Source organism: Phytoactinopolyspora alkaliphila (genome assembly GCF_010550695.1).
Taxonomy (GTDB): Bacteria; Actinomycetota; Actinomycetes; order Jiangellales; family Jiangellaceae; genus Phytoactinopolyspora; species Phytoactinopolyspora alkaliphila.
Map to the genome: position 1 here is coordinate 59,547 of NZ_JAAGOB010000005.1, position 57,671 is coordinate 117,217.

Consider the following 57,671-nt stretch of genomic DNA (forward strand, 5'->3'; position numbering starts at 1 on the left):
GGGTTCTGCGGGACACGAACTGGAGCTGGTGATGGATGGGTTGCGGTGTGGGTTCGAGCGGGTTGGAGGTGTGAGTGATGCGTGACACGAACTGGGTTCTGCGGGACACGAACTGGAGCTGGTGATGGATGGGTTGCGGTGTGGGTTCGAGCGGGTTGGAGGTGTGAGTGATGCGTGACACGAACTGGGTTCTGCGGGACACGAACTGGAGCTGGTGATGCATGGGGTAAGGCGAGATGATGGTGGCCGGTCCTGTGGGCCGGCGCAGGTCATGAGGCGACGTCTTCGCCGGTCTCGTCTCGAGGCGGGTGAATTGCTCGCGACGAGGCCGAACGCCGCCATCTCGCCGTGGCAACCGCAGCCGCGAGCGTGCCAAGTACAGCGGCGAATGCAATGATCGTCGCAGGGGGCAGGAATTGCGCCAGCATGCCTGCGACGATGATTGCGAGTCCCTGTGCTGCGCGCAACGCGGCTATCGCTACGCCGATCGCCTGGCCTCGCCTATGGGCTGGCACAATCTGGACATACGTCGCCTGAGTCACCATGTCGTGAGCGGAAAAGATGCCGCTTGCGGTCCACAGCGTCACAGTAATGACGACGCTGGGAGCCCATCCCGTGGGAAGTAGTACAAGGCTGCTGCAGACGGCGAGGGGACCCATGAGCACCAGGCGGCGGGGAGGACTGATCCTACGCAAGATCACCATACCGATAACGGTCCCGATCGGGTTGGCGGCAAGCAGCCAGCCCACGGTCGCCGTCCCGGCGCCGATTTGTGCGGCATATGGCACCGCCAGGCCTTCCGGGACGACATAGAAGCCAGAGCAGCAAGCGATAGCCATCAGGGAGCGCAAGCGGGCGTCACTTGCGACGACCGCCCAGCCAGCTTTGATCGTCTTCCATTGGCTGAGGACGTGGTCGGTCGGATGGGGCGCCGGGCGGTAGAGGCTGAGGCCGAAATGGATGACTACTGCCGAACCTATGAAGGTTCCCGCATTGATGAGCAACGCCGTTGAGATCCCGAGCTCAGCTACGAGGGCAGCGCCGGCGCCGAAGCCGACCACCAAGCCACCCTGGTAGGTGATGGAAATGACCCCCAGCCCGAGAGTGAGCCGGTCTCCTGCCAACATATCGGGAAGTGCGGCCTGGCGAGCAGAAGAAAACGGGGCCGCAAAGAGCCGCACCAGGACAAGAAGTGCCGCTTGAGCGGCGAGCGGGGCGCTGGGCAAAGCCATGAGCGCCAGCAAGACGGCTCGGCCGAGGTCGGTGACCACCATGACCCTCCGCCTGGGAAAGCGGTCCGCGAGGCCAGCAAGGGTTGCGCCTCCTACGACGTCCGGCACGTACGTGAGCGCGTAGGTCAAGGCCGTCAAGCCGGCGGACTCAGTTCGCTGGTAGACGAGGATGGTGATGGCCACACGGGCCAGCTGGTCGCCGACGACGGAGAGCACGTGTGCTAGCCACAGCCAACGGAACTCACGCACCGCGAACACGTCGCGGTAAGAGGCGGGAGAGCTAGACATTGTGAAGGAGAGTGTCGTGCGTTTGGCAACGGAGGGCAAGTTTGTCCGGCTTCATGCCGTCAGTCGGCTGGTGCTCCGTCGATGTGACCGTTGCCCGAGCTCACGCCTGAGTCAGGTTGTGGCCGCCGGCGGAGTCAATGGAGGGCCTGGTTGATCCGGGCTTTGAGGCTGCGCCAGCGGACGAGCGACGCTGAGCCGAACGGTGTTCCGCCCGCCGTTCTTCGCTTCGTATAGCGCTGTGTCTGCCGCGAGGATCAGCTCATCGAGCGTCGTAATGCCTTCGGCGGGGTAGATGGCCGCCCCCACGGACGCGGTCGGACTCACGGTCGTCGAGCCGGCAGGTCCCGGGGGCGTTGTCAAGCGAATGGATTCGATGCGTTGGCGAACTCGCTCGGCGATGCGGTGAAGGTTGTGCGTTGTGCCAACGGCAGGAACCGCTACGGCGAACTCCTCGCCGCCCCAGCGTCCGCAGGAGTCTCGGTCTCGGGTTTCGGCTTGCAATTGCTTGGCAACGGCGAGAAGCACGTCGTCGCCGAACTGGTGGCCGTACGTATCGTTCAGAGCCTTGAAGCGATCCAGGTCCACGATCAGTAAACCCATCGTGGATCTTCTTTCTTGGGCTTTCACAAGTGCTTGCTCCGTGAACTTGTGCCACCACCCCGCCGTAGCCAAGCCTGTCTTGGCGTCGATATGAGATACCTGCTTATACAAATGGACCAAGACGCCACGATGAAGTGCCACTTGCGTGACGAGGATTCCCGGCAAGACCACGGGGTTCGACATGACTACTGCCGCCGCCACCAAGCCGAGCCCCATGGTGCCCGCCTCGAGCAGCTGTTCACCGAAATTGGCGAACAGGTCTCTCCGCTGACGGTCCGGTGTGGATAGCGCGATGGCCACCTTGATGAGCAGAAAGTTGATCCCCCAGCGAAGTCCGGCAGCCAGCGCGAGGATGCCGAGGCTGAGCACACCATCCAGCCTGAGAGTCTCTGAGAGACCGGGATAGTCGGGCATCCACGCAAACAAAACGGTGACAGCAGCCTGAGTTCCGCACAGGACCGTGGCGCACGAGAAGATCCACCGATATTGCGGACTCGGCCGTGAGCCTGGCACTACCCGAAACCACGCAGCGGCATAGGTGACGACGACAAGAAGGGAGGCGAGTGCAGGTGGGAGGACAATAACGGCGGCGAAGCTCCAGACCGCCTTTGTATCGAGCTTGGTGTCCCGAGTGGACGACTTGCTGGCGCGCTGCCGCTTACGCTCGATCTGCCTGGTCAACTCGTTCGCGACTAGGGCGCATGTGGTCAAGGCCGCGAACCGAACGAGGTCTTGACGGCCCACAGCGATTAACGGTGCCGTGCCGACAGTGGCGACGACTGCAACTGCGTTCACCAGCATGACGTAGCAAAGGACGGTCTTCGGTACGCGCCATAAGTCCCATCCTGACACCCAGGAATATGGTCCGGAAGGCACGCCCCTGTACCGCCTTACCTGCGTGGATCACTCAACGTAAGATCATGGTTGCTTGATGCTAGCTCACTCTGGCGTCCATTGCCTCTGGCTGTCTTGTGCGTAGACGCCGAGAACCGTGGTCTGCCAGCTACCTTCGCGAATCAGGACAGACAGGACGCCAAGCCTTGATCGTTGTCGAGGTCTGGAAGCCATGCCGGCGCCGGTCGTGGGTCGGGCACGGGGATGCATTTGCCGTCGATCTCCCCGTAGGACCATCGGACCCCGTGCTGCACGAGTTCCTGTAGCGCGGCCAGCAGACGGTCGACGTCGGCGGAGCTGGTTCCGAGGCCGACGCTGGCGCGCAGGGCTCCGGCTGGTTGACCGAAGCGACCGGCAAGGGGATGCGCACAGAACTTCCCGTCGCGCACGCCGATGCCGTGTTCGGCAGAGAGATACGCGGCGACAAAGCCGGGATGGAAACCGACGACGGAGAAGCAGACGATGCCGACGGCCGATGAGCTGTCCGGCCAGATCCTGTGCAGCTCCACGCCGGGAAGCGCGCCCAGCCCCTGCTTCAGCCGATCCCGGAGCGCGGACTCGTGGGTCTCCAGGGCTCCGTCCGGCAACGACGCGATGACATCGCATGCCTTGGCCAGGGCCGCGATGCCGATCACGTTGGGTGAGCCGGCCTCGTGCCGTGCTGGTGCCGGTGCCCATGCGGTGTGGTCAAGGGTGACCTGCCGGACGGCCCCACCGCCGGCGAGATACGGCGTGCCGGCGTCGAGCCAGTCACGGCGGCCGACCAACACACCTGCGCCCCAGGGCGCATACAGCTTGTGCCCGGAGAACGCGAGGTAGTCGATCTCGGCGGCAATCAGGTCGATCCGCCGGTGCGGCGCTAGCTGGGCGGCATCGACGCTGATCCGGGCTCCGTGACGGTGCGCGATCCGGGCCAACTGGCCGACGGGCAGCTGTTCACCGGTCACGTTCGACGCTCCGGTGACAGCGAGCAACGCCGCCGGGCGGCGGGCGAGTTCGTGCTCGACCCTGCGCAAGGTCGCGTCGAGGGTCGGCGCGGCCGAAACCGTTCGGCGACGGTCCTCCGGCCACGGGAGGAGGTCAGCATGGTGCTCGATGTCGAGGACGACGACGTCCCCGTCCGGCGGCAGGCAGCCCGCCAGAAGATTCAGCGAATCCGTAGTGTTGCGGGTGAAAATCACGACGTCGTCGTCTCGCGCGCCGAGGAATCGCTTGACCGTCGTCCGCGCCCCTTCGACGAGCCGGGTCGACACCTGTGAGGCGAAGCCGGCTCCACGGTGGACGCTCGCGTAGTAGGGCAAGATCTCGGCGACGTGGTCAGCGACACCTTGTAGACACGGCGCGCTGGCGGCGTAGTCCAGGTTGACGTACCGGCGCGTATCTCCTGTGACCAGAGGCACGGCAAGCTCGGCGCCAGTCACAGGCAGAAGCGGCTGGATCGAGTGAGAGAAGGTCACGCTTGGCGGGAGGACTGCGGAGCGTGTAGGGATGTCGGCAACGGTCATGATCGCACCACCTCGGGGTTGGTGAGGACCCGGCGCCGCGGGTCCGCGCTTGCCGTCTCAGGTCCGAGACGACCAGGTCCTCACCCGGGGCACCCCACCGCGGTTGGAGGGTTGCCGGCCAGCAAGCCGGGGCTTCGCGCTGGCGCTCATGACCTTCCCTTGCACCGTAGGGGCACAACAGTCCCATTGTCCACTACCTGGTACGTGATGTCTCATCATGTAAGAAATAGCGACGGCGTGGCGGGGACTACTCGTAGCCGAAATTCTGCGTCCAGTACATGCCCCGTGGGCGTGGGCGTCGGATTGGTCGTGGGCTGGGCCGTCGTCGTCCTGTCCGGAGACGGCTTCCGCGTGCGGGTGCCCGTCGTCGTCGGGTCGAGCGACGAGTGCCAGACCGGTTGGGTACTCACATCCGTGATGGCAGGCCGGGCCAGCTCACCGAGCTCGGCCTGAGCGGTGCATCCGGTCACGACGACGCCCAGCGCGGCGACGACGGCCATCGGACGCTGCTTGTGGCGCTTGGCCATGCGGCAGCCTCCGCTGAGCGTGTGGCTGGACGTGTCGATGTCATCGACCCAGCCCGCGTACCCGCTCGCTGAAGTGATCAAACCAGAAGGTCGTCGATGATTACGCGATACGCTGCGTGGATCCCTCAGAGGTCGGTGAGCCAGGCCCACATGAGGTGTCCCACTCGATCGAGTTGATCGGTGTCGATCACCGAGGGAAGGTCTTCCGGGGAGTGATAGCCCTCGAACGGGACGCTGCCCAGGCGGGCCGCCGGAAGGTCGGCCTTCTCGAAAGACCAATGGTCGCTGGCACGGTTCTCACACGTCTCGGCCGGGACGTCCGCATCCTCTGCGGCTTCGACGAGGTCGTCCCGGATGGACGTGGTGCCTGTTCCGCCGGTGCACACGGGCACATGCTCAGCACCGACCCCTACGCGGTCCAGCGACACCATCGCAAGGAGTGCTTCCTGTTCGTCGTCGGGCATGTCGGCGACGTATTGCTGTGATCCGAAGTGGTGCAGGTCGTCTCCTTCGCCGCGTGGCTCCTCGGCGCCGAACGCGATGAAGCGCACAGGTACAGGCACGTCTTCCTCGGAGGCCATCCGTGCCAACTCCATGAGAACGGCGACGCCGGACGCGTTGTCCTCGGCCCCCGGCGCCTGGGGCACGGTGTCGAGATGAGCGCCGATGATCACGTGCGGCTCGGCCGGGTCGAAGCCGGGCGGATCCGCGATGACGTTCGCGGACTCTCCATCGGGAACGTCGACGCCCCACGAGTTCCCGGCAGGTACCGGGACAGGCACCTGTGTGACGTCGTACCCGAACCCAGCGAACCGTTCCTCCAACTCGGCCGCCGCTTCGTGAAACTCTTCAGAGGTTCCTTCGCGAGGTCCGATCTCCTCCGCCAGCCATCGGATAGTTTCGACGGCTGCATCGGCATCGAACTCCACCGGCTCCGGCTCGGGGGTGGGCGTGGGACTGGGCGTGGGTGACGGCGTCGGTGTTAAGGGCACCGTTGCGGTCGGCGCCGGCGATTCGCCGGCGGGTGACTCCGGCGGGACGGAGGGCGTTTCAGGGCCAGCCTGGTCGCAAGCCCCTGCGAGCAACGCCACCGCCGCCACGCATCCGACGAGATACCGGTCCATTTCCCCATCCGACCTCACCCGCCCACGCCGGTGCAAACGGGCCACGGTTCGCGGCCGCGAAATTCCTAGGCGGACGGCGGCAGGAGGAACCCGTCGAGCACCCAGTCGCGGATCTTCGGCACGAGGGTCGAGCGCAGCTCTAGGGCATCGAGCTCGAGGACGCTTGCCACAGCGTCGATCACGGCGGCGGCCGGCAGCGTACCGTCACAGGCGCCCACGAACCCTGCCCAGGCGGTGTCGGCTTGAGCGGCGCGCATCAGGCCGGCACGTTGACGCAGGACAAGATGTTCCGGATCGGCCTCCCCAGGGCGGCCGATCTGTTCGAGCGCGACGTCATCCGCGACCGTGAGCTTCGTGGCGAGAAGGGCGTCGTCGTCGACACGAAGCGCCGCTGCGCCGTCGAACCAGCCGGCCATCGCCTCACCCAGCGGTTGCGCTACGGCGTGCGGCCATTCCTCCACTCGGACCGTCGGGTCCGTGCTTCCAGCCGCCCGCAACGCGATCCAGCCGAATCCGATGCCCTCCACATCGTTCGCGTCGAACCACTCCAGCCAGTCCCGGTATCGGCGTTCGTAGCCGGCGCCGCCCGTTTCACCGGAGTCACGCAGCCACAGTTCGATGTACTCGGCCGGGTCCTCGACCTCGCGCTGGATCACCCATGCGTCGCATCCGGTCTGTTCCACCCATGCGCCCACCCGGTCCTGCCAGTCTTGTCCGCGGACGTGCATCCAATTGCCCAGCGACTGAAGGACGCCTCCGTCCGCGAGCCTCGCCGCTCCCTCAACCACCACTCGCCGGCTCACCTCATCGCCGGCCAGTCCACTGTCGCGGTAGATGTAACTGCCGCCCGGCGAGACGACAAACGGTGGGTTCGTCGCGATCAGGTCGAACCATTCACCGGAGACCGGCTCGTAGAGGCTGCCGGCGCGTAGATCGACGTCGATGCCGTTCAGGCGCGCGGTCAGCGATGCCATCGCCAGAGCTCTCGCGTTCACGTCCGTTCCGATGACGACGTCGCTGTGCCTGGCCAGATGTAGCGCCTGTACCCCGCAACCCGTGCCGAGGTCGAGCGCACGAGCTACCGGACGGCGGATGGTCAGCTGCGCCAGCGTGCTCGAGGCCGCGTTGAGTCCCAGCACGTGATCGGCGGGCACAGATGCGGCGCGGCCGTCCATGCCCGGCGTCAGGTCCGCGGCCACCCACCAGTCACCGGCGTCGTCGGCGTACGGCCGGATGTCGACGAGCGCACGAGCTCGATCACCGTTGACCCGGAGGAGACCACCGTCGACCAATGCCGTCATCGGCAAGAGATCCTTCACGGCGTCGACTGGGACGTCGAGCTGCAGCCGCCAGAGGCGGGTGAGCGTTCCCAGCGGTGAGGCGCCCGTCAGCCGGGACTGTGCCGGGATGGTCATGTTGCGGTTCAGCGCGTTGGCCGCACGTTCGCCGAGCATGTTCTGGACGGCGTCTACCGTGTAGCGGGCGGATGCCAAGGCATCGCGTAGGCGGGCGACGTCGTCGTCGGGCAGAGATGGGGGTTCGGACGGCACGTAGCTATTGTGACGGCATGAGTGAGAACCCGTTCACGCCGGATGTCATCGACGCCGTCGCCAAGCATATGAACGACGATCACGACGACGACGCACTGATGATCGTTCAGTCGCTCGGCGGAGTCCCGGACGCGACCGAGGCCACGGTCATCCACCTGGACGGCCACGGCGTGGACTTCGCCGCTGTTGTCAACGGTGCGCCGCGAGACGTGCGGGTGCCGTGGAGCCGCCCGCTCACCGAACGGCCCGAGATTCGCCAGGAGTTCGTCCGCATGTACCACGAGGCCGCCGAGGCGCTGGACGTGCCGCCTCGCCAGACCGGGCAGCACTGATCATCTAGCTCATTCGTGGCGCCGAGTCCTGTCGGTCGAAGGCGCGAGTATGCCATGCTGCCCTCGCGCCTTCACGATTGGGTCGAACGCATGCTCGGTGCGCCTGTGGCGTCGGCGAGGTCGCAAGCCGGCGGGATGTCCCCGGGCTGTGGTGCGGTGTCAAGCCCGCGAATTGACGCCGGCACCCAGCGGTGTGAATCTGGCCACGCTCGCCGAGACCACCGACCGCTGGCTGCTCCGCTGGGAGAACATCCTCGACCGGCCGGATCGATACCTGCCTCCGTGGGCCGTGGCGCATGCGAACTACCTGCATGATCGAGTGGTTTCGCTGACCGCCCGGTTGTCTGCCGAATCCCCTTGCCATTCGACCTGCAAGACGACAATCTCCTGGTCCGCACAGACGGGACCGCCGGCGTGCGCCGGCGGCTGCCGCTCGCCAGGTGAGCCGGTGCGTGATCCTCGCTGGCATACTTCGCCGCGTGGAGCTAACCGAAGAATTCGCCTGGAATGGACGTACCGTACGCTGGGGCCGGCGTGGCACAGGCCCGTCCGTGGTTTTTTGTCACGGCACCCCATGGTCGTCTGGGCTGTGGGAACCATACGCGGAGGCCTTGGCGGCCGAGTTCACCGTGTACCTGTGGGACATGCCCGGCTACGGAGTGTCCTCGAAGGTGGCCGATCATTCCGTGGCCCTCGATGTGCAGGGCCGTCTGTTCGCCGATCTGCTGGGACACTGGGAGCTGGATCGGCCGCACGTAGTAGCTCACGATTACGGGGGTGCGGTGGCCCTGCGTGCCCATCTGCTGCACGGCGCGTCGTACCGCTCACTGGCCCTGGTGGACGTCGTCGCCCTGGCGCCGTGGGGATCGGACTACTTCCGGTTGGTCCGAGAGCACGCGGATGCCTTTGCGGCAGTGCCTCCCGCGGTACACGACGGAGCGCTGCGCGCCTACATAGAGGGCGCCAGCCACGTGGGCCTGGCCGGCTCGGACATGGAGAAGCTCGTCGCTCCCTGGCGCGGGGCGGAAGGGCAGCCTGCCTTCTACCGCCAGATCGCCCAAGCCGACCAGGCGTACACCGACGAAATCGAGCCGCTGTACCCGTCGATCGACCTGCCCGTCCTTGTGGCTTGGGGAACCGAAGACACCTGGATCCCCGTGGACCGCGCGCACCGGCTAGCTGGGCTCATTCCCGGGGCCCGGCTTGAGCTGATCGACGGCGCCGGTCACCTCATCCAACTCGATGCGCCGGTGGCTCTGGCCGCCACGTTGCACCGCTGGCTGTCCGAAGGCGGTGTTGGCGTGCCTCCTGGCCTCGAGTAGTGCGTCTGAGGTGCCTAGGGGAGCGAAGCGCTACCTGAGACCAGGAGGAGGCTGGTTACGTCCGTGCTAGAGCAGCCCGAGGGCGGTGAACGAGCTTCGTGCGAAGTCCCCGAGCTCGATATCGGCGAACTCGTCCGGATGGAACCACCCCACCTCGACGGTTTCGTCGTGGTCCGGTCTCGGTGAGCCACCGATGACGCGGGCCTCGTACACAAGGCTCACGTACGAGGTCTGGTCACCGTTCGGGTAGGTGAGGCGGAACTGCGGTCCACCGAGCGCGGTGATGAGGCGGACGAGCTCGACGCGGACGCCGGCTTCTTCCTCTGCCTCGCGTACCGCGCTTTCGGCCGGATGCTCGTCCACCTCGACGGAGCCGCCGATGGTTCCCCATCGCCCGGTGTCGGCTTGCCGGACAAGCAGGATACGGCCGGACTCGTCGTACGGCAGAACGGCCACCGAGGGCAACAGGATCAGGTCCTGCCCGATGGATTCGCGTAGCCGGCGGATATATGACGACATCGGCACGTGCACGATTGTCGCAGTTCCGGTCCCAGCCGCAGCTCCGGTCCAGCCGCAGCTCCGGCGTAGGTCGGCTTCGTTCGCGGCCGCAGTAATCGTGGAGGCGTGTCACCTGGTGCGTCGGTGGGCATCCGCGGGGGATGAGGGTGCAGGCTGCGCTGCATCAGTTACCTCGGGGGCGGACCGTGTGGTGTGTCGTGTGGGTTTTGGCGGGTCGCGCCGTCTGGTGACCGTCTCGTGTGCAGCGTCGTGTGAACCGCACCCGATATTGCCGCGCCCGTGAGGATCGTGTTCCGAGTCGTGCAAGAAAACGACGTCTCTTTCGGGCGATTTCAAACACGGCTCATCCCACACCCACCGTGAAGATCATCGTGGGACTTCTGGCCGATACAAAACCCCCGGTGGGCCGGCCGTGGCGATCGCCGTGCGACTTCCGGCCGGTGAAGGGGCGCGTCGTGAAGATCGTCGTGGCGATTCCAGCCGGTCAGAGGCAGGTCGTGAAGATGGATTGATGCTCCTATTGATGTCAAGTGGGTGTGGTGGGGGTTGTGCAAAGAATGGCGGGTTAGCTTTGGGGCGTGCGGGCGTTGAGATCGGCGAGGAGGACGCGCAGCAGGTCGCTTAGCTGTGTGCGTTGATTTGGGGTCAAGCTGGACAGCAGTGTCTCCTCGTGGCTCAGCAGCTCGTCGACGGTGTGCTCGATCAGGTCGTGACCGGACGGCGTGAGCTCGACAACCACGGACCGGCCGTCGCCCTCCGCCTTGTGGCGTCGGACCAGGCCCTGTTCCTCGGCTCGCGAGAGCTGCTGCGAGATGGCGCCGGGGCTCACGGCGCATCGGCGAGCGATCTCGCCCGGAGGCAGCGCGTAGGGCGGGCCGGCGCGTCGGAGCGTTGCGAGCAGATGGCGTGCGGCGGCGTCCACGCCGAGGCGCGTCATGGTCCTTCTGCGATCGTCCTCAAGCAGCTTGCTGATCCGCCAGATTCGGGTGATGACCCCGATGGAGTCGACCGGAGTCCCGGGCCGTTCGCGGATCCATGCCTTCTGGATGTCGTCGACGTCGTCCTGCGGAGCGGCCATGGTGATAGTTTAGCTCTAAAGTAGAAAGTTAAGCACTAAAGGAGTTTTTATGGGCAACGTTGTCGTGACCGGGGGCGGCACCGGCATCGGGCGTGCGGTAGCTGAGCGGTTCGCTCAAGAGGGGGACGCCGTCACCGTGGTCGGCCGGAGGGCAGAGGTGCTGGAACGCAGCGCAAGCGAGATCGGCGCGAGCGCGGTGGTCTGTGACGTCTCGTCGCCTGACTCGATCGAGGCTGCTCTGCCCGCCTTGCCGGATCAAGTCGACGTGCTGGTCAACAATGCCGGCGGCGTGGCCCAGGTTGAGGGCGCCAACGGCGACCGCGACGAGGAGGTGTCGTTCCTGGACCGCACCGCCCGGACGTGGGCGGCGGATTTCAAGGCGAATGTGCTCACCGCCGTGCTCACGACCACCGCGTTGACGGACCGGCTCGCAGATGGTGCCCGGGTGATCACCATCGGCTCGATCGCGGCCCGCACCGGCGGCGGATCCTACGGGGCGGCGAAGGCGGCGCTGGAGACGTGGAACGTCGGTCTCGCGGCCCGCCTGGGCGCGCGAGCAATCACCGCCAACGTCGTGGCGCCGGGGCTCGTCCTGGAGACGGAGTTCTTCGGAGAAGGGCTGTCACAGGAGCGCCACGACCGGCTCGTCGCCGCTACCAAGACCGGCCGTGCGGGAACTCCACGAGACGTCGCCGCCGTCGTCGCGTTCCTCGCATCGGCCGAAGCCCGGCACGTGACCTCGCAAGTGGTCCACGTCGACGGCGGTGCGTACTCCGGCCTGTGACTCGCGCCGGAGGCGCACCATCCGGTGTCGTCGAGCCATCAGCTTTCATAGACGCCGACGACGCGGTTCTGCTCGATGACGGCATCCCCGTACCGATCCAAGAAGTCCTCGCGCGTCGGCGTACCCTCGACTTCCCGGTCGAGTGCGTAGACCCAGAAGTAGTACCGGTGGGGACCATGCCCGGCCGGTGGCTGCGGTCCGCCGTAGCCAGGCTCCCCGAAACCGTTGCGCCCTGTGCGGTAGAGGCTGTCCGCATCGGGTCCGATCTCGGTGACGTCTGCCGGGATCCCGAACAACGCCCAGTGGGTGAAGCCGTGCGGCAGTGGGGCGTCCGGGTCATGGCAGATGATCGCGAGCTCTATGGTGCCCTCTGGCACGCCGCTGATCCTCAGCCGAGGCGGGGAGTTGTCGTGCTTCTTGGCGTGCCGGTCGTTCAACCCCTCGTCAGGCCCGATGTCGGGGCTGCTGATGGTCAGGTCCTTGATGTTCAGCGGCACTGCGTCATCACTCCATTCGAAGGTCCTCGTACCCGAGGGTTACCCACACGAGCGGCCATCCACGATTCATGGCGAGTTCTTGACAGACTGAGACCCATGGCGAATTCAGCATCGGGAAACGCCGCCGCCGGGCGGATGTCCGCGGCGGCTCGGTCCCTTCTCGACTCCCTCAGTCCCGCCCAGAGGGCCCAGGCGTGGGCGCCGTTCGACGTGGAGGACCGCCGTGAGTTCATGTACGTGCCTGGTCCCCGGCCGGGACTCGGGCTCTGGGAGATGAACGCTGACCAGCAGGGTCACGCGATGCGGCTGCTTGCCACCGGCCTGTCCGAGCGAGGGCTGGCCACGGCACAGGCCATCATGGGCTTGGAGGAGATCCTGGCCGGCATCGAGCGGGCCGCGGGCAAGGGGGCATGGCAGCGGCGCGACCCTGGGTATTACTGGTTCCGCGTGCTGGGCGAACCCGGCGGCATGGACCCGTGGACGTGGAAGGTCGGCGGACACCACCTGGCGGTGCACATGACGGTGGTCGGTGACCGGATCGCCGGTGCGCCGCAGTTCTTCGGAGCGAATCCGGCGCGGGTCCCGGATGGGCATCCCAAGGCCGGCACGCGGACGCTGCCTGAGGAGGAAGACCTGGCCCGGGCGTTGGTCGCCGATCTCACGCCGGGGCAGTGGGAGGTGGCCGTCCGGCCCGCACCGGTGCCGCAAGACATCATCACGCGTGACGACCCGGTGGCCGACGTGGGTGGGATTCCGTCCGGTCTGATGTACAACGACATGGGTGCGGGACCGAGGGACACGCTCGCCCGCCTGATCCGGTGCTATCTCGGCCGGGTGGTGCCCGACGCTGCCGACGCAGCGTGGGCTGAGATCGAGGCAGCAGGACTCGACCGGGTGGCCTTCACCTGGGCCGGGCACACCGATCCGGGGAACGGACACTACTACGCCGTACTGGGCCCAACGTTCCTGCTCGAGTACGACAACACCCAGAACGACGCCAACCACGTCCACACGGTCTGGCGTGATCTGCGCAACGACTGGGGAGAGGATCTCCTTGCCATGCACTACGCCGCGCACCGGCATCGGGAATGATCATGGGCGTCCTCCACGCGGACCGGGAGGACGCCCATGATCATCTGTACGCAGTCAGCGGCGACGAACCGCCGCTGACGCTCGACGCTCAGGCCGTCATCCTCCGCCTGGCAAGCAGGGTGACGCCCGCTCCACCGGCGGCGAGCGCCAGAACCACCGCAAGGAGGAGGCCAGACCCGGCGCCGGTGTCGGGCAGGGCGCCGTCCTTGCCATCGTCGGCAGCGCTGTCGTCACTGGAGCCGTCGGCTCCCGAATCCGAACCGTCGTCGCCCCCGAGGTCGGCACCACTGTCAGCGCCGCCGTCAGCACCGGCATCGGTGCCGTCGTCGCCGGAATCCGTACCCTCGTCGGTCCCGTTCTCGTCCGAGCCGGTGTCGTCGCCGCCGTTGCCCGGATCGTCTGCCAGCTCGACGGTGAATTCACCGGTCAGTTCGACGTCGCCAGCCGTGAGCACGGCCGTGGCGGCGCCGAGGGGAAAGTCCCCCGGAACGGTCCAGGTCAGCTCTACGCCGCCGTCCTCACCGACGGTCTCCGGGCCCAGCTCCACCCTGACGTCTCCGCCGAGGGCGGCTTCGAAGCTCACCGGATCCAGTGCTTGACCGGCGTCATAGAAGTCGGCGAACGCCGGGACGCCGTCCTCGGTCAGCGTGGCGGGCACGGCGGTGGCGGACACGACGCCGTCCTCCACCGTGAGCGGCGCCGCGCTGAAGTCGAGCTCGGCGAACTCCACGTCCGGGTATTCGACGACGTCCCCGCCGTCCAGACTCTTGCTCGTGACGTCGGCGACCAGGACTCCGGTGTCTCCGTCGACGATGACGGCCGGAGCGGAGAGGGTCATCTGCAACAGTGCCCCGTCCCCGTAGTCATGGCCTTCGAAGTGGACCTCGCCCGCGAAGCTGAGCCTGGCCTCGGCCCTGGTCACCGTGCCGTGACCATCGGCGAACCGGAAGGTGCCGTCGTCGTTCCTGCTGGCTGGAGGTGAAACGTCGATCGAGCCGTGCGCGATGTTTCCTTCGATGTAGGTCCGGAACGACTCGCGCACGCCCCAGTTGAGGCTGCCGTCCGACGCTGAGTCCGGATCGGCAGTCACGACGACGCTTGCCTCCTCGCCCGGGACGAGACCCGTGCCGACGAAGTCCACGTGTTCGCCCCGCTTGACCGATTCTGGCGTGATCGCCAGCCCCGGGTTCCCGGGCTGCGGATCGGGGTCCGGGTCGTCGCCGTCCGTGGCGAAGCCGACCTCGACGAAGGCGTCCTGACTGCGGTCGGCCCGATAGTCCACCGGTGAGGCATCCGACGCCTGGGCCGAACTGAAACTCGCCACGTAGCACTGCACCTCGGTACAGTCCTCGCCCGAACCGGTCGTGGTGCCCGAGACCGTCAGCGTCCGGTTCAGGTTGCCGTCGCCATCAGCCTGGACGACCGCGTGCGCCAGCCAGCCCGTGGGCCAGCCGTAGGTCTCGTGGGTCGCCGTGTTCGCGGTGATCGCGATGGAGATCCGCCGGTTCGGCGCGAATCCGGTGCCGGTGATCTCCACCTCCTGGCCGGGCTCGAGATCCCCGGACGGGCTGACGTCCAGATGCGGTGTGCGGGCCTCCGCGTAGGAGATCTCCGTGTGCGTCACGTAGATCTCACCTGCCGACGCGTCGACGGGAGCCGTGTAGACGGCCAGCACGGCGCCGGGCTCGACGCCCTCGGTGAGCAGGTTCACCTCGAACGACCCGTCGTCCGGCGTGATCGTCTCCACCGGGTCCAGGTCCGGCACGGAACCGTTGTCGGTCAGCGGACCGATCCCGACGAGCAGTCCATCGCTCAGCGCCGAGGAATCGAAGTCCTCCCCGCGGACGGCGACGACGTCGGCGTAAGGGTCGAGGTCTGTGGTCTTGGAGAGTGTGACAGCGGGCTCAGCGGGCGCAGCCTCGTCGACGGCGACGCTGAACGTCACCGGATCGAGCACCGCGCCGGCCTCGTAGAAGTCGGCGAAGGCCGGAACGCCGTCCTCGGTGAGTGTCGCGGGAACATCCTGCGCCGCCGCGATCCCGTCCGTGATGGTCACGGGCGCGTCGCGGAAGTCCAGCTCGGCGAACTCCACGCCGGGGTACTCGGCTACCTCGCCGCTGGCGAGGCTCTTGCTGGCCACGTCGGCGACGAGGCGGCCGGCCGCACCGTCCACGGTGATCCGTGGATTGGCCAGACTCATCTGCAGCAGCGGCCCGGCGCCCATGTCGTGGCCCTCGAACAGCACCTCGCCGGAGAACGCGAGTTCGGCTGTGGCGTCCGAGAACGTGCCGGAACCGTCGGCGAAGCGGAACGTGCCATCCTCGTTGCGGGTGGCCGGCTCGGTCACCGTGATGCTGCCGTGTGCGATGCTGCCTTCGATGTAGGTCCGGAAGGACTGGCGTACCCCCCAGTCGAGGTAGTTCTCGTCCGGACCCGGCTCCTCCTCGCCGGCCGCGACAGTGACCGGCACGGCGAACTCGTGCGCGGCGTTGGGCGCGGACCCGCCGGCGGCATAGGTGTAGACGCCGTAGCTGCCGTCCGTGTCTTCGTCGGTGCCGATGGTCAGGGCGGCTTCGAAGTCGCCTTCCGGCGTGAGCTCCACCCACTGGCCGCGAATCGAGCCCTGGAAGTTCCCAGGTACTTGATCGAGTGTCGCCTCGGTCATGGCCCAGCGCTGGTCGATGACCGTACGCGCGCTCGAGCCCGCGCCCTCGGATGGGCGCCATGTGTCGGCGAACCTGCCGAAGACGACGTAGACGCCTGCGGGAAGGCCGGCCGGGACAGGCGGGCGGGTGGACACGTTGGCTTCCGGATCGAAACCGGAACCACGGACGACGATCTCGGTGCCGTCGGTCACCTCGGCGTCACCGAGGGGAGTCACGCCGTCGTCGGCGAAGACCTCGACGGCAGGTTCCCGGACGGGCTCGGGCTCTTCCGGTTCTTGCGGTTCCTCGGGCTCTGGGTCCGGTTCCACCGTGGCGGTGAAGCTCAGCGGGTCGAGTTGAATGGCGGGCATCTCGGAGCTGTAGAACTGGTCCCAGCCGATCGCCTCCATCGCCTCCCGCACGCCAGTGACGGGTGCGGCGCTGACGGCGACCACGCCGTCGTCGTCGGGAACCAGATCGGACCCACTCAGATCCACGGTGCCGAACTTCAGATCTTCCGCATTCTCGACGGCGGGCGGTTCGATGTTCGGGTTCGCGCCCACGAAGGGGCGGTACTCGGCATCGACGACGATCGTCCCTTGGTCGCCATCGACCTGCAGGCGCACGTTCGTGAGACTGAGCTCCAGGATGTAGCCGTTGCCGTAGTCGTGGCCGCCGGTGTAGACCGTTCCGTCGAAGGCCAGCTCGCCCGTCGCCGACTCGGGGTCGAGGGTGCCGCTGGCGTCCGGGAAGGTGAAGGATCCCTTGGCATTGCCAGGACCATCCAGCCAGACGGCTCCATCACCGGCCGTGATCTCGCCATGCGCGATCGGCCCGGCGATGTAGTTGCGATAGGACGTGCGCAGCCCCCATTCCAGGCTGCCCGCGGAGACCTCGTGCGCTGCGTTGGCGGCGTCGCTGGCCTGCGCGCTGCCCGGGCCGACGGCGGTGAGGCCGCCCAGGCCGAGGGCGGCGGAGAGCCCTGCGACAGTGAGCTGCCGTAGCAGCCGTCGCTCTCTGAGATGTGTTCTCACGTGTCCGTACTCCTCATCTGTCCATGATCATCAACGTGTGACCGTGCTATGACCCCGGAGATCGTTGATGATCACGGGGAGAAGGGGCGGCGGCGAGCTGCGAGCAGAATGCCTCCGGCCGCGGCCAGGGCTACGGCGCCGGCCGTGAGGGCCGTCGTCGAGCTTCCGGTCGCAGCAAGATCGTCGGCGCCGGTGCCCGCCGCCTCGGCCGGCCCGTCGTCGGCGGACCCGTCGGCGCCTGCCGTACCGGACGCGCTACCCGGAGCGTCGCCGGACGTTTCGTCCGACGTTTCGCCGGACTCGTCGTCCGTCGACTCGCCACCGGCCTCGTCCGTGCCGAAGGTCACGGGGATGCGCACGTCGGCGCTGCGATCAGCGGTGCGTGTGTGGTCGGCGCGAGTCCCGACGACGCAGCCGCGCGGAGCCGCGGACGCGTCGAGGCAGTCGGTGAACTCGTCGCTGGCGGCGACGGTGAGCTGAACGTTGAACGACCCCTTGCCGCCGACTTCCTCGAACGGCTGGGCAAGACCCTCGCCGTAGGACGGGGGATTCGACGAGATCCATGCGGACGAGCCGCCGGACCCCTCCATGTCGACGCCGCCAAGGCATGGAGAAGGGGCCTGTCCGGGGCCGTTGTCTACGCACAGGACGACATAGATGCCCTTGCCCAGATCGAAACCGGACCCTTGAACGGTGATCGTCTCCCCGTCCGCGAGCCCCTGGCGCTTGGACACGGTGACGGACTGACCTTCCGGACCTGAGCCGGACACGGCCGCCGCCGGCGCGGCTAGGGCCACCGGGCCGCCGATGGCCAGTGACAACGCCACAACGGCTGATCCGGCTCGTCGCGGTCTCCTGGGTATTCGATCGTGCATCGTCCACCTCGCCTTACGTGAGAGCGTCACCGGCCGTGCCGGCATAAAGTTAGGCTTGCCTAAGGGAGCGTATCGCAAAGGTGAGGCTTGCCTATCTTGGGGTAGGCTAACCTCAAATGTCGACTTGGGGAGGGTCCGTGACCGCACAGACCACAGTGGATCGACCGTTCTTCTCGCAACTGTTGCGGGAACGCAGCTGGGGGTTTCACCAGCGTGCAGAAAGTGCGGGATTCATGCAGGCGCTCATGGACGGCGAGATCGACCGCGCCGGATATGCCCTCATGGTCGCCCAGCATCTGGCCATCTACGAGGCGCTGGAAACCGTGGAACGCGAGCTGTACACCTCGGACGTCGCCAAACCGTTCCTCACCGACAAACTCCACCGCGTGCCGAGCCTGCGCGCCGATCTTGCGGCCCTTGTGGGCCCGGAACGGGTGCGGACGTTGCCGCTGCTGCCGGCCACGCTCCGGTACACGGTTCGCATCCGGGAGATGTCCGGGTGGGCGGGTGGTTTCGTCGCGCACCACTACACCCGCTACCTCGGTGACCTCTCCGGCGGCCTGGCGATCGGCAAGGTGGTCGCCCGGGTCTACGGCCTCACCGACGCCGGCGTGAGTTTCTACCGCTTCGATCAGATCGAGAAGCCGAAACCGTTCAAGGACGAGTACCGAGCCCACCTCGACGCGGCACCGTGGGAACCGGACGAGCAGGAGCGAGTGATCGCCGAGGTCCTCAACGCCTATCAGCTCAACACCGATGTGTTTACCGACCTGGCCGAAGCCGTCGGGTTGGGCGGCGGGCGTTGAGCGCAGCGGCCGCGGCATGGCGGACGGTCCTGGCAGTGCCCCTCCTTGCCGGCCTGATCCTCGCCGGCTGTGCTGGAGCGGACGACGCAGCCCGTCCCGCCGCCCACACGCCGCCATCGGCCGACGGTGCTCCTCCGCTCGCTGACCACGGTGAGGCGGCTGGTGACTCGCTCAGTGATGCCGCGGGAGCCACCGTCGTCGATGCCTGTTCCGGCCCGGTGGAGGGTTTCGCGGTGACGGTCGACGCGGACGGCCGTCCGCTGGAGCGCTCCGACGAGCCGGTGTCCGCCGACGGCGCACAGGGGTCCGGTTCCGCCGATGCGGGCCTCGTCGCCGGGCCTGCCACCGCCGAGATGGCCGACAAGAACATCCACCCGGTGGTCGATGACCCCACACCGTTGCTCCCCGTGACCGTGGCCTCGTGCGACGGCGACGTGGTTGAGGTCACCGACACCAGCCGGATCCTTGCCGTCGACTTGTACGGCACTCTCGCCGAGATCGTGTTCAGCATCGGGCTCGGGGAGCACGTCGTCGGCCGGGATACGTCCACAGGGTTTCCGCAAGCGGCTCACCTGCCACTCGTGACGCCTGGCGCGCACGATCTCAACGCGGAGGCGATTCTCGCGCTCGACCCCAGCGTCGTGCTGACGGACACGAGCATCGGCCCGCCCGAGGTCCAGCAGCAGCTTCGCGACGCCGGCATCCCGGTCGTGTTCTTCGACGACGCCCGGACCATCGACGGCGTCCCGAGCCAGATCCGTGCGGTGGCGGGGGCGCTTGGCGTCCCGGAGGCCGGTGAAGCACTGATCCAGCGCACTCAGGAGGAGATCTCCGCCGCCATGGCACTGGCGCCCACGGGCGAAGACCCGCTGCGCGTCGCGTTCCTCTACACCCGCGGCGGCATGGTCCAGCTCCTGGCCGGCCCGGGTTCCGGCGCGGACGCGATGATCCAGGCCATCGGGGCGGTCGACGTGGGCACCGACATCGGCTTGGACAGGTCGTTCACGCAGATCACGTCCGAGGCACTGATCGAGGCGGCCCCGGACGTGATCATCATGATGACCGAGGGCCTCAACTCCATCGGAGGCATCGAAGGTGTCGCCAAATTCCCGGGCGTCGCACACACGCCGGCGGGGGAGAACCAGCGAGTGGTGGACATGGCCGACACCCAGTTGCTGAGCTTCGGGCCGCGCACGGGTCAGACCATCGCCGCGCTCGCCGAAGCCATCTACACGCCGTGAGTGCGCAGTCCCCGGCTCGGACTCACGTGGAGCACGAGCAGCATCCGCAGGCTCCGCGGGTGCTCACGCGACGAGGTGCCTGGCGCGGCCGTTCGGCGGTATTGATCAGCGGTCTCACGGTGGCGCTGGTGGTGGTGACCGTGATCTCGGCCGGCCGTGGGCAGCTGGGCGTGCCTCCGGCTGAGGTGGCGGGGTCGATCATGAATCGGCTGGACGGCGGACTGGAATGGCTGCTGCGCCGCATCGGGCTCGAGGTCGATCTGCCGCTCGGCATCGGCCCGCTACCGAGCCACCCCCAGGGAGAGAACACCCTGTGGCTGGTCCGATTCCCCCGGGTGAGTCTCGCCGTTCTCGTGGGTGCAGCCCTGGCGACGGCCGGAGCGCTGATGCAGGGAGTCTTCGGTAACCCCCTCGCCGAGCCGTCGATCGTGGGCGTGTCACCGGGCGCCGCCGTGGGTGCCAGCTTCGTCTTCGTCACGGGCGTGTCCTGGCTCGGTGAATGGACCGTGCCGATCGCGGCGTTCGTCACCGGCCTGCTGGCGACGCTGCTCGTTTACGCACTCTCCCGCGCGGGCGGACGTACCGAGGTGGTCACATTGATCCTGACCGGCGTCGCCGTGACGGCGGTGGCGTTCGCGATCGTGGCCTTCGCGACGTTCGTCGCCAATCCGGAAGCCCGCGAGCAGATCGTCTTCTGGCAGCTCGGCAGCCTGAACGGCGCGCGCTGGCCTGCCGTGGCGGCCGTGGCGCCTTTCGTCGGTGTGGGGCTCGTCGTCGCGCTTCTCAGCGCCCGGTCGCTGGATCTTCTGTCCCTGGGAGACCGCACGGCTCGTCATCTGGGTGTCCACGTCGAACGGCTACGGATCGTGCTGATCGTCGCGGTGGCCATGCTGGTGGGTTCTGGCGTGGCATTCGCCGGGGTGATCGGCTTCGTGGGCCTCGTGGTGCCGCACCTGGTGCGCATGGTGGCCGGCCCGGGTCACCGTCTTCTCCTCCCGGCCAGCGCGCTCGGTGGTGCGGTGCTGCTGGTGGGGGCCGACCTGGTGGCCAGAACCGCCATCCAGTACGCGGACCTTCCGCTGGGGATGCTCACGGCTTTGGTGGGTGGTCCGTTCTTCTTCTGGCTGCTCCGCCGGACGCGTAGGCGGGCTGGGGGATGGGCATGAGTCTGCTCGGGTTGCGCCGCCGGGGCCGGCTGCCCGCATGGGTCGAGCCCGGCGAGATCATCACAGCAGCCCGCGGCGTGAGCGTGCGCCTCGGTGGATCGCTCGTGCTCGACGACGTCTCACTCGAGGTTCGCGCAGGCGAGGTCCTGGCTCTCGTCGGCCCGAACGGTGCCGGCAAGTCGACGCTGCTTTCAGCCTTTGCGGGAGACGTCACCACCGTACGTGGTGCCGTCGATCTCCATGGCCGACGGCTCGGCGAATGGACGAGCAGCGAGGCCGCGATGCGACGTTCGGTGCTGTTGCAGCAGGTGACACTCTCCTTCCCGTTCACGGTCGCCGATGTGGTCCGGATGGGCCGCGCACCGTGGTCCGGCACCGTCCTGGAGGACTCCGACGACGACGCCGTCGCGGAGGCGATGGCCGCCACCGATGTCGCGTCGTTCGCGGACCGGAGATTCACCTCGTTGTCGGGAGGAGAACGTGCCCGGGTCGCGCTGGCCCGGGTGCTGGCCCAGCGCAGCCAGCTGGTCTTCCTGGACGAGCCGACGGCTGCCCTGGATCTACGGCATCAGGAGCTTGTGCTGTCGGTGGCGCGGAGGCACGCCGCTGGGGGTGGAGCAGTAGTGGTCGTCCTGCACGACCTTAACGTGGCGGGCGCGCACGCCGACCGAGTAGCGGTGCTCTCCCGTGGCCGGATCACCGCCGCCGGCCCACCCCGGCTGGTATTCACTCCCGGCCTGCTGAGCGACGTCTACGCGCATGACATTCAGGTGCTCGATCACCCGAACTCCAGCGCTCCGATCATTCTTCCCCGGCGCTGAGGCCCGGGGCCGCCGGCCAACTGGTAACTGAGCCGTCGGCCGCGTTCCGTGTTCCCTAACGGCTCTCGATGAAGGCTTCGAATCCGTCCAGCAGGCGTTGAAGGCCGAACTCGAAGACCTGCTCGTGGGTGAACCAGAAGGTGTCCTCGGACAGTTGTGCCATGGTGGGGAACTCACCGCTGTTCATCGCCTCGACCAGCACCGGTTCCTGAGCCGCCCAGAACTCGTCGTTGCTCACGCCGGTTCGCTTCTCTGCCTGGAGCTCGCTGATGTACGTGCGCGCGGTCGCCTCGACGAAGTTGCTGACCACGCTGATCAGCATGATCAGTTCCTGGTCGCTGAGACCGGTAGCGCTTAGCTGGCCGACCGCGTACTCGACCCCCCGGAGGCCATTGGGGCCCAGCAGCGGCCGGGTCTGATCGACGAACGGGTACCACTGATGGTCCAGGCAGAGCTGCCAATGGCCCCGGGCATCGGCCTCGAGGAACGCACGCCAGTGCTGGCTTCCTTCGGCGGAGAGCTCGCCGGGGATCTTCACCACATGGTCGAGCATGAGGTCGAGCAGCTCACTCTTGCCGGGCACGTAGCGATACAGGGACATGGTCCCGACACCGAGCTTGGCGGCGACCTTGCGCATGGACAGCGCCTCGAGGCCCTCGGCGTCGGCCACCTCGATGGCCGCGATGATGATCTTGTCCAGGGTCAAGCCGGGCTTGGGACCTCGTGTGGGGCGTTCACCGCGGCGCCAGAGGAGTTCGAGGCTGCGGTGCAGATCCCCGCTGCCGCTGTATTCGGTCGTCATCGTGTGCACAGATTACCCCGGCTCTGCCTTGCGCGTGCGCTGTACGCATTGAAGGGTATAGTGTACGCAGAAGTGGGTACGATGTACGCGACGGAGGGTGGACCTGTGGCCGCGGTGGCGTTCCCCTTTGCGATGATCTCCAGCGTGTTCGTGGCACCGTCGCAGATACCGGACTGGCTCGGAACCATCGCATTGTGAATCCGGTGTCCTCTACCGTCACCGCCGCGCGTGACCTGTTCGGGGATCCGGCGGCTGTCGGTGACACGTGGATCGAGCCGAAGGCACTGCTCATGTCGGTGACGTGGCTGATTGCGATCGCCGCCGTCTTCCTGCCGCTCGCGATCCGCCGCTTCCATCGCCTGAGCCGCTGACAACGGGCCACCCCTACGCCCCACGTTGGTCACCTGATCGTCGATGTGTCACTTGATCGTTTCTACGGAGATGATCAGGTGAACCGATGCCGCCCCGGAGGCGCACTTGTGTCATCTGATCGCATCCCACGATGTGAGCCAAAGATGATCAGGTGGCCAAATGCGCAATATGGGCCATTTTCGTCATCTGATCATCTCCGCCGCCGCCTCTTCCGCCGCCTCCGCCCCACGCCGGGCACGACCGCGGGTTGTGCCCGGCGAGAGGCCTACGGCGATGCCGGCACCGCACAGCAGGACGCCGGCCAAGGCTGTGACGGCCCACTGCGAGTTGCCGAGCGCAAGACCTGCGAGGTATCCGGCGATCGGCATGACGCCGCAGAACAGGCCGGCTCGGTCCGCGCCGAGCCGTACGACGCCGCTGTACCAGAGGATGAACGCGACCGCCGTGGTGAAAACGGCCATGTAGAGCAGGGCCAGGGTTTCCGCACCGGAAGGGAGCTGGAGACTCTGCTCGGACGTGGCCACACTGAGCACCGCCAGCATCGGAGCGGCTATCAGGCACGCTGCGGCAGACAACTGGATCGGTGACAGCTCCTTGAGCACGGGAACCGCGAGCAGGGTGAACGCCACTTCGCAAGCCAGGAAGGACAGAGCGTAGGGGAGCGCGATCAAAGGCGCCGACGTGGCGCCGTGAACCAGCACGATTCCCGTGACCACCACGCCGCCCCCGAATACCGTCTGGGCCCGGATCGGCGTACCGCCGGCCACCGGCCCGGCCAGAGCCAGCACGAGCGGAGTCGCGCCGACGACGGCCGCCATGAAGGCCGGGTCCGCGTGCCTGGTTCCTTCGATCAGCAGCCAGTTGAACGCGGCCAGGCCCGTGCCTGCGATCAGCACCAGGCGTGCGACGTTGCCGGCGCTCACCCGGAGCAGTGGCGCGATCCGGAAGCCGAGGACGGCCAGGAGGATCACGCCGGCGAGCAAGTAGCGCCACGCCTGGCCCGCCAGGACGGGATAGTCCGCCAGGGCCGGCGCGATCGCGATCGACGTTCCCACGATCGCCATCCCCAGGGCGCAGGTGAACGCGCCGATCGACGTGCTGGAAGGTTTGGAGAGGCGCGGCGGTGGCGCCATGGGAAGGGTCACGATCCGACTCTGCCGCCATTCCTGGCCTATCGACAGGGCCAGAACGAAGGTGATTCACTGGGCCAGTGCTCACCGACGACGCGGTCCGGCTGGCGGCCCATTGTGGCCCGGTACCGCCGAGCGGGAAGGTGGCTTGGCTGCGCTCGCGGCTGATCACCGCGATTTACGCCGGGTGGCTCGGTCCCGGAGACACACTTCCAGGGGCGCGAGACCTGGCGCAGGCGCTCGACGTTTCGCGTGGGACGGTGGACGCCGCGTACACGCAGTTGGCAGTAGAGGGTTTCGTGGACCAGCGGCCCCGGCGGCGGCCGAGCGTCGTCGGCGTACCCGGCTCCAGACCGCGAATCGCACAGCCACCCGAGTCGGCGGCGCCCCCGCCGTCGCCTGGCGTCCCGGATCCGTCGCTGTTCCCGCACCGTGCCTGGTCGGCTGCGTCGCGCCGTGCCCTGTCCGCCCTGACCAGTGAGGATCTCGGCTATCCCGATCCAGCTGGTCACCCTCGGCTGAGGGCCGGCCTCGCCGACTGGCTACGCCGGACCCGTGGTGTCTCCGCAACCGCGGAAACCATCCATGTCACCGCCGGGATCGCACACGCGATGGCTCTCCTCGCCGAGGTACTGGGCATGCCGGCCTGGGCGGTGGAGCGTCCCGGCTCGCCCGGGTCGACACACATGATGCGCCAGCTGGTGCAGGTACGGGAGGTGCCCATCGACGACGCCGGACTCATCCCGGACGAGATACCGGACGAGTCGGGGGTCGTCCTGGTCACCCCCACGCGCCAGTATCCGACCGGGCTGCTGATGCCCGCGGAGCGTCGTCGTTCCCTCGTCGAGGTCTGCAGTGCGGCCGGGCGGTGGATCGTCGAGGACGACTGGGACTCACACCTGTCTCCGCCCGGAGTGCCGGCTGCCATCCAGGCGCTCGCGCCGGAGACGGTGATCCTCCTCGGCTCACTGTCCAAGTCGCTGGCTCCAGGATTACGGCTCGGCTGGATCGTGGCTCCGCCCGAGGTGGCGGATCGGCTGCGGGAACTCAGGCGGCGGACCGATCTTGGCGTGTCCGTCATCGTCCAGCTCACCGCAGCCGAACTCATCGAGTCAGGTGGCTTGGACCGGCATCTTCGGCGGGCGCGAGCCGAGTATGAGCGGCGCCGGGCCCGCCTGGCGGCGGCCGTGCGGTCATATGGGGACATCATCGGGATTCCGGGTGGTGTCCATGCCTTCGTGGCGACGACGTCACCCGGACCCCTGGTCGACGAGATGACCAGAATCGGTGTGCCGGCCGCCATGGTCGACGACGAGCGCTACCCGGGGGCGGTCATCTCCGTGGCCGCGTTCACCGGCCGGGGATAAGAGGTCGCGCGACCTCTAACGCGAAAGGGGCCGGAACCATGCGATGGTTCCGGCCCCTTCATCGAGCGATTCGGCTTCGACGTCAGACAGTGACGTCCTGCCGCGCCGGCGCGTCGTCTCCGATCACGGTGGAACGCCGCTTGGAGACCCACACCGATGTGACGATCACCGCGACAGCGATCGCCGTGATCGTGTACCGCAGACCATCATTGGCGTCCGGGCCGACCGTCATGGTCACGATCGCGGGAGCGATCAGGACCGCCACCAGGTTCATCACCTTGAGCAGCGGGTTGATCGACGGACCGGCGGTGTCCTTGAACGGATCGCCCACCGTGTCGCCGATGACCGTCGCATCGTGTGCGAGGGATCCCTTGCCGCCGTGGTGGCCGTCCTCCACGATCTTCTTGGAGTTGTCCCACGCGCCGCCCGAGTTCGCGAGCATGACCGCCATCAGCACACCGGACGCAATGGCTCCGCCCAGGTACCCGGCGAGAGCGCCGATCCCGAGGCCGAATCCGACCGCGATGGGTGCCATCACGGCCAGCAGACCCGGAGTGGCCAGCTCTCGCAGCGAGTCCTTGGTGACGATGTCGACGACACGCCCGTACTCCGGGCGGGACGTGCCGGCCATGATGCCGGGATCGTCGCGGAACTGCCGGCGAACTTCGAAGACGACCGCACCAGCGGCCCGGCCGACCGCGTTGATCGCCAGGCCGGAGAAGAGGAAGACCACGCACGCGCCGATGATCACGCCGACGAGGACGTTCGGGGCGAAGACCTGGAAGTCGAACGTGTCGTGGTCGGCCAGGGTGGCCCCAACGTCACGCAGCGCCCGCTGGATGACGTCCATGTAGGAACCGAACAGTGCGGTGGCCGCCAAGACCGCGGTGGCGATGGCGATGCCCTTGGTCACGGCCTTGGTGGTGTTGCCCACGGCGTCGAGCTCGGTCAGGAGCTGCGCGCCGTCCTCATCGATGTCGCCGGACATCTCCGCGATGCCCTGCGCGTTGTCGGCCACCGGGCCGAAGGTGTCCATGGCGACGATGACGCCCACCGTGGTCAGCAGTCCCGTGCCCGCCAGGGCGATGAGGAACAGGGAGACCAGCAGCGAACCGGCGCCCAGCAGGAAGGCACCGTACACCGCGGCGGCGACCACCAGCGCCGTGTAGACCGCCGATTCCAGGCCGAGCGCGAAGCCGGAGAGGATCACGGTGGCCGGACCGGTGAGCGACGTGCGCGCGACGTCCTTGGTCGGCTTCTCGTCCGTTCCGGTGAAGTAGCCGGTCAGCCAGAGAATGACCGCGGCGAGTGCGATGCCGATGATGACCGCGAGGGTGGCGAGCAAACGCGGGTCGCCGTCGTGATCACCGATGCCGCCGTCGAGCTCCTGGAACGTCCCGGGAAGGTACGCGTAGGCCGCGATGGAGCACAGCACCACCGAAATCCCGGCGGACAGGTAGAACGCCCGGTTGATGCTGGTCAAGCCGCTCTCCCCGGCGCGAGCGCGCGTGAGGAAGATGCCGAGCACGGCGGTCAGCGCACCGATGGCGGGCACGATCAGCGGGAAGACGAGGCCTTCCGCGCCGAACGCGGCCGAGCCCAGGATCAGCGCCGCCACGAGGGTCACGGCGTAGGACTCGAAGAGGTCGGCGGCCATTCCGGCGCAGTCGCCGACGTTGTCGCCGACGTTGTCCGCGATGGTCGCGGCGTTGCGGGGGTCGTCTTCGGGAATGCCCTGCTCGACCTTGCCGACTAGGTCGGCGCCGACGTCTGCGGCCTTGGTGAAGATCCCGCCACCGACACGCATGAACATCGCCAGCAGCGCGGCGCCGAATCCGAAGCCCTCCAGCACCGTCGGCGCGTCGCCCCGGTACAGCAGAACCACCAGGGCGGCACCGAAGAGGCCTAGCCCCACGGTGGCCATGCCGACGACGCCACCGGTGCGGAACGCGATCCGCATCGCGGGTTCGCGTCCGTTGTCGCGGGCCGCGGCGGCGACGCGGACGTTCGCCCGGGTCGACAGCCACATGCCCAGATACCCGACGGCTGCCGAGAATCCGGCACCCACCAGGAAGAAGATGGACCGGCCGATCCGCACACCTGGATCGCCCGGAAGCAAGAAGAGCAATGCGAAGACGAGGATGGCGAAGATGCCCAGGGTCCTGAACTGCCGGCTAAGGTACGCGGAGGCGCCCTCTTGCACCGCCTGCGCAATCTTCTGCATGTTCTCGGTGCCCTCGCCGGCGGCGAGCACCTCTCGGCGGAACAACGCCGCCATGACCAACGCCGCCAGCGCGATGAGCGCGACGACGATGACGTAGGACAGGTTGCCGCCGGACAGCGAGACGGTCGGCCCGTCGGCGGCAAATATAGGCCCGGTCATTCGTCCTCCTTGACGTACCTTCGGGCGAAGGCTGTGATCGGGAGATCCCGGCACGGCTGGAGCAGCCGCCACGAGATCATGGACTCCACAATGGGCCGGCGACCCCCGCTCAAATGTGCCGGCCCGACTGGTCCGGGAGTCTAGATGCCCGAGCGGTCAACTTTCACATCGGGTACGCCTATTCACCTGATGTTGACACGAACGACGAGCAATTACGGACGTGCGAAACCCTTGCCTGACCCGGGTGACACGGGCAAGGCCGGTGGCTGGCCGCCGAGGCTCGATCACGCTTCCGAGATCGCGCCCTCGACGGTGTCGTGAATGGGAAACACCTTGGTCAGGCCGGTAATCCGGAAGATCTTCAAGATGCGTTCCTGGGTACACACGAGGCGGAGCGAGCCGTCGTGCTGGCGAACTCGCTTCAGGCCACCAACCAGCACGCCGAGTCCGGTGGAATCCAAGAACTCCACCCCGCGCATATCGACGACGATGTGGTACTGACCGGCGTCCACGATCTCGACCAGCTGCTCGCGCAGTTTGGGTGCGGTGTAGACGTCGATCTCACCGGCGACCTCCACCACACTCCGGTCACCCAACGGGCCACTGTCAATTCGAGCCGACAACGACAGGTCCACCTAGAGCCTCCAGATCGATCACGACGGGTGATCCCCCCCGATGATCACGTTATAGCGAGCTGACGTGACCCCTTGGACGGCAGCATTCCCGTACCGGTTCCCTTGGGGAAACAGGTCCTTGATGTGAATTGAACCACGGAACGGGTCGCGGGTAACGGGATTGTGGTCGGCCGGACGTGCGGTTGCCGTGGTGAAACGTCATCGGCCCTGCCCCGGCCGTACCCGGCCAAGGCCGGCAGCCCTGCCGCGCAGGTGTCCGGCGCGGGCCTCTAGTGCGAGACTCTCGAACGTGCCTCGTCCCACCGACCTGCTCGACGCCCTGCTCTCCGGTCCGCACCGGGAGGGCCGCGTCACGCACGTCGAATCCATCCCTGCGCGTGCGGCCCGGACGTCGGCTTGGCCCGGGTGGGTCGACCCGGTCGTCCGCTCCCGCTACGAGAGCGCGGGCATCCACGAGCCGTGGACGCACCAGGTGGACGCGGCGAACGCCGCGTGGGAGGGGCGGTCCGTGGTCGTCGCCACGGGTACGGCGTCCGGAAAGTCGATGGCTTACCTGCTCCCAGCTCTCACAGCCGGCCGCGCCGGACGCCGCGAAGGCGGCGCGACGCTGTACATCTCGCCCACCAAGGCGCTCGCGGCCGATCAGCTGCGCGCGCTGGACCACCTTGCCGTCCCGGGCGTCGTCGCCACCACGTATGACGGCGACACTCCCACCGAACTGCGGGCGATGGCCCGCGCTCACGCTACGTACGTGCTGACCAACCCCGACATGCTGCACCGGTCGCTGCTTCCGGGCCATCACCGGTGGGCGGGCTTTCTCCGTGCGCTGCGGTACGTCGTCGTCGACGAATGTCATGAGTACAGCGGTGTGTTCGGTTCGCACGTAGCGCAGGTCCTGCGCCGGCTTCGCCGAATCTGCGGCGGTTACGGGGCCGACCCCACCTTCGTTCTCGCGTCGGCGACGACGGCCGACCCGGCGACCACGGCGGAAAGACTGACGGGTCTCCCCACGGAGGCGGTGACCGACGACGCCTCCCCACGCGGAGCGACGACTTTCCTGCTGTGGGAACCGCCACTGGTCGAGGCGACGGGAACGGCTCGCCGCGGTGTGCTCGCGGAGACCGCCGACCTCCTGGCCGATCTCGTAGTCGCCGACGCCCACACGGTGGCTTTCGTCCGGTCCCGGCGGGCAGCCGAAACGGTGTCCGGGCTGACCAAGGCGGCGTTGCGACCCGTGGCTCCCGAGCTCCCGGACCGGGTGGCGTCGTATCGCGCCGGCTATCTGACCCACGAGCGTCGGGCCCTGGAGGCCGCGTTGCAGACCGGCGAGCTGCGCGCGGTCGCAGCGACCACGGCTCTCGAGCTCGGGGTCGACATCAGCGGTCTCGATGCTGTGCTCATGGCCGGCTGGCCCGGGAAACTGGCGTCGTTGTGGCAGCAAACAGGGCGGGCGGGCCGCGCCGGACAGGACTCGGTCGCGATTCTGATCGCCGGCGACGACCCGCTGGACTCCTACGTCGTGCATCATCCCGATGCGATCTTCGGGCGGCCGATCGAGGCGACGGTGCTCGATCCGGACAACCCGTACGTGCTGGCTCCGCACCTGTGTGCCGCGGCGGCCGAGAAGTCGCTCGCCGAGGATGACCTCGACATCTTCGGTCCGTCGACGCTCAAGGTTCTCGGGGCACTGGAGACGGAAGGGCACCTACGCAAGCGAGGGAGCGAGCATCCGAGATGGCATTGGACCAGGCGGGACAGGGCTGCCGACCTTGCCGACCTGCGTGGCTCCGGCGGCATGGTCACGCTGGTCGAGCCGGAGACGGGCCGTGTACTGGGTACGGTGGACGCTGTCCGGGCGCACTACAGCGCCCATCCGGGCGCGGTCTACGTACACCAGGGTGAGACGTATGTCGTGCTGGCGCTCGACCTCGACGGCGGCGTGGCGCTAGTACGGCGGGAGAGCCCGGAATACACTACGTCGGCGCAGGAAATCAGTGACATGCGCATCATCGGCGAGTCCGAGTCGCGGATGTGGGAGCCGGCGCGCCTGGCATTCGGCGAGGTGGAGGTGACAAGCCAGGTGGTCGGTTACACCAAGCGCTTGCTGGGCAGCGGCGAGATCGTCGGCAGCGAGCCTCTCGATCTGCCCGAGCGCCGGCTTCGGACGCGCGCGGTGTGGTGGACCCTGCCCGACGAGTCGATCGCCGCGGCGGGTATCAGCGAGGCGGATGCGCCCGGTGCCGCGCACGCGGCCGAGCACGCGTCGATCGGAATGCTCCCGCTGATCGCGAGCTGCGATCGCTGGGACGTGGGCGGGCTTTCCACGGTGCGGCACATCGACACCGGAGTGCTCACCGTTTTCGTCCACGACGGTCACCCAGGCGGTGCCGGCTTCGCGGAGCGCGGCTACCACCTGGCGCACCGCTGGCTGACCATGACGCGGCAGACGGTGGCGGAGTGCCCGTGCGAGTCAGGCTGCCCGTCGTGCGTGCAGTCGCCGAAGTGCGGCAACGGCAACGATCCGCTCGACAAGGCGGGCGCGGTGCGGCTTCTGGACATGGTTCTGCCATGACCACGCTGTTGCGTACCGTTCCCGCACCGGGCCTCGTTCTCGGCGGCATCGTGTCGGTTCAGGTGGGCGCGGGTGTGGCGAAGGGCCTGTTCGACGAGCTCTCGCCCAGCGCGGTGGTCTTCATCCGGCTGCTGACCTCCGCAGTGGTCCTGGTGCTGGCGACCAGGATGATCCTGCGTGCTCAACTGCGTGGGGCATCGCGATCCAGCCTGCTCGTCCTGGTGGCGTTCGGGCTGGTGCTGGCGGTGATGAACTTCTCCATCTATCAGTCCTTCGCCAGGATTCCGCTGGGCATCGCCGTGACGATCGAGTTCCTGGGTCCGTTAGGGGTGTCGGTCGCGTACTCACGCCGCCGGCTCGATCTGATCTGGGTGGTACTGGCGGGCTTCGGCGTGGTGCTCCTCACGCGTGGTGAAGCAGGTGAGCTCGACCCCGTGGGAGTGGTCTTCGCACTCGTGGCGGGTGCCTGCTGGGCTGGCTACATCTTGTTGAGCGCGCAGACCGGGCGCCGGTTCGAAGGAACGTCCGGCCTCGCCGTGGCGAGCGTGGTGGGCACGATCGCGATGGCACCGATCGGCCTCGCCGAAGGGGGCACCCAGCTGTGGGAACCTCGCCTGCTCGCCGCCGGGATCGCCGTAGGCCTCCTGTCTTCGGCTCTGCCGTACACCCTGGAGCTCGAAGCCTTGCGCCGGATGTCCGCGAAGGTGTTCGGCATTCTGATGAGCGTCGAACCGGCGGTGGCGGCGATGGTGGGTCTGGTGTTGCTTGGCGAGGTCCTCCATCTGCGTGAATGGTCGGCGATCGGATGCGTGGTGGTGGCGTGCATCGGTGCCACGCGGACCGGTCGGCCGGCGCCGGAGGCACCGGAGGCGTGAGCCGCGCGACACCGGCTCATCCTGGCCCTGCCCGCGCCCGCCGCTCCTGTGCCGGTAGCCAGGTGGCACCGGCGCCGGCCACGGCAACGCGGACCAGTACCTCGACCTCGACCCCGTGGACTGAGCACTCATGAAGCTGGGCACCGTTGGCACGGGCCACTGTCTCCGCCGCCGCGCATGCCGCGTCCGGACCCTGCGACAGCTGGACGGCGGCCGCCAGAGCCGCGAGGTCCGCGGCGGCGGCCGCCTGGCGCCGGGCTGACTGCCCCGACACCATGACGGCCGCGACCATGAACGCGGTGACGGTGAGCGCGATGACCATGAGCACCAGAACGGTCCCCGCACCTCGCTCCCCGCCGAGCCGGGGAGCCGGTGCCGGTGCGTTTGTCGCACACCGGTGGCTCACTTCGGGTTCTCTCCTTCCATACCGGATCAAGGGTCAGGGACGCTCCTCCAGCGCGACGGCTCGTCCGCGCACCGTGGGTCCGGCCGCGGAACCGAATGGGATAGGTGCGGCGACCGTGGTGCGGACCTCGATGGTCACCTTGCCCGCGGCCCTCCGGACGTCGATCACCGCGTCGTCCGGCGCGACGGCTTGTGCCAATGCCCGGACGGTGTCCGGATCCTCGCCACGGGCGGCCGCGCGGGCCGCCTCCCGTGCCGCGTCCGTGCACCGCAACTGAGCCGAGGCCAGGCCGAGCCCCCAGACGGCGGTGATCAGCACGAGAGCGAGCGCCGGCAGGGCCGCCGCCAGCTCTGCGGTGACCATGCCGCGCTGCCCACACGGGTCGCCGCGGGCCGGGCGCCGGCGGGTGAAGGGCCGCCGGCGCATCTCCGGGCTCGTCATCCGCCGAAGATCGAGAAGGCGCGCTTGATGACCTCCTCGAGCATGTTCCGGACCGGCTCCGAGCTGAGGAGCTTGTAGAGGACACCACCGAAGCCACAGGCGGCGACGGTTCCGACGGCGTACTCGGCCGTGGACATGCCGTGTTCGTCGCGGCGGCGAAGTCGGGTGATGACGGTGGACATAGGACCTCCTGTATCCGGCAGCCGGCCGGTGCGGAGCCCGCGTGTGCGGCGCTGAACCCAGACTCTCCGGCGAAGCGGCCGGATCACAGGGCCGAAGCAGCAGTGGTGGACAACTCGCCGGTGCAATTCCTGGCTGTGGATAACCAAGGCCCCGGCGTCAGGGGATACCGATACCGGAACTGACAATCAGCGGGACGATGCCGAGCAGCACAAATGCCGGCAGAAAGCACAAGCCCAGGGGTGCGGCTGCTCTGGCGCCCACTGCGCGGGCGCGCGCCTCGGCGGACCAGCGTGCCGCCTCCCTGCCGTCCTGGGCGACCCGCTGGAGCGCGTGCACCGGCGAGACGCCCCGGATCACGGCGGAGCCCAGCGCACGTCCGAGGGGTTTGAGAGCCGGGTCCGCGGCGAGCCCGGACCACGCTCGCGCCGGATCCGAACCGATCCGGGCAACGGCGGCGGCGGTCGCCAGAGCGGAGCCCAGCGGACCCCCGAGAGAGCGGCCGACCTGTTCGGCCGCGTTGACGGGCGGGCAGCCGGCGCTGATCGCTGCCGCCAGGAGATCAGCTGCCAACGGCAGCATCGCTCGCATCCGCTCGCGCTCCCGGCTTCGCGCTGGGGGCTCGATGCGTCCCAACCCGAACCAGGCGCCGACACCCGCGGTGACTCCGGCCGCGGCGCCCGCGGTGCCTCCGACGAAGATCGCGGCACCGATACCGGCGGCGACGGCCGCCACTACGCGACCCCGGTGGGAACCCAGCAAGCCATCGCGGTCTGCCACGCCCGATCGTTCCGTCCCGGTCGAGCCGACCTGAGAGCTCCGCGACGTCGGGGAGCCCGAACGGGTGTGCCACCGCCCTGGCTCCCCTAACTGGTGGCTGACGCGTGCGAGCCGCGCCCGCGCCGGGCGTGGACCGCTGGCGACGAACGCGGCGAGTGCCGCCGTGAGCATGGCGACGACGGTCAGCATGGGGGTTTCCGGCAGGGCCAGGTGTTCATGGCGATCACCGCTGCCACGGTGTCGAGACGGCGAGCCGTGACGTCCGGGCCACCCATCCCATTCCGGTGCCGATGAAGACCAGTGCGCCCAGCAAGCAGGCCAACCCATATGGATTGGTCAGCAGGAAGCTGATCGGCGCTCCGCCGCCGGTGGAGAACAGGAGCAGGGTGGCCACGGGTAGCAGGGCCAGGAGCCGTGACGTGGACCGGACCGTGGCGAGCTGGCTCTCTGCCTCTCTGCGGGCGCTCGCCTCGGTGCGCAGAGTGTCGGTGACCGCCGTGAGTGTGGAGGACAACCCCGCGCCAGTTTGGTGAGAGACCTCCCACGCCGCCGCCACCGCCGAGAGGGACTCCGCGCCCGGCTGCGTGGCTGCCTCGCGCAACGCGGCCACGGGGTCGCTGCCGACAGCGGCCCGTCCGGCGGCCGCGCCGAAGAGATCCGGCCATTCCTGTGCGGCCCAGCCCAGCGCCCGGTCCGGAGGTACGCCGGCACGCAGTTCACCGGCCAGAGCCAGGCATGCGTCGGCGACGTCGGATTCCCGCCCACGGCGGGCGACACGGCGACGTGCCCTGGCCCGGACGAGCAGCATGGCTGGCGGGGCCGTGGCCCCGAGAATGATCGCTCCAGGCGGGGCAAGCACCGCGCCGACCGTGGCGCCGACGAGACCGGCTGACAGGAGCCGCGCCGCCGTGCCCCGCGGTACCCACGAGAAGCGTGACCGGCGAGCGGATGCCGGAGCCGGAATGCCGAGCCGGCTGGTGAGCAGTCCCGCCCGGTGGTGCGGCCAGAGCGCGGCCGCCAGCGCGCCCGTGAGGATCGCGAGAAACGTCGTCATGGACGTCGTCATGGAGCGCACCCGCGCTGAGCGAGCTTGGCGCCGAGCTCGCCGTGACCCGGTCCCTCGATGACGCTTCCGTCCGGCATCACGGTGAAGGCGGGCCGGGGCTCCAGCCATCCTGCCCCGGATCGCGCCAGCACGTCGACCTCCGCCAGTCTCCGGTGCCCCGCACGGGTGCGGACGAGATGCACCAGGACGTCCAGGGCCGCACCGGCCTGGGCGTGGACGGCCTCCCGGCCGAGGCCGGCCGCGATCCCCAGGGCTTCGAGCCGAGCCGGTACGTCCTGGGCGGAGTTGGCATGCAGCGTTCCGCACCCGCCCTCATGCCCCGTGTTCAGGGCCGCTAGCAGATCTACGAGTTCGGCCCCTCGTGCTTCACCGACGACGATCCGGTCCGGCCTCATCCGCAGCGCCTGGCGGACCAGCTCGTCGAGACCCACCAACCCCACGCCCTCGACGTTGGACCGCCGTCCTTCGAGCCGGACGACGTGCGGATGCGCCGGCCGAAGCTCGCTGGAGTCCTCCACCACGACGATACGTTCGCGGGGATCGGCGACGCCCAGCAGCGCACTCAAGAATGTGGTCTTGCCCGTGCCGGTGCCGCCGGATACGAGGAAGGCCATCCTGGCCCGCATGACGGCGGTCAGCCACGGCGCTATCCCCGACGGCACGCTGCCACATTCGACGAGGTCATCCAGGGAGAACGCGCTGCCCGCCGGAACACGTAGCGAGATCAGCGGCCCGTCCGGAGCCACGGGCGGAAGCACGGCGTGGAAACGTACGCCGCTGGCCAGCCGTGCGTCGACGCAGGGAGAGGCATCGTCGAGCCGGCGCCCTGCCGACGACGCCAGTCGCTGCGCCAATCGCCGGACCGCTGCTGCGTCACGGAAGCGCACAACGGTCAGCTCCGGCCCATCGCCTCGGTCCAGCCACACCTCGGCGGGCCCGTTGACGAGGACGTCGGTGACTCCCTCGCCGCGAAGCAGAGGTTCCAGCGGACCCGCGCCCGTGATCTCGGCCCGCAGGACATCGGTGACCTCCAGCACAGCCGCGTCACCGAGAACGGCACCCTCGGCGCGCAGCACGGCGGCCACCCGAGCGGGAGTCACCGGACCTGCGGTAGCCGCGAGCACCGTTCGTACCCGCTCTATCAGGTCCTCGTCGGCGGAGCCCTTGACTCTCATGCCGCACTCACCTGGCGCTCGGACAGGAACTGCTCCACCAGTTCAGTCGCCGCGTGAGCCAATGGTCCCCGCGGATCCAGGCCAGGAGCCTCACCGCGATCGAGCTGCTCCGACATCCGGCGTTCCGGTCCCATTTGCACCGCCAGCGGAAGGCCGAGCGCAGCGGCTACGTCGGTGCCGCGGAGACCGTTCGGCGCCGGTCCTCGGCACACCACTCGCACGTCGCCGGTCATCGTGGTCAGCGTGGCCGCGACCCGGGAAGCGGCGGCGACCGCGCGGACCTCAGCGGGGACGACGAGCAGGACGGCCGTGCATGCCGCGACCGCTTCCTCGGCGGCGGGGTCCAGCCTCCGGGGCAGGTCCAAGGTGACAAGGTCACATGCCCGGCTCGCGGCAGCGAGGACCACGTGGGCGGACTCCGGCGAGACGGCAAGCAGGTCACCGCGGTCCCAGGAGAGAACGGCAAGGCCGTGCCGTCCCGGCAGCTCCGCCTGCAGGGCCCGCGCGCTCAGCCGTCCACGGCTGTCGGCCAGGTCCGGCCAGCGCAGGCCCGTGGTGTCCTCGGCGCCCAGCACGAGATCGATGCCGCCGCCGATCGGGTCGAGATCCACCAGCATCGCCGAGAGTTCACGCCGCGACGCCGTCACCGCGAGCGCCGTGGCGAGAACCGAGGCTCCGGCTCCACCGCGGCCCCCGATGACGCCGACTACCAGGGCGTCGTTGCCTCTGCCCTCGGCGGCATCGGCCAGCCGGTCAGCCAGCCACGCCTCGTCGTCGGGAAGAAAGACCACATGCTCCGCGCCGATGGCCACGGCGCGTCGCCACACCGTGGGATCGTTGCTGTCGGAGCCGATCAGGTAGACCGCGGGCCGGCGACCGGGTGCGAGAAACGCCAGAGCGTCGGCCTGATCCTCACCGACCACGACCATCGGGGCCGGGGCCCAGCGGGCGCGTGCCGCGCCGGGGTCGGGCACCACCTCCACCGCTGCGCCGGCGGCCGCCGCCAACCGAAGCACGTCGTCGAGGAGCTCGTCGTCAGTGGTGACGACTATGGGCTTGGGCGCGGAACCCGCCGGCGAAGAGCCAGCGTCCCGGACATCGTGGAACTGGGACTGGATCACGGACACCTCCGAGGTTGAGTCGGTACGTGTCCACGATCAGGCGGTGACGTGTCGCGGGCGATACCCGCGAGCGTGATTGTGGATTCAGTGCCGGGCGAAAGTCGTCCTGTGGATGAACAGGCGGGACGCAACCGGCGCCGCAGGAGCGTGCGGAGGACCGCCATGGGGATGCGGAAAAGAGAGGGCGCGGCCCCCGTCGGGTGGGAGGACGGGGACCGCGCGGACTCGGTCAGGGGGGTGGACCGAGTCACGGCGGCGAGGGGGTGCCGCCGGGGGCCATCCTGCCCCATGCTGAGGACTTCGAAACACTCGACATCACCAGATTCTTCGAGAATCTTGCCGACAGGCCGTTCCGGCTGCTGCTTGAAGCAGCGCGTGAACCCCATATCCTCATAAGTTGTGGGCGAGGACCGCCCGTTCAGCCAGATAGAGATGACGCCATATGAATCAAACCGGTACGGACCAGCTACCCCGGAAAACAGCCGCGTTCTTTGACCTGGACAAGACCGTCATAGCGAAGTCCAGCACTCTAGCGTTCTCCCGAAGCTTCTACCAGGGCGGGTTGATCAACCGGCGCGCGGTGTTGCGCAGTGCCTACGCACAGTTCGTCTACCTGGTGGGCGGAGCCGACCACGACCAGATGGAACGGATGCGTGAGTACCTTTCCAGCCTGGTGGCCGGGTGGGACGTCCAGGCGGTCAAGGACATCGTGGCGGAGACGCTGCACACCATCGTCGACCCCATCGTCTACGACGAGGCGATCACCCTGATCGAGGAGCACCACCTGGCTGGGCGCGATGTCGTCGTCGTGTCCTCGAGCGGAGCCGAGGTCGTCGAGCCGATCGGGGAGATGCTTGGTGCGGACAGGATCGTCGCCACCCGCATGGTGACCGACGAGGGAAAGTTCACCGGGGAGCTGGAGTTCTACGCCTACGCCGAGAACAAGGCCGAGGCGATGCGCAAGCTGGCCGTGGAAGAGGGCTACGACCTCGAACGAAGCTACGCGTACTCGGATTCGGTGACGGATCTGCCGATGCTGGACACGGTGGGGCACCCGTATGCCGTCAATCCGGACCGCGCCCTGCGCAAGGCGGCGGCGGAACAAGGCTGGCCGGTCCTCGTCTTCTCCAAGCCGGTAGCCCTGCGTCAGCGCGCCTCGTCTATTCGGGAGGCCCCCAAGCCGGCCATCGCCGCCGCCGCGATCGGCGCCGGTGCCGCGGCGGCTGGACTGGCCTGGTATGCGGTCCGTCGCCGTGGACGATGAAGAGTCCCTGCCACCCCTCCGGATAGATCGAGAGGAGGCCGAGGGAGGCGCGCCGGGCAATCGGTCGGCGGACAACCGCGGTGCCGCGCGGCAGTGGATCGTGGCCGGACTCGCCCTCCTCGTCGGTGTGCTCGTGGGTGTGGTCGGCGTCAATGCCCGCAATGACGCCATCGAGCGAAACCGGGTCGACCTGGTGGCCGGTGGCGTCGAGCTCGAATTCCTGGGCACGGGCAGCCCGCTCGCACGCGTCCGGATGGGCCTCAACGTGCTGAATCGGGGCTCGCACCCGATCGAGGCCGTCCAGATGTCCTTGCCAGGCTGGAACGTGGGAGAAGGCGAGGGCTCCGGCGCGGCTCCCACTCTCGAGCCGGACGTGTGGGGCAGGTTCGTTCTGAACATGGAACCCGACTGCGACTCGTCGCCGGACGCGGCGGCGATCGAACTGGTGGTCCGCTCGGAAGGAGTGGAGAGCATGGTTGGACTTGACGTCCCGCCTGGGGCGCCTGGCCCCGTCGATGCGTGGATCTGGGCCTGCGAGGGCTCCGGTCCGCACGACTTGATCAGCATCATGGGTGTGCGTCTCCTCGATCCTGATCCCGGAGGTGACGTTGTGAGCACTGTGTTCACCGCCAGCACCTTTCAACCGGCGGGCGCATTCGTGACCGGAATCGACATCGAGGCGAACGGCTTCGAAGCCACCGTGCGGGACGCGCCGGTGGAGATCCCGGCAACCGGTACATCGGAGCTGACGGTGGTGTGGCGGGTCGCGGACTGTGCGGAGGCGGAGGGTTTCTCCGCGGTGCACGCTCAGCTGCTCGTGTCCGACCGCCTCGCGAGCGCGCCGCAGGCGGTCGATGTGTGGATGGAGGACGCGGCGCTGATCAGGCTGGCGCAGCTCGCGGTTCACGCCTGCACTTAGGCCCTGACCCAGCGGACTCGGTGTGCCGGGCCTTGCCGTGCGAGTGTCGACGATATATCGTGAACCTATCGCGATCGTTCACGACAGGCACGGCTGGAGATGAGGCTGATGGGTGCGGCGCATGCGATGGGAATGCCGTGGGCAGGTGTCAAGCGTGGCTCCTGCGGCCCGGACGAAGGTTGGTTCGCGGCCATGACGAGCAGGCGGCACGGTGGCTTCGGAAACTTCGGTCCGTGGTCCATGTTCGGCCACGGCGGCGGCACATGGGGAACACCTTGGCGTGGCGGACCGGGCGGTCCCCGGCGCGGGCCTAAAGCGCGTCGTGGCGACATCCGGGCCGCCATCCTCGGGGTTCTCTCCGAGCAGCCAATGAACGGCTACCAGGTCATCCAGGAGATCGCCGAGCGCAGCCGAGGTGCGTGGAAGCCGAGTCCCGGGTCGATCTATCCCACCCTCCAGCAGCTGGAGGACGAAGGGCTGGTCATCGCCTCGGAGCAGGGGGGCCGGCGTGCCTTCGAGCTCACCGCTGACGGCCGGGCGTACGTCGAGGCCCACCCCGAGGAGATCGCTGCTCCGTGGGAGGCCTTTACCGCCGCAGAGGACGACGACAGCGGTTTGGAACCGATGATCGCCCAGGCAGCGGCAGCGCTGTGGCAGATCATGGCCACCGGCAGCGCCGATCAGCAGGCACGAGCCCGGGAAGTCCTCGGTGACATGCGCCGGCGACTCTACGGGATCCTCGCCGACGGCGATGACAACGACGACGACCTCAACGCAGGGGGGTAGCCATGACCACATCTCAGCCTCGGCTGCGCATCGGTGACGCCGAGCGCGATTCCGCCGCCGCGGCACTGAGCGAGCACTACGCGAACGGGCGCCTCACCAAGCCTGAGTACGACGACCGGCTCGAAGCTGTGTGGGCCGCGAAGTTCAACGCCGACCTCGACGTCGTCTTCACCGACCTGCCTGCCACCGCGTCGCCGCCGAACCTGGAGCGCCGGGCCGCGGTGCCGCGCGCGGGGCGGCCGGGGTGGCGCATCGGCGGCGCGCGTCTGATCTGGCTGGTGCCGGTGGCGGTCCTCGCCGCCGTCGTGGCCCTCGGCGTGCTCGGGAACGCGCCGTGGCTGCTGTTCGTCGCCTTCTGGCTTTTCGCCTGCGGTGGCTTCGGTCGGCACCACGGCGCCGGGCACCGGTTCGGCGCCACACGACGTCTGCATGGCAGGGCAGCACACGGGCACAAGGCTCGGTGGTCATGACCGACCCGCTCGCTGACGTCGCTGCCTTGGACGGCGTCGGCGTCGCGGCAGCGCACGCGCGCGATGCGATCGACGCAGTGCTGCGGCACCCGGCGATGCGCCGTGGCGCCGCCGAGATCGCCGCGGAGTCCGCCGTCCGGGGTGCCCGCGCGTCGGCGCAACTGGCTGGTGGCGATCCGGAGGCTCTCGCGGATCCCTACGTCCAGGGAGCGCTGCGGGCAACGGCAGAGCTTCCCGAGCTGGCCAAGACATGGGACCGCTCGCCTCGCCAGGTGCTGGCCCGCATTCACCTGCTGGCGGCACGAGACCTGGTCACGGATGCCGACGCCCTCGGGCGTCCGGACTCGAACGCCGATGCCGGTCGGCTCGAGCAGCTTCTCACGGTGGCGACGGCGGCCACCGCCGCACCCGGAGTGGTGGTCGCCGCCATCGTCCACGGTGAGCTGCTCGCCATCCGACCGTTCGATGCCGCCGACGGGCTGGTGGCGAGGGCCACCGAGCGGATCGTGCTGCTGGCCAGGGGCGTCGACACGAAAGCGGTCAGCATCCCCGAGGCCGGTCATCTTGCTCTGGCCCGCGCTTACGAGCCCCTTCTCGACGCCTATCGATCGGGCTCGCCGGCCGGGGTCGGCGCCTGGGTGCGGCATTGCGCCGAGGCCTATGCGCGTGGAGCCGAAGCAGCCCTGGCCGTCGCCGAGTCGCGGTAGCCGCCCCGCGTCCGTTCGGTCCCCGGCTACGCGCTCGCGTCGAGCTCCACCACGTCGTCCTCACTCAAAGCCAGGTCGACGGCGGCCGCGGAGTCCTGGATGCTTTCCGGCCGGCTGGCCCCCGGGATGGGGATCACTCGCTCGCCTTTGGCCAGCATCCACGCCAGGCAGACCCGCTGCGGGCTGCAACTGTGCGCGGTAGCCACTCGATTGAACGCCTCGAAGCTGGAACCCAGCTCCCGGGCCCGGGAGATGCCGCCCAGGGGACTCCAGGGCAGGAAGGCGACTCCGAGCTCTTCGCACAGTTCGAGCTCCGGCTCACTGCTGCGGAAGGCCGGCGAGAACTGATTCTGCACGGATGCCAGGCGTCCGCCCAGGATGTCCTGAGCCTGCCGGATCTGGCCGAGATCAGCGTTGGAGATGCCCGCCAGGCGGATCTTTCCCTCGTCGAGGAGGTCCCGAATGGCGCCGAGCGAATCTTCGTACGCCACGGTGGGATCGGGCCGGTGGAACTGATAGAGACCGATAGCCTCCACGCCGAGGCGTTTCAGGGACGCCTCGCATGCCCGCTTCAGGTAGTCCGGGGAGCCGTTCTTCTCCCAGGTGCCGTCGCCTGGTCGCAGGTGCCCGCCCTTGGTGGCCACCAGGACATCACTGCTGTGCCCGCCGTAGGAGGCGAGGGCCTTGGCGATCAGTGCCTCGTTGTGACCCACCTCGCCGGCGTGGAGGTGGTAGGCGTCGGCGGTGTCGATCAGCGTGACCCCGGCGTCGAGAGCGGCGTGGATGGTGGCGAGCGATCGTGCCTCGTCCGGCCGTCCCTCGATGGACATGGGCATCCCGCCGAGCCCGATCGCGCTGACGTCGACGTCGCCGATGCGGCGATAGTGCATGGTTCCCAACCTCCACGGCGGATTGGCGGCAGTCATGGTCTTGAGTCTTCGCACGTGCGCAAGGCACGTGTGCCTGCGCACGACTAGCCTTGCGGGTCGGCGTTCACATGTCCAACAGCTTGACTCGACGTGCCCGAGCTGCTGGCGTGCCGTAGGCACGTGACGCTGGAGGTGAACGACGTCCACACGCTGCTGGGCGTGGTCCGCGACGGACTCGGGATGGCGCCGCAGCGCGGCTGGGAGCAGGATGATCGAGCAACTGACTCCCGCGGGGGCAGCCGGCTGGTTCCGAGACCCCGGAAGACGTCGCATGCGAACGGCGCCCCTGCTGGAGCGCCGTCGCTGACACGTTCAGATGGGTTACCAGAGCGTGCATCTATCTGTCGCCTCGGCTGGCCCGGAACGACTGCCCGTACATGGGCGGATCGCCGCGTGGGTGCCCATCTGCCGTGCGGTGGACCTGTACGGTCCGTTACTCCCCTTGATAGCCCATCGCCGTGTTCCGGGGAAAGGGGAACGCCTAGATCCGTGCAGATCTTTACAGTCCGCACACATCCGCGGACAGCCTCCCCAGCGCGACCAGGATGGAGGCGGGCAGTGGAACGTTCTGGACCCGGGTACCGGTGGCCGCGGCGTCCGGCGCCACATGGAAGTGCAGCGCGGCGCCGTCGAAGTGTTCGATCTCGCGGCAGTCGGAGATCTCCCAGCCGATGTCGATCGCCACGCTCTCCTCGGCGTCCAACGTCACAGGCAGTCCGCCGGTGGCTGCAGTGAGTCCGTCGGTGTGGATGCGGATCCGGAGCAACGCCGCGCTTCTGTCGGCTCGTGGAGGCAGCGGATAGGACGCATAGAGGTGAAGCCGAGTGTGAAGGACGCTGTCCCCAGCGTCACGGGGCAGCACCTCCGCCTCGGCGACGAAGATGTCAGGATACTCGGGCTCGCCCATGGCGCACGTCGTCGTCCATGCCTGCCTGAACCAGCCTTGGTCCGGCCCGAACTCCAGCGGGACCGTCGCCTCGGCGGAGGCGCCGCGAACGTGGGCGCGAGCGGAGACGTGGCTGGCTGTGCCGGCCGGTGCGTCGGCGGTGCAGTCGGGCGTCATCCGGACCTGCAGGCTGGCCCATGTTCCCGGTCGTGCGGTGACGGGATCCGGCTGCCGGCCGTCGTCGGGCCGGCGCCAGGCGTTCACGTCGACATAGAGCACGTCGACCGGCGTCGAGCCGGCGTTGAAGATCATCAGGTCGGCACGCCAGATCGGCGCGCGAGGATCCAGGGAACTCGCCAGCTCCACGTCGACGACGCGCCCTGCTACCAACTCAATTCGACCTTGCTCGGCCGCATCGTGGCGGGCGTTCGCGCCAATGACACCCGCGACCGCCCCGACGACCAGCGCCAAGCCGAGCCCGAGCCATTGGCGCCAGGGCCGGTTGTCGGAAGCGTCGTCACCCGATAGTTCGTACACCGGGTCGTCGGCGTTCAGGTGCATCGGCGAGTAGACCGGGACGTCGTCGGTCCCGCTGCCGTGCGTTGCGGCGGCGTCGTCGCGGTGGGATCGGGCCCAGCGCCCCATAGCTCCAGTGTCCATCCGAGAGAGGTGTTCCGTCGATAGTGCTCGGACATTGCTGCTTGGCCCCCGTCCCGTTTCGCGTAGTGAATCTGAGACGATCAGGTGACAGTCGGGTTTCAGGTCCGTGCCGTTCACCGCACCGTGGTGCGGTGAACGGTATTGCCGTCCAGGTGGGCTCATGGTGAGCTTGACCTCGGGACCTGTCGGATGACGAGATGAGGAGCAGACAAAGGTGACCAGCGACGCTCTCTCCAATCTGCTGCACGAAGACCGCCGCTTCCCGCCGTCCCCGGAATTCGCCGCGCAGGCCAACGCCGACGCCTCGCTGTACGAGGAGGCGAAGGCGGACCGGCTCGCGTTCTGGGACAAGCAAGCGCGTGACCTGCTGTCCTGGGAAACCGAATGGGACGAGGTGCTCGACTGGAGCAACCCCCCGTTCGCCAAGTGGTTCGTGGGAGGCCGGCTCAATGTCGCCTACAACTGCGTCGACCGCCACGTCGAGGCGGGACACGGTGACCGGGTCGCCATCCATTGGGAAGGGGAGCCGGGCGACTCACGGAGTCTTACCTATGCCGACCTGCAACGGGAAGTGTGCCAGGCGGCGAACGCGCTGGCCGCGCTGGGCATCCAGCACGGAGACCGGGTCGCCATCTACATGCCGATGATCCCCGAGACAGCGGTCGCCATGCTCGCCTGCGCCCGCATCGGAGCCATCCACTCTGTGGTGTTCGGCGGCTTCTCCGCCGAGGCGTTGCGCAGCCGGATTGAAGACGCCGAGGCCAAGCTCGTCATCACCGCCGACGGCGGATACCGTCGCGGGAAGGCCGCCGCACTGAAGCCGGCCGTCGACGAAGCCGTCGCGAAGAGTCCGTCGGTCGAGAAGGTGCTGGTGGTGTGCCGTACCGAGCAGGACGTCGAGTGGGACGATTCCCGGGACGTCTGGTGGCATGAGCTCGTGGGCGCCCAGTCCGAAGATCACACGCCGGAGGCTCACGACGCCGAGGACGCGTTGTTCATCCTCTACACGTCCGGCACCACGGGTAAGCCGAAGGGCATCAAGCACACCTGCGGCGGCTACCTTCTGCAGACCGCGTACACCCACCGTTACGTGTTCGACCTGAAGCCGGAGAGCGACGTCTACTGGTGCACCGCCGACGTCGGCTGGGTCACCGGACACAGCTACATCGTGTACGGGCCGCTGGCCAACGGCGCCACCCAGGTGATGTACGAAGGCACACCGGACTTTCCGGAGCCGGGACGCTGGTGGGACGTCGTCGAGAAGTACGGCGTGACCATCCTGTACACCGCGCCCACTGCCATCCGCACGTTCATGAAGCAGGGTGACGAGATCCCGGGTCGCCGGAACCTGTCGTCGCTGCGCGTTCTGGGCAGCGTCGGCGAGCCCATCAACCCGGAGGCGTGGATCTGGTACCGGCGGGTCATCGGAGCCGACCGCACGCCCGTCGTCGACACCTGGTGGCAGACCGAGACCGGCGCTATCATGATCAGCCCGCTCCCCGGGGTCACGTCGGCCAAGCCGGGGTCCGCCCAGACCCCGCTGCCCGGCATCGTGGCCCAGGTAGTGAACGAGGCCGGCGAGGAGGTGCCGGACGGGCACGGAGGCTACCTCGTGCTGACCGAACCGTGGCCGTCGATGCTGCGCACCATCTGGGGTGACGACGAGCGGTTCATCGACACCTACTGGTCCCGCTTCGAGGACCGCTACTTCGCCGGCGACGGAGCCAAGAAGGACGAGGACGGCGACATTTGGTTGCTGGGCCGGGTGGACGACGTCATGAACGTCTCCGGGCACCGGATCTCCACCACCGAAGTCGAATCCGCCCTGGTCTCGCATCCGAAGGTGGCTGAGGCGGCGGTCGTCGGCGCCTCCGACCCCACCACCGGTCAGGGCATCGTCGCGTTCGTCATTCTTCGCGCCGCTGCCGGCGACGGTGGAGCCGACGTCGTCCAGGAACTACGAAACCACGTGGCCAAGGAGATCGGCCCGATCGCCAAGCCGCGGCAGATCATGGTAGTGGCGGAGCTGCCCAAGACTCGCTCCGGCAAGATCATGCGCCGGCTGCTGCGCGACGTCGCGGAGAACCGCGAGCTGGGCGATGTTCAGACGCTTGCCGATCCGACGGTGATGAACCTCATCAGCAAAGGGATGTCCGGCTCCTCGGAGGACTGACCGCGCGCCCGCCGTTCTCCTGCTTGCGTCCGGCAGGCCGAGGAGCCCAGCTCCTCGGCCTGCCGGACGCGAGTGGCGGCGAGTCCCGCTCAGCGTAGGGTCCTGCCATGCGCTCCTCCGTCGTCGTGCTGATCGTCGTGGCTGCGCTCGTCGTCGTGGCGGCGATCGTTCTGGTGCGGCTGATCCGTTCCCGCACCGTCCTCGGGACCGCGGAAAACCAGACGACGTACCGGATCCTGCACACCACCAGTCTCGCGTCGCCCGAGCTGCGTGCCGGCCTTGGCGCCGGTGCGGAGCGGGCTGCGCGGCACCTGCGTGACCTCCTGGGTACGACGGCTCTCGCACTCACTGACGGTGACGGCGTCGTCGGGTGGGCCGGGGCGGGCGGGCATCACACGCACGACGTCAACCGGCACGCCGCCAAGGCGCTGGACGGGGGATCCGCCGAGGTCCTCGGCCCGGACGCGATCGAGTGCCAGCGGCTTGACTGCCCAGTGCGGCACGGCGTCGTGACCGCGCTGACCACAGAGGACCGGGTCGTCGGCGCACTTGTCGCGTACACCGCGGCGCGCCCTTCGGCGGGGCTCGTCCGCGCCGTGGAAGAGGTTGCCCGGTTCGTCTCCGGGCAGCTGGAGCTCGCGGAACTCGATCAGGAACGCGCCAAGCTGGCGGAGGCGGAGATCCGTGCGCTGCGGGCGCAGATCTCCCCGCACTTCATCTACAACGCTCTGGGTGCCATCGCCTCGTCCGTCCGCTCGGACCCGGAGCACGCGCGTGAGCTTCTACTGGAGTTTGCCGACTTCACTCGCTCGTGGCCAATGACAGCTGAGCGATTCTCGACCCTGTGGATCGCAGCGCCGCCAAGGACCGCGCCAACACCGCCAGAATCCCCACGGTGATCTTTGCGACGACTGGGGGACCGGTCAGTTCTCACACGGTGATCTTTGCGACGACTGGGGGACCGGTCAGTTCTCACACGGTGATCTTCACGACGACTGGGGGACCGGTCAGATCTCACACGGTGATCTTCACGACCGCGCGACCAGGGCTTTCACAGCCGCAGGTTCTCGCACAACGATCTTCACAGAGAGCGTGTGACCAGCTGTGATGACTATCGCCGGTCAAATGCGCCGGAACTCACACGGCATGCCCTCACGACCACACGACCAGCCACCGCACCGGTTGTTTCTAGCACGACGATCACCACACCCACCCAGACCAGCGCCCTGCACCGGGCGCGCCACCCTGATACAAGCAGCGGTGAATCCCAGGCCGATTCACCGTTCGTGCCCGCCGCCGCCCAAGCCCGCTGACCGGGCTCCACCGCCACAAGGAGACCAACATCAATAAGGCGATCACCTCGACGACGGCGGTTCTCCTCGACCCAGTGCCGCGGTTCTCCTCCGGCCAGTGCCGTGGGCTCTCTGGCGCAGTGCTGCGGGGTCCTCCTTCACCCAGTGCCGCGGGTCCTCCTTCACCCAGTGCCGCCGGTTCTTCTCCACCAGCGGCGGAAGCCATGCGCGAACTACAGTCAGGCGACGGATTCGGCCGGCATGTCGCCACCCCTAGCGTCGTGTTCTCCAGGAACGACGACGCAAAGGAAACCTCATGTCTCACGCGATCAACGTCGCGGTCATCTACTACAGCTCCACGGGCAACGTGCATGCGCTGGCGAACGGCGCCGCGGAAGGCGCCGAGAAGGAGGGCGCCGAGGTGCGCCTGCGCCGGGTGGCGGAGCTGGCGCCGGCCGAGGTGGTCGCCGCCAAGCCCGAGTGGGCAGGGCACGCGGACGCCACGCGGCATATTCCGGAAGCCGGTGTCAACGATCTGATCTGGGCGGATGTGGTCTTGTTCGGGACGCCGACCCGCTACGGAGCCATGGCCAGTCAGCTCAAGCAGTTCATCGACACCACTGGCCCGATCTGGGAGAAGGGTCTGCTGGCGGACAAGGTTTACTCCGCATTCACCTCGACGTACACGAACCACGGCGGACAGGAGAGCACGCTCCTCTCCCTGTACAACGTGATCTACCACTGGGGCGGAGTCATCGTGCCACCCGGTTACACCGATCCGGTGCAGTTCGAGCTGGGTAACCCCTACGGCACCGCACACATCAGTGGTGGGGGCGCCCCGGCCGAGGTTCACCTGCGTACGGTCCGCTATCAGGCGGCCAGGGCCACCGCCATGGCGAGAGCACTCAAGCAGGGCCGCAACTGAGCCGGTCAGCCGAGGTCCATGCGGGCGAGCTCGTGCCGGGAGGTGACCCCGAGCTTCGGATACGCCTTGTAGAGGTGGTAGCCCACGGTGCGCGGGCTGAGGAAGAGCTGGGCCGCGATGTCCCGGTTGCTCAACCCGTCCGCAGCCAACCGCGCCACCTGCAGTTCTTGCGGTGTGAGCCGGTCCAGGACGTCAGGTCCTCGTTCTGGCGTCTCCGACGCTTCTCCTGCGGCGCGCAACTCGGCCGCGGTGCGCCGCAACCACTCGGCCGCGCCGAGCTGGTCGAAGATCTCGTGTGCGACGCGTAGGTGCGGCCGGGCGTCGTTGCGGAAGAGCCGGCGGCGCAGCCAGCTGCCGAAGAGCAACTCGGTGCGTGCCCGTTCGAACGGCTGGCCGTCCCTGGCATGGAGCTCGGCGGCCGCCTCGTAGAGTTCCCGCGCGTCGTCCCCGTCGGCCAGGATGGCTCGGCAGCGCAACGCGACCGCCATGGCCCACGGACGCTCCGTCGCCTCCGCCCACTCCCCGTACGTGGCGGACGCCTCGGCCGCGAGTTCGGGCGCTCCTGCGCGGGCCGCTGCCTCGACGTAGTCGGGCAGGCTGGCGAAGTGGCCCATGGCGACCTCCCGGGCCGGGCCTACACCCAGCCGGTCGAGCCGTTCAAGCACGGACTCGTGCCGGCCGGAACCGAGGTCAAGAATGTTCAGCGCATACAAGCACTCCACGCCACGCTCGGTGAGTCCCTCGTCGAGAATCTCGCCGGCGAGTGGGCGGGTGAGCTCCCCGTCACCCACGATCGCGGCCACGCACGCGAGCAGACCACTCAGGTGCCCGGCGAAGTGGGGCTGGTCGGTGTCCTGGGCGATCCGCAGCCCTTCGTCCGCGGCTGACCGGGCCGCCCGCAGGCGCCCGCGGATCAGTTCCGCGCGGGCCAGATACATCAGCGCTCGAGGGAGCAGACCGATAGCGCCCTGTGCACGGCACTCGCGTTCCAGCGCGGCGGCCTCCTCGTAGCCCGCGTCGGGGTCGGCCAGCCAGTGGAACCACCATTGGATGCTGGACCGTTGCCAGATGGAGCGACCGGGATTATGGGCAAACTCGGCCAGCAGCTCGCGAAGGTACGGGACGCCGTGCTTCAGTCCACCGGTGGTCAGGTGGACGATCGCCGCCGAGGTCCGGGCCAGGAACGGGTCCGGTGACGGGACCGCGGCGAGGCGTGCCACCGCCGCCACGTCGGCGTGATTCGCTGACGCCCATGCGGCGGTGACGGCGTCGAGCAGCATGACAGCGGCAAGACCGGGGTCGTCTTCGGCGATCGCGGATGCGGCCCACGCCAGTTCCACCGCGAGGTGCGGGCGGTCCTGTTCATGCGCGATGGCACTTCGGACCTGGACCAGATCAGCGAGGACGCGTGGCGCGGCCGCATCCGGCTCGGCCAGATCGGCGAGCTTTGCCGCGCGGTCCGGGCGCCCCGCGTCGGCCGCCGCGCGGGCTGCCGACGCCAGCCGGCGAACTCGCTGGGCAGGGTCGGGGGTCAGCTCGGCGGCACGCTGGTACGCCGCGGCGACCGCTGCGTAGCCGCCGCGAGAACGCGCGTGCTCGGCGCTGCGCTCGAGAGCGGAGGCGACGGCCTCGTCCGGCTCGGTGCTCGCGGCGGCTCGGTGCCAGGCCGCGCGGTCTGCCGCTGACGCGGCCTCGAAGGTCTCGGCCAGCGCCCGGTGTACCGCGAGGCGCTGCGCTGCCGACGCGGCGTGGTGCGTCGCGGACCGGATGAGAGGGTGACGGAACATCAGCCGGGCGCCGACGACGTCCACGAGGTTGTCCGCCTCCGCCCGCTCGAGATCAGGTATCCCGGCACCGAGACGGCGCGCCGCATCGAGCACCACGGTCAGCTCGCCGGTGTCCTCGGTAGCGAGAACCAGCAGCAAATACCTGGTCGTGTCGGGAAGCGCACGGACACGTGCCTGATACGTCTCCTGTACCCGGCTGGGAACCGGGTTGTCACCCGCTGGTGAGGCCTCAGGTGCGAGCCATCCGGCCCGTTGCTCGGGGGTGAGCGCCGCGGGCAGTTCCCGTAGCGCGAGCGGGTTTCCAGCCGTCTCCGCCACGATCCGGTCCTGGAGCTGCGGGGCCAGGCCGGGGACGAACTCGTCGAGAAACGCCAGGGACTCCTCGCGTCCGAGGCCACCCACCTCCATCTCCGGCAAGCCGAATGCGGGGAGCGCCGTGTCATCCGCGCGGGCGGCGAAGAGCATGACGATTCCCTCCGCGCCGAGCCGGCGGGCCGCGAAACACATCGCCGAGAGAGAACTGTGATCGAGCCACTGCGCGTCGTCGATCAGGCAGAGCAGTGGGCCACCGCCGGCGTGTTCGGCGAGCAGGGTCAGTGTGGCCAGGCCCACTAGGAAGCGATCGGCGGCCCGGCTGCCGGCCAGGCCGAAGGCACCGCGCAGAGCGTCGGCCTGCGGCGCGGGTACGGCATCCAGGTCACCCAGCGCCGGGCGCAGGATGAGATGCAGCGCGCCGTACGGCAGTTCGATCTCGGCTTCCACCCCGACGCCGGACAGGACCGGCACCTCGCTGCGCGACGCCTGCTCCCGGGCGTACTCCAGAAGGGTGGATTTCCCGATGCCCGGCTCGCCGCGGAACACCAGAGCGCTGCTGTGCCCGTCGGTGGCCTCTGTCAGCATCCGGTCGATCCGCGTCTTCTCCGCCGAGCGCCCGTAAAGCACGTGTGGAACGTAGCAGAACACCAGTCACGTGACAGACTCGGCGCTCGCGCATGCAGCATTAGCGTGCCGTCATGAGCAGACAGACAGCGCTGGCCAAGGGGCCCGCCGGGCGGGCACGGGCACGGCTGCGGAACATCATCCGTCCGAACGTGACCGTCACCCCGCCACCCGAGGGCGTCGTCGTCGATCACGACGTCGCGGTGACGGCGCGCGACGGGGCCGTCCTGCGTGCCAACGTGTATCGGCCGGCCGACGGAGGGGCGTATCCGGTCATCATGTCCGCTCACCCGTACGGCAAGGACTATCTCCCCAAGCCGACGCGCCGCGGTTATCGGCCGTTTCCCAACCTGCGGGTCCTACCGCAGTCATTGCCCTTCTCCATCTCGGCATGGACCGGCTGGGAGGCGCCAGACCCGGCCTACTGGGTGCCGAGAGGCTACGTAGTGGTCAATGCGGACTTGCGTGGCTGGGGGACCTCCGAGGGCACCGGCGTCTTGCTCGGAGCTGGCGAGGGTGAGGACTACCACGACCTGATCGAATGGGCGGCGGTCCAGCCATGGTCGACGGGCAAGGTCGGCTTGAGCGGCGTGTCTTACCTGGCGCTGTCTCAATGGGCGGCAGCGGCGACGCACCCTCCCCATCTTGCGGCGATCACCCCATGGGAAGGATTCACGGACTTCTACCGGGACGTGGCCAGGCCAGGAGGGGTCCGGGAGGACGGGCTGCTGATCGTGTGGACGAAAGGCACCGCGCATACCCGTAAGGACAGCGACGTCGACCTGCGCCGGGAGCAGCTTGCTCGGCCCCTGTACGACGAGTGGTGGGCGGCGCGCGACCGGGAGATCGAGAAGATCGACGTTCCGGCGCTGATCTGCGGCAGCTTCTCGGACCACAACCTTCACACACGTGGATCGTTCGAGGGCTTCCGACGCATCGCCTCCCAGCAGAAGTGGCTGTACACGCACCGTGGTCCCAAGTGGGCTGTCTACTATGGCGCCGAGGCGCTCGCCGAGCAGACGCGGTTCTTCGATCACTTTCTCAAGGGCGTCGACAATGGTCAGGAGGCGGTTCCACCCGTCCGGCTCGAAGTGCGGGAGGACGCCGACACCATCACCTCCGTCCGCCGGGAGCTGCAATGGCCGCCGGCACGCACCCGATGGCAGACCTGGCACCTACGCGACGACGGTCGCCTCGGCGACCACCCCGACCCCCAGACGACCGTGTCCTTCCACACTCGTCGAGGTGACCTTCAGTTCACCCACCGCTTCGATTCGGACACTGAGATCGTCGGCCCGATGACCCTTCACCTGGCGTTAGAGACTGAGCGTGTCGATGACGTGTGCGTCTTCGCAGGTGTCCGCAAGTTGCGCGACGGGAAGCCGGTCGCCTTCGAGAACGCCTTCGGATTCCGCGGATCCCTGATCACCAACGGAATCCGCCGGGCATCTCACCGTCGCGTCGACACCGGGGGCGAGCATCCGGAGGACGTCACTGAGCCGCTGCAACCCGGGCAGGTGGTCCAGATGACTATCGGACTCCTGCCGTCGGCGACGCTCTTCCGGGCCGGCGACGAACTGCAGTTGCAGATTCAAGGCCGGTGGTTCTACGCCCGCAATCCGTTGACCGGGCAGTTTCCCTCCTACTACGAGAAGAGCAGACCGGGCCGGTGCATCGTGCACCTCGGCGGCGACCACCACACCGCGCTCGACGTTCCAGTACAAGCGACGTGACGATGCGGCCCGTCAGGAGCACAGCGTCAGCCGGGCCGTCGCGTGTGGCGCGGACGCCTGTCTACCTGCTCACGGCGGCCACCGCAATAGGGAGTATGGGCCTGGCCGCCGGTGGCAGTGCGGGCGCCCTCCTCGCCGCCGACATCACCGGAAGCGAGGCCGCGGCCGGACTGCCGATCGGTGCGCTCGTGGCCGGCTCCGCTCTGGGAGCCGTACTGATCGCCAGAATCAGCGCCACGGCCGGCCGGCCTCGCGGACTGATGGCCGGCTATGGCGCGGGCATCATGGGTGCGGCCTTGGTGGTCGGCGCGGCCGTTGCCGCGAACCTGGCGCTGGTCCTGATCGGCAGCGCCGTTCTCGGTGTGGCGAACGTCGCCGTGTTCCTCTCCCGGTACGCGGTGGCCGGGTCCGGGGACGACCAGTTCCGCGGGCGGGACATGGGTATCGTGCTGGCCGGAGCCGCGGTCGGCGCTGTGACCGCGCCGAATCTCCTAGGCGTCACCGGTAAGCTCGCCGTCGACATCGGCCTACCCCGGCTGACCGGGCTCTATCTGCTGGCGATCCCCGCGTTCGCGCTCGCGGGATGCATTCTGTCCCGCTTGCGACGACCGGGCCCGGAACCGCTTGCGGTGGTGCAGCTACGTGCGGCAGACACGCGGTCCGGCGGCGCACGTCGCGCCGTCCTGTTGCTGGCCATCACCAACCTCGTCATGGTCGCGGTGATGGCCATCGCGCCTGTCCACATGACCGGGCACGGCCACGGCCTGGACCTCGTAGGCGTGATCGTCAGCATTCACGTCCTGTGTATGTTCGCTCCCGCGCCAGCGACGGGCCGGCTGGCGGACCGCTACGGCGGTTCCGCGGTAGCAGGAGTCGGGTTTCTCCTGTTCGTGGCGGCGGGAGTGGTGGGAGCCCTGGCGGATCAGCACGGCGTCGTGGGGATCACCGTGGCCCTCGCCCTGCTGGGGCTCGGTTGGAACGCGGGTGTCGTCGCCGCCAGCACGATGCTCACGGCATCCGTCCGTCCGGCGGAAAGGGCGAAGGCGGAAGGCCTGGGGGAGATGGCGATGGGGCTGGCGGCAGGCGCCGGAGCCCCGGTGGCCGGTCTCGTCACGGCGTACGGAGGCTTCGAGACTCTCGCCGCCGCCAGCGCGGTGATCGCGACGCTCGCGGTCGTGGTGATGCTGCTGATCCGGCCTACTGAGCCATGAAGTCGTCCGTGCGGGCATCCACCTTGCCGCCGACTACCGTCACATGACGGATTCGCCGTGCCTGGCGCTTGCGTAGCGTTCTCACCATGGCTCTCATCTGCGAACAGACAGCCCTAGCCGGCCGGCGCCGGTAATGCGAGGGATCACGTGAACGCGCCCGCTTCCACCGATAGGAAGAACCGATGGTGGCTGGTGGTCGCCACCGGCATCGCGGTCTTCATGGCCCAGCTCGACGGCACGATCGTCACCGTGGCGCTACCGACCATTGAGGACGGCTTCGGTATCGGTACCAGCCTGACGCAGTGGGTGGTTCTCGGTTTCCATCTGCCGTTGATCGCTCTGTCGCTGCCCAGCGGCCGGTATCTGGATCGGGTGGGGCATCGCGCGGCTCTGGTGCTCTCGGTCAGCGGGTTCACGGTCGCGAGCGTGGCCGTGGGGCTGGCGCCGGGCATCGAGTGGCTGATCGGTGCACGTGTCGTCCAGGGTGCGTTCGGGGCGATGCTGTTCGCCTTAGCGCCGGTCCTGACGACGATCGCGGTCCGGCCCGAGGTCCGGGGACGCGCGATGGCCATCGTGATGACGCTGGGCCCCCTGGGCGCCGTGAGTGGCCCGGTGCTGGGTGGCCTGGTCATCGAGTACCTCACCTGGCCCTGGATCTTCTACGTGAACGTCCCTGTGGGCATGGCAGTGATCGGCATCGGATGGGCACAGCTGTCGGCGGGTTCCCCGCTGCGCGCGCCCGACCGGGCGTGGTACGCGGAGGCCCTGCTGATCGGCGGCGCCGCCATCGCGCTGATGCTCGCGCTGACGTTCACAGCCGAGGTGGGCGTCGAGTGGATCCTGCTGGCGCTCGTGGCTGTGCCGCTGGCAGTGCTGTGGCGCAGGCGACCAGGCAGTGCCGCGGTCCGGGAGCTGCTCAGCACGCCAGGCATGACCGGCCCGCACCTCGCTCTGCTAGCAGAGATAGCCGCGGTGATCGCCGTGCAGTTCCTGGTGCCGTTCCACCTTCACGCTGCCGGCGTGGCGCCGGCACGGATCGGAATGACGATGCTGGCCTTTCCGCTCGCGGTGATGGTCTCCGGGCTGATCGCCGGTGTTCTCGCGGATCGGTGGAATGCCAGGGTCATCTCGGTGACCGGCGTGGTGGTGGTCACCGTCGGGATAGCCCTGACGGTGCCTCTCGGCTCGGATTGGCGAACGGCGGAACTCATGTGGCGGCTGGCGATCGTGGGTGTCGGCGCCGGGCTGTTCGCGGGACCGAACCAGGCCATGGTGATGGCATTGTCTCCCCGCCATCTGCTCGGCACTGCCGGCGCGTCCACGAGTATGGCTCGTCAGATCGGCATAGCGCTTGGTCCAGCCCTGGCTACCACCGCGTGGGCGCTGTCCGGCTATCAGCAGAGCGGCATGCGAACTGCCCTCGCGCTGGCGTGTGCACTCGCCGCGCTCAGCGTCGTGGCGTTGGTCATCTCCCGCCGTGCGGCAGGAACAGACGCGGCCGCAGGGGGTGGCGAGCCAGGGGAAGGCGTGCGGGGACCGATGGCGGAAGATCCGGCGTGAGACGGCCTTTACAGCCAGCCCGCTTCGGTCGCGATGCGGATCGCGTCGATCCGGTTGCGCCCGCCGAGCTTGCTGATCGCGCTCGACATGTAGTTCCGTACCGTGGCGGGCGAAAGACAGAGCTTGACGCCAATCTCCTCCGTGGTGAGCCCCAAGGTGGCGACCTTGAGCACGTCGGTCTCCCTGGCGGTGAGGGGATTGGCGCCGGTCTCCAGGGCAGCGGCCATCAAGCTCGGCTCGATGACGTGTTCCCCTCTGCTGACACGGCGTATCGCATCGGACAGGGCGTCGGCAGGAGCGGCCTTGAGGAGGAAGCCTCGCACCCCGGCCTGCAGGGCCCGGAGCAGATTGTTCGGCTGGGTCAGGCCGGTGAGGATAAGGACGCGGCAGTCCGGTACGGCGCGGATCAGTGATTCGGCGGCCGAGAGACCATCCAGGCCAGGAAGGTCGATGTCAAGGAGTGCGACGTCGGGTCGGGTGCGCAGCGCTGCCCGCTCTACCTCGTCGCCTCGTGCCACCTCGGCCACGACTTCCAGATCATCTTCGGTGCGGAGCAGAGCCACGAGGGCGCCACGGATCATGTGCATGTCCTCGGCTATCAGCACCTTGATCATGGGTTCCCCGGCTTGGTTCTCCGTGGTCTGCCTGCCGTCGCGCCGGAACGACGGCAGGCGGTAACCCGGCGTGACCGTGATGGTATTCCCCTTCTTCGAGGTCGTAGGCGTCGTGAAGTGATGATACGAGCGGTTGACTACCCGGGTCATCACCCGAAGGTGGAAGTCGTAGTGTAGTCTTCCGCGGCGACGGCACCGTGCCTTCGGTCGTGGATGGTGCAGCAGATGGCAGGGACACCTGGACGGCCTCGGCGAACCGGAGACGTCATGGGATCGGGCGGGGTGCTGGCCACCAAGCTGTTCCTCCCGCGGCTACCAACCGGATTCGTGCCCAGGCAGCGGCTCGTCGGCCGGCTCGAGAAGGGCGTCGGCGGAGGGCTTTCACTGGTCTCGGCTCCGGCCGGGTACGGCAAGACGGTCTTGCTCGCTCACTGGTGCCGGCAGATGTCCAGGCCGGTGGTATGGCTTTCCCTTGATGTGGCTGACGACGACCCCGTCCGATTCTGGCGTCACATCGTGGCGGGTTTCACCGAGATTCGCCCGGAGATGGCACGACACGTCGAGCCGCTCCTCGGCTCGCCGGAGCCGGCGACTTCCGACCGGCTGGTCGCGGCCATGGTCAACGTGCTCGCGGACCTACGCGGCGACGTGCTGCTGGTGCTGGATGACTTTCACCTGGTGAAGTCCGAGATCGTGCACACATCGGTGCGGTTGTTGCTGGACAGCGCTCCGCCAGGGCTGCATGTGGTGCTGGCCGGCCGAACCGAATCGCCGTTTCCGCTTGGGCGATGGCGCGCCAGCGGCCAGCTGGTCGAACTGCGCGCTGCCGATCTCCGGTTCACCGCTGACGAGTCCAAGGCCATGTTGCGCCAAGCCTTCGGTCCTGGACAGCTGCTGCCGGATGACGCGGCGATAACGGTGGCGGCACGCGCGGAGGGCTGGGCGGCCGGACTGCAGCTGGCGGCGCTGTCCCTTCAGGGCAGCCCGGATGCCGCCGATGCGGTGAACTCCTTCTCGGGTAGCCACCGGTACGTGGTGGACTACCTGACCGAAGAGGTCCTCGAGCGCCAGCCGGCGTCCGTGCGCGAGTTCCTGCTCGAGACGTCGATCCTCGACCGGCTGTCGGGCTCGCTGTGCGACGCGGTCACCGGTCGAAGCGACAGCCAGGCCATGCTGGAGTCGATCGAGCAAGCCAACCTGTTCCTGGTGCCGATGGACGACGTCCGTGGCTGGTGGCGCTACCACCACCTGTTCGCCGGCACGTTGCGCGCCCGAGTGACCAGAGAACAGCCGGACCGGACCAGGTATCTACATCGCGAGGCTGCGGCGTGGCATGAGAGCCGGAAGCAGGTGGACGACGCGGTCGGGCATGCGCTGGCCGCGGGTGACGCCACCTGGGCCGCCAGTTTGATCGAACGGTACTTCGACGAGTTCTTCCTGGGCCGTGAGGGCGCGACGGTGCAGCGGTGGATCGGCGCCCTCCCCACTGAGGTAGCGGCCTCCCGGGCGCGGCTGCATCTGGCCCGGGCAGCCTTGAACGTTGTCAGCGGCCGCGTCGAGGACATCGAGAGGTCACTTG

At 68.3% G+C, this 57,671-nt stretch carries 50 protein-coding genes, 1 pseudogene and 1 riboswitch (1 of these 52 only partly in view); of the genes and pseudogenes, 24 read left to right on the forward strand and 27 right to left on the reverse strand.

Annotated elements, in window-relative coordinates:
* The 7 genes from G1H11_RS25210 to G1H11_RS10435 form a co-directional block, all read right to left on the reverse strand.
* Positions 1-223 (reverse strand): hypothetical protein (locus G1H11_RS25210; protein ID WP_216843636.1); only part of this gene is annotated, 223 nt, incomplete at its 3' end.
* 46 nt (positions 224-269) lie between these two features.
* Complete coding sequence (locus tag G1H11_RS10410; RefSeq protein WP_163818511.1) at positions 270-1,520, reverse strand: MFS transporter; 1,251 nt, start codon at positions 1,518-1,520, stop codon at positions 270-272.
* Positions 1,521-1,631: 111 nt separating this feature from the next.
* On the reverse strand, positions 1,632-2,921 hold the full coding sequence (locus tag G1H11_RS10415; protein WP_163818512.1) for a GGDEF domain-containing protein: 1,290 nt from the start codon (positions 2,919-2,921) through the stop codon (positions 1,632-1,634).
* 215 nt (positions 2,922-3,136) lie between these two features.
* On the reverse strand, positions 3,137-4,519 hold the full coding sequence (locus G1H11_RS10420) for an aminotransferase class V-fold PLP-dependent enzyme (RefSeq protein ID WP_163818513.1): 1,383 nt from the start codon (positions 4,517-4,519) through the stop codon (positions 3,137-3,139).
* Between the two features lie 40 nt (positions 4,520-4,559).
* A riboswitch (SAM riboswitch) is annotated at positions 4,560-4,673 on the reverse strand.
* A 61-nt stretch (positions 4,674-4,734) separates the two neighbouring features.
* Positions 4,735-5,046 carry a hypothetical protein gene (locus G1H11_RS10425; protein ID WP_163818514.1) on the reverse strand — a complete coding sequence of 104 codons (312 nt, stop codon included), beginning with the start codon at positions 5,044-5,046 and terminating at the stop codon, positions 4,735-4,737.
* Between the two features lie 125 nt (positions 5,047-5,171).
* Entirely contained in the window at positions 5,172-6,038 is an 867-nt protein-coding gene (locus tag G1H11_RS10430; protein WP_216843637.1) for a M28 family metallopeptidase, read from the reverse strand.
* Between the two features lie 197 nt (positions 6,039-6,235).
* Positions 6,236-7,720 carry a DUF7059 domain-containing protein gene (locus G1H11_RS10435; protein ID WP_216843638.1) on the reverse strand — a complete coding sequence of 495 codons (1,485 nt, stop codon included), beginning with the start codon at positions 7,718-7,720 and terminating at the stop codon, positions 6,236-6,238.
* Positions 7,721-7,737: 17 nt separating this feature from the next.
* Here G1H11_RS10435 and G1H11_RS10440 point away from each other — a divergent pair, with 17 nt between their 5' ends.
* On the forward strand, positions 7,738-8,052 hold the full coding sequence (locus tag G1H11_RS10440) for a DUF2470 domain-containing protein (protein WP_163818516.1): 315 nt from the start codon (positions 7,738-7,740) through the stop codon (positions 8,050-8,052).
* Between the two features lie 479 nt (positions 8,053-8,531).
* Positions 8,532-9,374: an alpha/beta fold hydrolase gene (locus G1H11_RS10445; protein ID WP_163818517.1), complete on the forward strand. Its 843-nt coding sequence runs from the start codon at positions 8,532-8,534 to the stop codon at positions 9,372-9,374.
* 66 nt (positions 9,375-9,440) lie between these two features.
* Here the strand turns inward: G1H11_RS10445 and G1H11_RS10450 are convergent, their stop codons facing one another.
* On the reverse strand, positions 9,441-9,893 hold the full coding sequence (locus tag G1H11_RS10450; RefSeq protein WP_246211265.1) for an NUDIX domain-containing protein: 453 nt from the start codon (positions 9,891-9,893) through the stop codon (positions 9,441-9,443).
* A 565-nt stretch (positions 9,894-10,458) separates the two neighbouring features.
* Positions 10,459-10,971 carry a MarR family winged helix-turn-helix transcriptional regulator gene (locus G1H11_RS10455; protein ID WP_163818519.1) on the reverse strand — a complete coding sequence of 171 codons (513 nt, stop codon included), beginning with the start codon at positions 10,969-10,971 and terminating at the stop codon, positions 10,459-10,461.
* 49 nt (positions 10,972-11,020) lie between these two features.
* Here G1H11_RS10455 and G1H11_RS10460 point away from each other — a divergent pair, with 49 nt between their 5' ends.
* On the forward strand, positions 11,021-11,755 hold the full coding sequence (locus G1H11_RS10460; RefSeq protein WP_163818520.1) for an SDR family NAD(P)-dependent oxidoreductase: 735 nt from the start codon (positions 11,021-11,023) through the stop codon (positions 11,753-11,755).
* A gap of 38 nt (positions 11,756-11,793) precedes the next feature.
* Here the strand turns inward: G1H11_RS10460 and G1H11_RS10465 are convergent, their stop codons facing one another.
* On the reverse strand, positions 11,794-12,252 hold the full coding sequence (locus G1H11_RS10465; RefSeq protein ID WP_163818521.1) for a YbhB/YbcL family Raf kinase inhibitor-like protein: 459 nt from the start codon (positions 12,250-12,252) through the stop codon (positions 11,794-11,796).
* Positions 12,253-12,348: 96 nt separating this feature from the next.
* On the opposite strand from G1H11_RS10465, the gene G1H11_RS10470 reads away from it, so the two are divergent.
* On the forward strand, positions 12,349-13,344 hold the full coding sequence (locus tag G1H11_RS10470; protein WP_163818522.1) for a DUF3500 domain-containing protein: 996 nt from the start codon (positions 12,349-12,351) through the stop codon (positions 13,342-13,344).
* 88 nt (positions 13,345-13,432) lie between these two features.
* On the opposite strand, the gene G1H11_RS10475 is transcribed toward G1H11_RS10470, so the two are convergent.
* Positions 13,433-17,023 carry an HtaA domain-containing protein gene (locus G1H11_RS10475; RefSeq protein ID WP_163818523.1) on the reverse strand — a complete coding sequence of 1,197 codons (3,591 nt, stop codon included), beginning with the start codon at positions 17,021-17,023 and terminating at the stop codon, positions 13,433-13,435.
* Positions 17,024-17,094: 71 nt separating this feature from the next.
* Entirely contained in the window at positions 17,095-17,898 is an 804-nt protein-coding gene (locus G1H11_RS10480) for a neocarzinostatin apoprotein domain-containing protein (RefSeq protein WP_163818524.1), read from the reverse strand.
* 137 nt (positions 17,899-18,035) lie between these two features.
* Here G1H11_RS10480 and G1H11_RS10485 point away from each other — a divergent pair, with 137 nt between their 5' ends.
* The 4 genes from G1H11_RS10485 to G1H11_RS10500 all read left to right on the forward strand — a co-directional run bounded on the left by G1H11_RS10485 (position 18,036) and on the right by G1H11_RS10500 (position 21,932).
* Positions 18,036-18,704: a biliverdin-producing heme oxygenase gene (locus G1H11_RS10485; RefSeq protein WP_216843640.1), complete on the forward strand. Its 669-nt coding sequence runs from the start codon at positions 18,036-18,038 to the stop codon at positions 18,702-18,704.
* 281 nt (positions 18,705-18,985) lie between these two features.
* Positions 18,986-19,945 carry a heme/hemin ABC transporter substrate-binding protein gene (locus G1H11_RS10490; RefSeq protein WP_425501217.1) on the forward strand — a complete coding sequence of 320 codons (960 nt, stop codon included), beginning with the start codon at positions 18,986-18,988 and terminating at the stop codon, positions 19,943-19,945.
* A gap of 59 nt (positions 19,946-20,004) precedes the next feature.
* Positions 20,005-21,111: an iron chelate uptake ABC transporter family permease subunit gene (locus G1H11_RS10495; RefSeq protein ID WP_163818803.1), complete on the forward strand. Its 1,107-nt coding sequence runs from the start codon at positions 20,005-20,007 to the stop codon at positions 21,109-21,111.
* On the forward strand, positions 21,108-21,932 hold the full coding sequence (locus G1H11_RS10500) for a heme ABC transporter ATP-binding protein (protein WP_216843643.1): 825 nt from the start codon (positions 21,108-21,110) through the stop codon (positions 21,930-21,932). Before G1H11_RS10495 ends, G1H11_RS10500 begins: the two co-directional genes overlap by 4 nt.
* A gap of 55 nt (positions 21,933-21,987) precedes the next feature.
* Here G1H11_RS10500 and G1H11_RS10505 read toward each other — a convergent pair whose 3' ends face one another.
* Positions 21,988-22,734 (reverse strand): TetR/AcrR family transcriptional regulator, encoded by a 747-nt coding sequence (locus G1H11_RS10505; protein WP_163818527.1) that lies wholly within the window; start codon positions 22,732-22,734, stop codon positions 21,988-21,990.
* Between the two features lie 99 nt (positions 22,735-22,833).
* On the opposite strand from G1H11_RS10505, the pseudogene G1H11_RS27010 reads away from it, so the two are divergent.
* Positions 22,834-23,105 (forward strand): annotated as a pseudogene (locus G1H11_RS27010) (ABC transporter permease); the annotation flags it as partial.
* Between the two features lie 183 nt (positions 23,106-23,288).
* On the opposite strand, the gene G1H11_RS10515 reads toward G1H11_RS27010, so the two are convergent.
* Positions 23,289-24,251 (reverse strand): EamA family transporter, encoded by a 963-nt coding sequence (locus G1H11_RS10515; RefSeq protein ID WP_163818529.1) that lies wholly within the window; start codon positions 24,249-24,251, stop codon positions 23,289-23,291.
* 65 nt (positions 24,252-24,316) lie between these two features.
* Here G1H11_RS10515 and G1H11_RS10520 point away from each other — a divergent pair, with 65 nt between their 5' ends.
* A complete protein-coding gene (locus tag G1H11_RS10520; RefSeq protein WP_163818530.1) occupies positions 24,317-25,603 on the forward strand; it encodes an aminotransferase class I/II-fold pyridoxal phosphate-dependent enzyme in 1,287 nt (428 codons plus the stop codon).
* An 82-nt stretch (positions 25,604-25,685) separates the two neighbouring features.
* On the opposite strand, the gene G1H11_RS10525 is transcribed toward G1H11_RS10520, so the two are convergent.
* Positions 25,686-27,986: a sodium-translocating pyrophosphatase gene (locus G1H11_RS10525; protein ID WP_163818531.1), complete on the reverse strand. Its 2,301-nt coding sequence runs from the start codon at positions 27,984-27,986 to the stop codon at positions 25,686-25,688.
* Between the two features lie 284 nt (positions 27,987-28,270).
* Complete coding sequence (locus G1H11_RS10530) at positions 28,271-28,621, reverse strand: anti-sigma factor antagonist (RefSeq protein ID WP_163818532.1); 351 nt, start codon at positions 28,619-28,621, stop codon at positions 28,271-28,273.
* A 289-nt stretch (positions 28,622-28,910) separates the two neighbouring features.
* On the opposite strand from G1H11_RS10530, the gene G1H11_RS10535 reads away from it, so the two are divergent.
* A complete protein-coding gene (locus G1H11_RS10535) occupies positions 28,911-31,193 on the forward strand; it encodes a DEAD/DEAH box helicase (RefSeq protein ID WP_343074845.1) in 2,283 nt (760 codons plus the stop codon).
* Positions 31,190-32,068 (forward strand): EamA family transporter, encoded by an 879-nt coding sequence (locus tag G1H11_RS10540; protein ID WP_163818533.1) that lies wholly within the window; start codon positions 31,190-31,192, stop codon positions 32,066-32,068. The genes G1H11_RS10535 and G1H11_RS10540 overlap by 4 nt, the downstream gene beginning before the upstream one ends.
* Before the next feature lie 16 nt (positions 32,069-32,084).
* Here G1H11_RS10540 and G1H11_RS10545 read toward each other — a convergent pair whose 3' ends face one another.
* The 7 genes from G1H11_RS10545 to ssd form a co-directional block, all read right to left on the reverse strand.
* Positions 32,085-32,474: an Rv3654c family TadE-like protein gene (locus G1H11_RS10545; RefSeq protein WP_163818534.1), complete on the reverse strand. Its 390-nt coding sequence runs from the start codon at positions 32,472-32,474 to the stop codon at positions 32,085-32,087.
* A gap of 33 nt (positions 32,475-32,507) precedes the next feature.
* On the reverse strand, positions 32,508-32,915 hold the full coding sequence (locus G1H11_RS10550) for a TadE family type IV pilus minor pilin (RefSeq protein WP_163818535.1): 408 nt from the start codon (positions 32,913-32,915) through the stop codon (positions 32,508-32,510).
* Positions 32,912-33,097, reverse strand: a complete 186-nt coding sequence (locus G1H11_RS10555; protein WP_163818536.1) for a DUF4244 domain-containing protein — start codon at positions 33,095-33,097, stop codon at positions 32,912-32,914. Before G1H11_RS10555 ends, G1H11_RS10550 begins: the two co-directional genes overlap by 4 nt.
* A gap of 157 nt (positions 33,098-33,254) precedes the next feature.
* On the reverse strand, positions 33,255-33,875 hold the full coding sequence (locus G1H11_RS10560) for a type II secretion system F family protein (RefSeq protein ID WP_163818537.1): 621 nt from the start codon (positions 33,873-33,875) through the stop codon (positions 33,255-33,257).
* A 223-nt stretch (positions 33,876-34,098) separates the two neighbouring features.
* The gene (locus G1H11_RS10565) at positions 34,099-34,941 is read right to left on the reverse strand and encodes a type II secretion system F family protein (protein WP_163818538.1); all 843 of its coding nucleotides are present in this window, start codon (positions 34,939-34,941) and stop codon (positions 34,099-34,101) included.
* On the reverse strand, positions 34,938-36,116 hold the full coding sequence (locus G1H11_RS10570) for a TadA family conjugal transfer-associated ATPase (RefSeq protein ID WP_163818539.1): 1,179 nt from the start codon (positions 36,114-36,116) through the stop codon (positions 34,938-34,940). Before G1H11_RS10570 ends, G1H11_RS10565 begins: the two co-directional genes overlap by 4 nt.
* Entirely contained in the window at positions 36,113-37,237 is a 1,125-nt protein-coding gene (ssd, locus tag G1H11_RS10575; RefSeq protein WP_163818540.1) for a septum site-determining protein Ssd, read from the reverse strand. The genes G1H11_RS10570 and ssd overlap by 4 nt, the downstream gene beginning before the upstream one ends.
* Before the next feature lie 442 nt (positions 37,238-37,679).
* Here ssd and G1H11_RS10580 point away from each other — a divergent pair, with 442 nt between their 5' ends.
* From G1H11_RS10580 to G1H11_RS10600, 5 genes are all read left to right on the forward strand, one after another.
* Positions 37,680-38,501, forward strand: coding sequence for an HAD family hydrolase (locus tag G1H11_RS10580; protein ID WP_163818541.1), 822 nt, complete (start codon positions 37,680-37,682; stop codon positions 38,499-38,501).
* Positions 38,491-39,420: a hypothetical protein gene (locus G1H11_RS10585; RefSeq protein ID WP_163818542.1), complete on the forward strand. Its 930-nt coding sequence runs from the start codon at positions 38,491-38,493 to the stop codon at positions 39,418-39,420. Before G1H11_RS10580 ends, G1H11_RS10585 begins: the two co-directional genes overlap by 11 nt.
* A gap of 192 nt (positions 39,421-39,612) precedes the next feature.
* On the forward strand, positions 39,613-40,206 hold the full coding sequence (locus G1H11_RS10590; RefSeq protein ID WP_216843644.1) for a PadR family transcriptional regulator: 594 nt from the start codon (positions 39,613-39,615) through the stop codon (positions 40,204-40,206).
* Positions 40,207-40,208: 2 nt separating this feature from the next.
* Positions 40,209-40,676 (forward strand): DUF1707 SHOCT-like domain-containing protein, encoded by a 468-nt coding sequence (locus G1H11_RS10595; RefSeq protein WP_163818544.1) that lies wholly within the window; start codon positions 40,209-40,211, stop codon positions 40,674-40,676.
* Complete coding sequence (locus G1H11_RS10600; protein WP_163818545.1) at positions 40,673-41,383, forward strand: Fic family protein; 711 nt, start codon at positions 40,673-40,675, stop codon at positions 41,381-41,383. The genes G1H11_RS10595 and G1H11_RS10600 overlap by 4 nt, the downstream gene beginning before the upstream one ends.
* 26 nt (positions 41,384-41,409) lie before the next feature.
* Here the strand turns inward: G1H11_RS10600 and G1H11_RS10605 are convergent, their stop codons facing one another.
* Positions 41,410-42,273 (reverse strand): aldo/keto reductase, encoded by an 864-nt coding sequence (locus G1H11_RS10605; RefSeq protein ID WP_163818546.1) that lies wholly within the window; start codon positions 42,271-42,273, stop codon positions 41,410-41,412.
* A 538-nt stretch (positions 42,274-42,811) separates the two neighbouring features.
* On the reverse strand, positions 42,812-43,843 hold the full coding sequence (locus G1H11_RS10610; RefSeq protein ID WP_163818547.1) for a hypothetical protein: 1,032 nt from the start codon (positions 43,841-43,843) through the stop codon (positions 42,812-42,814).
* 229 nt (positions 43,844-44,072) lie between these two features.
* Between G1H11_RS10610 and acs the strand changes: the two genes are divergently transcribed.
* From acs to wrbA, 3 genes are all read left to right on the forward strand, one after another.
* Positions 44,073-46,031, forward strand: coding sequence for an acetate--CoA ligase (gene acs / locus G1H11_RS10615; protein WP_163818548.1), 1,959 nt, complete (start codon positions 44,073-44,075; stop codon positions 46,029-46,031).
* A gap of 107 nt (positions 46,032-46,138) precedes the next feature.
* Positions 46,139-46,930 (forward strand): histidine kinase, encoded by a 792-nt coding sequence (locus G1H11_RS10620; RefSeq protein WP_163818549.1) that lies wholly within the window; start codon positions 46,139-46,141, stop codon positions 46,928-46,930.
* A 709-nt stretch (positions 46,931-47,639) separates the two neighbouring features.
* Positions 47,640-48,248 carry an NAD(P)H:quinone oxidoreductase gene (gene wrbA / locus G1H11_RS10625; protein WP_163818550.1) on the forward strand — a complete coding sequence of 203 codons (609 nt, stop codon included), beginning with the start codon at positions 47,640-47,642 and terminating at the stop codon, positions 48,246-48,248.
* A gap of 5 nt (positions 48,249-48,253) precedes the next feature.
* On the opposite strand, the gene G1H11_RS10630 is transcribed toward wrbA, so the two are convergent.
* Positions 48,254-50,977, reverse strand: a complete 2,724-nt coding sequence (locus G1H11_RS10630) for an AAA family ATPase (RefSeq protein WP_163818551.1) — start codon at positions 50,975-50,977, stop codon at positions 48,254-48,256.
* 71 nt (positions 50,978-51,048) lie between these two features.
* Between G1H11_RS10630 and G1H11_RS10635 the strand changes: the two genes are divergently transcribed.
* The 3 genes from G1H11_RS10635 to G1H11_RS10645 all read left to right on the forward strand — a co-directional run bounded on the left by G1H11_RS10635 (position 51,049) and on the right by G1H11_RS10645 (position 55,478).
* Entirely contained in the window at positions 51,049-52,707 is a 1,659-nt protein-coding gene (locus G1H11_RS10635; RefSeq protein ID WP_163818552.1) for a CocE/NonD family hydrolase, read from the forward strand.
* Positions 52,708-52,751: 44 nt separating this feature from the next.
* On the forward strand, positions 52,752-53,918 hold the full coding sequence (locus G1H11_RS26480; protein WP_163818553.1) for an MFS transporter: 1,167 nt from the start codon (positions 52,752-52,754) through the stop codon (positions 53,916-53,918).
* 147 nt (positions 53,919-54,065) lie between these two features.
* Positions 54,066-55,478: an MFS transporter gene (locus G1H11_RS10645; RefSeq protein ID WP_163818554.1), complete on the forward strand. Its 1,413-nt coding sequence runs from the start codon at positions 54,066-54,068 to the stop codon at positions 55,476-55,478.
* An 8-nt stretch (positions 55,479-55,486) separates the two neighbouring features.
* Here G1H11_RS10645 and G1H11_RS10650 read toward each other — a convergent pair whose 3' ends face one another.
* The gene (locus G1H11_RS10650; RefSeq protein WP_163818806.1) at positions 55,487-56,092 is read right to left on the reverse strand and encodes a response regulator; all 606 of its coding nucleotides are present in this window, start codon (positions 56,090-56,092) and stop codon (positions 55,487-55,489) included.
* A gap of 225 nt (positions 56,093-56,317) precedes the next feature.
* Here G1H11_RS10650 and G1H11_RS10655 point away from each other — a divergent pair, with 225 nt between their 5' ends.
* A protein-coding gene (locus tag G1H11_RS10655; RefSeq protein WP_163818555.1) for a winged helix-turn-helix domain-containing protein crosses the window boundary here: on the forward strand, positions 56,318-57,671 show its beginning. Its footprint extends 1,397 nt past the window's final position; the window shows 1,354 of its 2,751 coding nt (coding positions 1-1,354); its start codon is at positions 56,318-56,320; its stop codon lies beyond the right edge, outside the window.

Bases quoted from the DNA above. Each gene is read 5' to 3' on its own strand.
- G1H11_RS10595 (WP_163818544.1), top strand. From the start codon at position 40,209: ATGACCACATCTCAGCCTCGGCTGCGCATCGGTGACGCCGAGCGCGAT.
- G1H11_RS10590 (WP_216843644.1), top strand. From the start codon at position 39,613: ATGACGAGCAGGCGGCACGGTGGCTTCGGAAACTTCGGTCCGTGGTCC.
- G1H11_RS10470 (WP_163818522.1), top strand. From the start codon at position 12,349: ATGGCGAATTCAGCATCGGGAAACGCCGCCGCCGGGCGGATGTCCGCG.
- G1H11_RS10460 (WP_163818520.1), top strand. From the start codon at position 11,021: ATGGGCAACGTTGTCGTGACCGGGGGCGGCACCGGCATCGGGCGTGCG.
- G1H11_RS10505 (WP_163818527.1), bottom strand. From the start codon at position 22,734: ATGACGACCGAATACAGCGGCAGCGGGGATCTGCACCGCAGCCTCGAA.
- G1H11_RS10570 (WP_163818539.1), bottom strand. From the start codon at position 36,116: ATGAGAGTCAAGGGCTCCGCCGACGAGGACCTGATAGAGCGGGTACGA.
- G1H11_RS10650 (WP_163818806.1), bottom strand. From the start codon at position 56,092: ATGATCAAGGTGCTGATAGCCGAGGACATGCACATGATCCGTGGCGCC.
- wrbA (WP_163818550.1), top strand. From the start codon at position 47,640: ATGTCTCACGCGATCAACGTCGCGGTCATCTACTACAGCTCCACGGGC.
- G1H11_RS10580 (WP_163818541.1), top strand. From the start codon at position 37,680: ATGAATCAAACCGGTACGGACCAGCTACCCCGGAAAACAGCCGCGTTC.
- G1H11_RS10415 (WP_163818512.1), bottom strand. From the start codon at position 2,921: ATGCTGGTGAACGCAGTTGCAGTCGTCGCCACTGTCGGCACGGCACCG.
- G1H11_RS10610 (WP_163818547.1), bottom strand. From the start codon at position 43,843: ATGGGGCGCTGGGCCCGATCCCACCGCGACGACGCCGCCGCAACGCAC.
- G1H11_RS10620 (WP_163818549.1), top strand. From the start codon at position 46,139: ATGCGCTCCTCCGTCGTCGTGCTGATCGTCGTGGCTGCGCTCGTCGTC.
- G1H11_RS10440 (WP_163818516.1), top strand. From the start codon at position 7,738: ATGAGTGAGAACCCGTTCACGCCGGATGTCATCGACGCCGTCGCCAAG.
- G1H11_RS10540 (WP_163818533.1), top strand. From the start codon at position 31,190: ATGACCACGCTGTTGCGTACCGTTCCCGCACCGGGCCTCGTTCTCGGC.
- G1H11_RS10605 (WP_163818546.1), bottom strand. From the start codon at position 42,273: ATGCACTATCGCCGCATCGGCGACGTCGACGTCAGCGCGATCGGGCTC.
- G1H11_RS10565 (WP_163818538.1), bottom strand. From the start codon at position 34,941: ATGACGACGTCCATGACGACGTTTCTCGCGATCCTCACGGGCGCGCTG.
- G1H11_RS10525 (WP_163818531.1), bottom strand. From the start codon at position 27,986: ATGACCGGGCCTATATTTGCCGCCGACGGGCCGACCGTCTCGCTGTCC.
- G1H11_RS10450 (WP_246211265.1), bottom strand. From the start codon at position 9,893: ATGTCGTCATATATCCGCCGGCTACGCGAATCCATCGGGCAGGACCTG.
- G1H11_RS10425 (WP_163818514.1), bottom strand. From the start codon at position 5,046: ATGGCCAAGCGCCACAAGCAGCGTCCGATGGCCGTCGTCGCCGCGCTG.
- G1H11_RS10455 (WP_163818519.1), bottom strand. From the start codon at position 10,971: ATGGCCGCTCCGCAGGACGACGTCGACGACATCCAGAAGGCATGGATC.
- G1H11_RS10480 (WP_163818524.1), bottom strand. From the start codon at position 17,898: ATGCACGATCGAATACCCAGGAGACCGCGACGAGCCGGATCAGCCGTT.
- G1H11_RS10410 (WP_163818511.1), bottom strand. From the start codon at position 1,520: ATGTCTAGCTCTCCCGCCTCTTACCGCGACGTGTTCGCGGTGCGTGAG.
- G1H11_RS10550 (WP_163818535.1), bottom strand. From the start codon at position 32,915: ATGACGAGCCCGGAGATGCGCCGGCGGCCCTTCACCCGCCGGCGCCCG.
- G1H11_RS10600 (WP_163818545.1), top strand. From the start codon at position 40,673: ATGACCGACCCGCTCGCTGACGTCGCTGCCTTGGACGGCGTCGGCGTC.
- G1H11_RS10500 (WP_216843643.1), top strand. From the start codon at position 21,108: ATGAGTCTGCTCGGGTTGCGCCGCCGGGGCCGGCTGCCCGCATGGGTC.
- G1H11_RS10420 (WP_163818513.1), bottom strand. From the start codon at position 4,519: ATGACCGTTGCCGACATCCCTACACGCTCCGCAGTCCTCCCGCCAAGC.
- G1H11_RS10555 (WP_163818536.1), bottom strand. From the start codon at position 33,097: ATGTCCACCGTCATCACCCGACTTCGCCGCCGCGACGAACACGGCATG.
- G1H11_RS10635 (WP_163818552.1), top strand. From the start codon at position 51,049: ATGAGCAGACAGACAGCGCTGGCCAAGGGGCCCGCCGGGCGGGCACGG.